A 52,281-nucleotide genomic window follows, 5' to 3' on the forward strand; every position below is an offset into this window, starting at 1 on the left:
GGTTTAAACTGGTCAATGACAGCCTGGGGCACATTGCCGGAGACGAATTGCTGGTGGCAGTGAGCCAGCGCATTCAGAAATGTCTGCGCAGTTCTGACCTGGTGGCGCGCCTGGGGGGCGATGAATTTGTCATCCTGCTAATGAATACCAACGGCCTTTCGGGAATCGAAACCGCCGCCCGCCGGATTGTGGAAGCGCTCAGTAAACCTTTCACGTTGAAAGGGCAAGAGGTTTTCATCGGGGCCAGCATTGGGATCGTCTGGAATTTGAGCCTGTATCAAAACCCTGAGGATGTTCTGCGCGATGCGGATCTGGCCATGTATCGGGCCAAGGAACGGGGCAGGTCGTGTTACGTCTTCTTTGATCCGGCTCTGCGCGATCGGGCGATTGATCACATCACGCTGGAGGCTGACCTGCGCTATGCGTTGAGCCGCCAGCAGTTTGAGCTGTATTACCAGCCGATCGTTGAACTGTGCAGTGAGCGCATCGTGGGGCTTGAGGCCCTCCTGCGCTGGAACCATCCCCGGCGCGGGTTGATTTCACCGGCCAGCTTTATCCCCCTGGCCGAGCAAAGCGGGCAAATTCTCTCCATTGGCGAGTGGGCGCTCGATGAAGCCTGCCGACAATTCTCGTCCTGGTTGCAGGCGGGGTTGGCTCCCGATGAAAGTTTCGTCAGTGTCAATATTTCCACAGCCCAGTTCCTTGATGTGCGTTTTCATGAAATTGTGCGTCAAACCCTCCTCAAGTATGGCCTGCAGAGCCATCATCTAAAGCTGGAAGTCACCGAGTCGGTCTTTCTCAATAATGTAGACGCGGTGGTGCATGTGTTCAACCGGCTGGAAGAGATGGGGGTGGAATGCATGCTGGATGATTTTGGCACCGGCTATTCCTCGCTGGGGTATTTACAGCATTTTTCCATCAAGACGCTCAAGATCGATCAAAGCTTCATCTGGGCCATTGACCATGCCAGCCGCAACAATCTCATCAGCGCTATCATGGCAGTGGCGAGAGAATTGAAGATGCAGACCATTGCTGAGGGCATCGAGACCACCACCCAGCGTGATTTTCTGCAACGCCTGGGATGCACCCTTGCTCAGGGGTATCTTTTCTATCATCCGCTCAAAGCCGGGCAGGTTGAAGGATTGCTGACCCAGACTCAGCGAACTTTTCCACTTTCCCCTTACGCCGATCCGGCCGGGTGGGCTGAACCCGTGGATTAATTTCCCATCCTGGCGTTTCTCGCAGAAGGCTGGCTGTGTTATCATAGGTCAGTCTTTCTATTTTTTTCTTTCCGGAGAACGCCCATGCCTTCTTCCCTGCAGCCTGTCCTCGACTTTATCACCGAGACGGCCTATCTGGCCGGCAGACTCACCCTGGCCTACTTTCAGACGGGTGTTCAGGCCGATTACAAGGCCGACCGAACCCCGGTGACCCTGGCCGATCGCGCCGCTGAGACTCTCATCCGCAGGCGGATCGAGGAACGCTTTCCGGCAGATACCATCCTGGGCGAAGAATTTGGCCAGTCGGAGCGACCTTCGGCCAGCCGATGCTGGTTTATTGACCCGATTGACGGGACGAAATCGTTCCTGCGGGGCATTCCCCTGTACGCAGTGCTGATTGGGCTGGAGGTCGAAGGGCGGGTGGTAGCCGGGGCGGCTTACTTCCCCGCCATGGATGAAATGCTGGCCGCCGCGGATGGCCTGGGTTGCTGGTGGAATGGCCGCCCGGCGCGGGTTTCTCAGGTGAACCGCCTGGAGGGCGCCTGGGTAACCAGCACTGACCCACTGAGTTTTGATAAAACCGGCAAGCGCGCCGCCTGGGAGCGGCTGAAACAGGCCGCTTACCACCGTGGGGGGTGGGGAGATGCCTACGGCTACCTGCTGGTGGCCACCGGGCGCGCCGAGGTCATGCTTGACCCGATCATGGAAAGCTGGGATTGCGCCCCATTCCCGCCCATTTTCCGTGAGGCGGGCGGGTATTTTGGAGACTGGAAAGGTCAGGAGACCATTTACGCCCGCGAGGCGCTGGCCACCAGCCAGGCTCTTCTACCCGAGGTGCTCGCTCTGCTCAATGCTGAGGCTGACTGATGCTGGCGCCGGGTTCTCTTACCTGTGACAGGGCCAGGTTCGAGAGGAGGAATAATGCTCCCAGAATCGCCAGGAGCAGGGTATAGCCGAACTGATCGGCAATAGGGCCGCCCAGGTATGCTCCCACGGCCCCTGCCCCGGCCCCGGCCAGGTTGGAAAGCCCCAGTAAAGCCCCTGTCCGGGCGGGTGAAACAAGCCGGGTGCCCAGCGCCCAGCTGGCGGCATAAAACAAACCTACGGCGGCTCCGAACATTCCCCCGCTGGCATACACCCAGCCGGGAGCAGGCGCCAGGATCACCCCCGCCGTTCCAAGAGCACCCAGCAGGCTGCTCCAGACCACGAGCGGCTTTTTGGCCATGTGGTCGGCCAGCCAGCCGCCGATCAGCGCCGTGCTGAGGGTAAATATCCCGGCGATGAAAAGAACCCCTGCCACCGGGGCGGCGGCGTGTTCTCCGCGCCACTGGGGAAATTTTTCCTGAAAGTAAAACAACAGAAACCCCCCGATATTGTTGGAAGCCGTCAGCCACGCCAGGCGGTTAATCACCCACCAGGTGAAGGAGTGATTTCCGTCCGAATGAAAGGCTCCGCCCAGGGCCACGCGCAATCCCAGCCAGACGCCTGCTCCCACACTGAGGGCCATCGCCGCCAGCCCGATCCCGCCACCCGCGATGAACCTGGAGGCACTTCCCGGCCCCTGGATCAGGGAAAGGAGAGCTTTTACCCCGGCTCCGGCTCCCAGAATAACCCCGGCGAAGACTGCCGTCATGCCCACCAGGCGGGCCAGGGGCTTCCAGAATGCCCGGGATTCATCCGCTACCCAGGGTTCTTCCGGCACGGTCATGGTTATCATCATGCAGACCAGCATACATCCCACCAGAACGATCAGCGCCGTCATCATCTGACCCTGAGCGATGAGTCTGCCGGTGACGAGTGCAACGAACAGAAGTGGCAGGGGAACCTCAAACCATACCTTCACCCCCGAGGCCAATCCGCGATGCTCTTCAGGCACAAGATCGGGGATGAAGCTGAGAGTGGCCACATTGGAGGCATTTGAGGCAACCATGGAGAGCACATACAGTGTCAGGAGCAGGCTTACCCCTTCTCTGCCCTGTATGCCGGCTAACATCCCCATGCCCAGTAAAACGATGCCTTCGAGAATCGTACCGGCGGCGATATAAATCCGCCGCCGACCCCAGCGTGAACGGGTGCGGTCTGAAATCATTCCGAAGAATGCCTGAGCCAGCAGTCCGGCCAGAAGTGCCCACAGGCGAATCGTCCCATACGTGGCCCCTTTGATGTCTTCTCCCACAAATTGTTGCACAAGCAGAGGCACCACCAGCGGCGCCAGGGTTTGCGAACGGGCACTTAAGGCAAAGAAATGGATATTGATCCTGACGTAATCCAATCCTTTTAATGAATGCGGCACGCTTCCCTCGAATGCAATAACCCCGAACCGGGCTCATCGATGGTTGTAAATTTTGGCGGGTTGTCTGGATGCCTGCTTGCGCCGGGTTTCAGCCGGTGAGCAGGAAATATACCGTTCGGATGGGAGGAATGAGCAGGGTGCCGAACACATCGATTCCCAGCATGGGCAGGCCAAAAAGAAGAACGAGAAGGATGAGCGGCCCATAAGGGCGGATACGCTCCAGGGTTTGTGCCCAGGAGGGGGGAAAGAAATACTCGGCCACTTTATCGCCGTCCAGCGGGGCCAGAGGAATAAGATTGAAAAACGCCAGGATCAGGTTGAGAAAAATGAACTGGCTGAGAAAGCTGTAAAGGGTGCCTTCAAACCCGCTGCCGAACAGTGGATTGAGCAGGCCCAAACGCAGAGGGATGGCCGCCAGTGCCGCGAGTAAAAAGTTCGAGAGCGGACCGGCCAGTGAAACCAGCATGTAGGCCGCCGGAGAACGCTTCCCGAGTGCATAAGGATTAACTGGCACCGGCCTGGCCCAGCCGAACCCGGCAAACACCATCATCAGCGAACCGAGGGGGTCGAGATGGGCCAGAGGGTTGAGAGTAAGCCGTCCGTGCATCCGCGGAGTGGGGTCGCCGAGGGCATCGGCGGTTTTGGCGTGGGCAAATTCATGAAAGGTCAGAGCAATCACCAGGGTGATGAGACGCGAAAGGAGGGTCAGAGGGTCGAGGTTAAGCATGGGAAATCTCTTTTCAGAGGAGCGCCAGTAAAAGGTAAAGAGATTATACCATCTCGAATGGTATAATCAGTTCGTGCTACCCGACCTGAAACTGGAAGACGTGGTAACCCTGAGGAAACCCCACCCCTGCGGCGGGTATCAATGGAAGGTTGTGCGGCTGGGGGCAGATATTGGTCTGGAGTGTCTTAAGTGCGGGCGGGTTGTTTTACTCACCCGGCGTGAACTGGCGCGGCGGGCTAAGAAGATCGAACGAGGAGGTGAGCATGAGCCAGCCCGGAGCTGAGCCGCGGCGCATCCTCTTTTTGTTTTCCGATACAGGCGGAGGGCACCGCAGTGCCGCCGAAGCGATCATTGAGGCGCTCAATCTGGAATTCCCGCGCAAAATCACCTGTGAAATGGTGGATATTTTCAAAGAATATGCGCCGCCTCCGTTCAACCTGGCTCCGCGCATTTACCCTCCCCTTTCACGGCTTCCGCGCGTCTGGGGGATGGGCTATCGATTAAGCGATGGCCCGCGCCGGACGCGTTTTTTTTATAACGTCATCTGGCCGTATATCCGACGAAACCTGCGCACCCTGCTGGAGGAGCACCCGGCCGATCTGGTGGTTTCAGTGCACCAGCTGATCAATGTCCCTGTGGCACGGCTGGTTTCGATGCACAGGTTGCCTTTTATTACCGTGGTGACCGATATGGTGACCACCCACGCCGCCTGGTATGCCACGCGGGCCACGCACGTCATCGTCCCGACTGAAGAGGCTTTCAGGAATGGGTTGAAGGTCGGGATGAAGCCAGAACAGATGACCGTCATCGGGATGCCGGTGGCGGATCGGTTCTGCCAGCTCCAGGATGCCCGGCCAGTACTGCGCGCCCGACTGGGTTGGCCAGAAGACCTGCCCGTCATCCTGATGATGGGAGGCGGAGAAGGAATGGGCCCGCTGGAAGAAATGGCAGAGGCGATCGATGATTCGGGGGTGAAAGCGGCCCTGGTGGTGGTTACGGGGCGCAACCGGGTGTTACGGGCTCGATTGGAACAGCGGCGCTGGAAGATTCCGGCTTTCATTTATGGTTTTGTGCATGAAATGCCGGCCTTCATGCATGCGTCTGATATGCTGGTGACCAAAGCCGGGCCGGGGACGATCAGCGAAGCATTCATTGCGGGACTGCCGATGATCCTCTACAGCAAGATGCCCGGGCAGGAGGACGGGAACGTCACCTTTGTGGTGGAAAGTGGAGCCGGGGTGTGGGCTCCGGAACCTGCCGAGGTGGTGGCGACGGTACGCTGCTGGCTGGAGCGCCCCGAAGAACGCTGGCGGGCGGCGCATGTTTGCAGGACGCTGGCCCGTCCGCAGGCCGCCCGGGAGATCGCCCGTCTGCTGGCCAGGCAGGTGGATGTGAAGTAATCCCCGCCCCCGGGCAGGGCGGACATGCTCAGTCATTTCTGTCTTATAATGGGTTTATGCCGATCCTGGATGCCCATACCTTTGAATTTCTGAGCCGCAGTGCCGAGCAAACCCGCCGGCTGGGAACGCGGCTGGGTTCGTTGTTGCAGCCGGGTGATCTGATCTGTCTGTCGGGTGATCTGGGCAGTGGAAAGACCACTCTGGTGCAGGGAATTGCCCAGGGTTGGGGCTCGCTGGATGCTGTTTCCAGCCCCAGTTTTGTACTGATTAATGAATACCGGCGGCCGGGCGGGCAGATTCTCTACCACATGGATGCCTATCGCCTGCGGGATGCGCTGGAAGCCGAAGATCTGGATTTGATTTCGATTATGGAGCATGGGGCACTGGTGCTGGAATGGGCGGATCGGATTCGCTCGATTTTACCCCCTGAGCGGATGTGGGTGGAACTGCGCTGGGTGGCTGAAGAACAGCGCGGAATGGTGTTCCGCGTTTTCGGCCCGCGGTACGAGGCGTTGTTGAACGGCTTCAGGCAGAAAGCTTTTGGAGGATGATGTGCTGCTGGCTGTAGATACATCCACGCAATGGATCGGGCTGGCGCTTTACGATGGCGACCGGGTTCTGGGAGAAGCCGGGTGGATGACCCGCGGGCACCACACAGTGGAGCTGGCCCCGGCTGTGGCGCGCCTGCTGGAACAGGTGGGGGTCTCTGCCGGGCAGATTGAATGCCTGGGGGTGGCTCTGGGGCCGGGGTCGTTCACGGGGTTACGCATCGGGCTGGCGCTGGTCAAGGGAATGGCGCTGGCATTACACGTGCCGGTGGTGGGGGTGCCCACGCTGGACTTCCTGGCCGCGGCCCAACCTCTGCGTGAGCTTCCGATGGCCGCGGTGTTGCAGGCCGGGCGCGGGCGGCTGGCTCTGGTGTGGTATCGGGTGGATCGGGGACGCTGGAAGGCACAGTCCGAACCGGTTATTGTCACGGCTGAGGAACTCGCGGCGCAGATCGAAAACCCCACCCTGGTCGTGGGTGAGTTGAGCGCGGCTGAGCGGCAGGTCTTTGCGCGGGTACGCCGGGTGGCGTTGCTGGCCTCGCCAGCACAGTGTGTACGCCGCCCGTCCTTTCTGGCCGAACTGGCCTGGCGGCGCTGGAAGGAGGGCCAGGTAGATGAAGTGAACAGCCTGGCGCCGATCTATCTTCATGTGGCGGAGGCCATTCCCTCGTGATCCCTATCAGCCCTGCCCGGAACATGATCGTGCGCCCGATGACCCTGGAAGATGTGCCGCGTGTGCGAGAGATCGATGTGCTATCCTTCAGCCTTCCCTGGTCAGAGCGCAGTTATCGCTTTGAGGTGGCCGAAAACCCGCACGCTTCTTGCTGGGTGGCCGAGTGGGTGCACCCTGATGGCCGCACCGAGGTGGTAGGGATGATGGTCAACTGGGTGATTCTGGATGAACTGCACATTGCCACCCTGGCCGTGCACCCGGATTACCGGCGGATGGGGATTGCTCGCCGCTTACTGGCAAAGGGCCTGCAGGCCGGGCTGGAACGCGGCGCGCGGCTGGCTTTTCTCGAGGTGCGCCGGAGTAACCTGGCGGCTCAGAGTCTCTATCGCGCATTTGGGTTTGAGTTGAGCGGGGTGCGCCCCCGTTATTACAAAGATAATTTTGAAGACGCTCTGTTGATGACGCTGGACCCGCTTACCCCTGAAACGATCACGGTTGGGGAGAGAGAAAGCGGCTCTTTTACAGAACAGGGCGGGGAGGGTTCTATTGGATGCGCAAAGTGTGCTCAATGAAGTAGCCAGACAGGCTGCGGTTTGCACCCGCTGTCAGCTCCATTTTGCCCGCAAAAAGGCTGTGCCCGGCGAAGGCCCGGCCAGCGCTGAGGTGATGCTCATCGGGGAAGGGCCGGGCTTTTACGAAAACGAACAGGGGCGGCCATTCGTTGGGGCCGCCGGGAAGTTCCTTGATGAGTTGCTGGCCGCCGGTGGGGTGAAACGTGAAGAGGTGTTCATCACCAATGTGGTGAAATGCCGCCCACCCGGCAACCGTGACCCTCTGCCCGAAGAGCTGGCTGCCTGCAGTGAGTACCTTGACCGCCAGATTGAGGCGCTTAACCCACGGGTGATCGTGACTCTGGGGCGCTTCTCGATGGCTAAGTTCCTTCCGGGGGTGCGCATCAGTGATGTACATGGCCAGCCTTTCTGGAAAGGCGGACGGCTGGTGGTGCCCATGTATCATCCGGCGGCTGCGTTGCATCAGCCTTCACTTAAAACCCAGGTGGAGCGGGATTTTTCCCGGCTTTCTGAGTTCATCCGGCAGGCGAGAACTTCTGTGCCCAAAGCGGTCGAAAGCCAACGTTCCGACCCCGAAACTCCGGCGCCTCAAAAAGATGAACCCACCCAGTTATCTTTGTTTTAATCGATCTTTCCGTTCGAATCATCCATCCAATTCTATTTGAGGGAGATGTGAGTTCCTATAAGGATGCCTTAATTCAGAAGTTTCAGAACCGTACGGCTACTGTGGCCGTACTGGGCCTTGGGTATGTGGGCCTGCCACTGGCGGTGGTGTTTGCCGAGGCGGGTTTCAATGTGATAGGGGTTGACCTGGTGCAGGAAAAGGTAGAGCGGGTCAACCGCGGTGAGAGTTATGTTCTGGATGTTCCATCTGAGGCCTTGAAGAGGCTCGTCGAGGCGGGGCGGCTTTCAGCAACCACCGATTTTTCCGTCTGCCGGGGGGTTGACGCGGTTTCGATCTGCGTTCCCACGCCGCTGCGAAAAACGGGCGACCCTGATCTTTCCTTTATTGCCTCGGCCACTGAGGGGCTGGCGGCGTATGTGCACCCCGGCATGGTGGTGGTGCTGGAGTCTTCCACCTACCCGGGTACCACCCGTGAGATGGTGCTCCCACGCCTGACGGGTCATTCAGGGTTGAATGCCGGGCAGGAAATCTTTATTGCCTTTTCTCCCGAAAGGGTGGACCCTGGCCGCACCGATTGGACAACCAAGAATACCCCCAAAGTGGTGGGCGGCATCACTGAGGATTGCTCGGATGTGGCCACCGCCTGGTATGCCCAGGCCCTGGATACAGTGGTGCGCGTTTCTTCCGCCGAAGTGGCTGAAATGGCCAAGTTGCTGGAGAATACCTTCCGCATGATTAACCTGGGGCTGGTCAACGAGCTGGCCATCATGTGTGATCGTCTGGGGGTTGATGTGTGGGAGGTGATTGACGCAGCTGCCACCAAGCCCTTTGGCTTCATGAAGTTTACCCCGGGGCCGGGCATCGGCGGGCACTGCATCCCCATTGACCCGTTGTATCTTTCCTGGAAGATGAAATCGCTCAACTACAATGCGCGTTTCATCGAGCTGGCCTCAGAAATCAATACCAACATGCCGCGGTTCGCGGTCAGCAAGGTGCAGGATGCCCTCAATGACCGTGGTAAGCCCGTAAAAGGCAGCCGCATTCTGGTGCTGGGTGTGGCTTACAAGCCCGATGTGGATGACATTCGGGAAAGTCCCGCGCTGGACGTCATCCATCTGTTGCAGTCCAAAGGGGCACAGGTCGTTTACCACGATCCATATATCCCGCGGTTTGACCACGATGGCTGGCAGATGGAGTCGATTGCTGACGGCGCTTTGCTGGATGAAGCCCGCTCTGCCGATGCGGTGGTCATTGTGACGAATCATCGCTGGTACGACTACCCGGCCATTCATGAGGTGGCGAACCTCGTCATTGACACACGCAATGCTCTGGGAGCCCTGGGAAAGCGGTCGCCCAAGGTGGTGAGGTTGTGATGGCGCGCTATCTGGTCACCGGTGCCGCCGGTTTCATTGCTTCGCGGGTGTGTGAATTGCTCCTGGATGAGGGGCATGAGGTGGTTGGAGCAGATAACCTCTGTGACTCTTACGATGTGCGCCTTAAACATTACCGTCTGCGCCGCCTGCTGGAGCGGCCGGGTTTTCGCTTCAGCGCGCTGGATATTTCCGAGCGGGGAGCAGTGGATGCATTGTTCAGCACGGGTGAGCCGTTCGCCGGGGTGATCAATCTCGCGGCGCGTGCCGGGGTGCGTGCCTCGGTGGAGAATCCCTGGGTGTTCGTGAGCACCAACATGACCGGAACGCTCAATCTGCTGGAGGCATGCCGACGTCAGGGGGTGAAGAAGTTTATCCTGGCTTCCACGTCGAGCATTTATGGCAACGACGCTCCCCTGCCCACGCCAGAAAGCGCCTCCAGTGACCGCCCCCTTCAGCCTTACTCGGCGAGTAAAAAGGGCGCAGAAGCCATGTGTCATGCGTACCATTATCTGTATGATATCGATGTGACCATTTTCCGTTATTTCACCGTGTACGGGCCAGCCGGGCGCCCGGATATGGTGATGTTCCGCTTCACGCAGTGGATTAAAGAGCACCGCCCGGTGCGGCTGAACGGCGATGGCACACAGACACGGGGATTTACCTATGTGGATGACATCGCCCGCGGTACCATTGCCGGCCTCAAACCGTTAGGGTATGAAATTATCAACCTCGGCGGGCATGAGGTCATTTCGATGAATGAGATGATTGCCCGGCTGGAACGTTTGCTGGGCGAAAAAGCCATTATCGAACGCCAGCCTGCCCATAAAGCCGATATGCTCGCCAACCAGGCCGATATCACCAAAGCGCGTCAATTGCTTGGCTGGGAACCCCAGGTGACCCTGGATGAGGGAATGAAGCGACTGGTGGACTGGTATCTGGCTGAGCGCAGTTGGGCCAGCCAGGTGATTACGGCATGAGTTCGCTTTCTGAACGGGTGCGCACTTTTACCGGTGACCGTCTGTTGCGGCGGGTGGTGCGCAATTCTACCTATCTGTTTGCGAGTAATGTCATCGCGGCAGTGCTGGGGATCGTCACTGCCAACCTGCTGGGGGTGGCGGTTTTTGGGACGCTTGGGATCATCACCGGATTTGTCACCAACATCAATCGATTGCTCTCCTTTCGCATGAACGATGTGGTGGTGCGCTACGTGGGTGATGCTCTGGCGCGGAAGGAAAAAGAACGCGCTGCAGCAGTGGTAAAAGCTGCAGCATTGACCGAGGCGCTCACTTCCTTGGCGGCGTTTGGCGTGCTGGCCGCCCTTGCTCCGCTGGGCGCTCGTTATTTTGCTAAAGATGTTCAGCTGACGCCGCTCTTCCTCCTCTACGGGGTTTCGATCCTGGCGAACCTGATTTGCGAGACGGCCACGGGGGTGCTTCAGGTGACCGGGCACTTCCGCACTCAGGCGTTGATCAACCTGGCGCAAAGTGTGCTGGTGGCGGGGTTGATCATCCGGGCTGCACTGCAGGGCGGCGGGTTGATGGATGTGCTCTGGGCTTACCTGATTGGCAAAGTGATTCTGGGAATGGGGCCAGTATTTGCCGCTTTGTACTGGATGCCGCGGGCGGTCAGGCGAGGGTGGTGGCGGGTTTCATTTTCCTTTTTACCTCCCTGGCGCGAGCTGGTGCGGTTTGCCCTTTCAACCAACTTCAGCGCGACGATTAATCTGATCGCCCGTGACAGCGAAGTGCCCTGGGTGGGGCTGTTCTTCGGGCCGGTGGTGGCGGGGTACTACAAAACAGCGCTTCAACTGATTAACCTGGTGGTGATGCCGATCAATCCTTTCATCAGCACCACCTTCCCGGAAATTACGCGCGCCGTGGCCGAACAAGCCTGGCGGCGTTTGCGCGGTCTGTTGCGCCAGGTGAGTCTGATTGCTGGCGGCTGGACGGCGATGGTGATGCTGGGCATACTCCTTGCAGGCCGGCAGGTGCTCTTTTCTCGATTTGAATTGCTGGGGCGCTCTTTTCACATCTACGATAGCCAGTATCTCCCGGCTTACCCGGTGCTGTTGGTCTTGATGATCGGTTATGGGCTGGCCAATACCCTCTTCTGGAGTCGTCCGCTCTTACTGGCGCAGGGATGGGCTGATTTCGCTCTGAAGGTAAGCTTCTGGGCGATGCTGGGAAAACTGGCGCTGGGGGTGGTTTTTCTCCCCGGGGCAGGCTACGTGGCCGAGGCGGGGTTTCTTTCGCTTTATTTTGCCACTTCGGTAGGCGTGATGGTGTGGCGTGGAATGCGCGGGGTGGGAATGGGTGCAGAAGCAGAATCCTTGATGGAGGTGGTGGAAAAGAAAGTATGATCCGGGTGATGACATTTAACCTGCGCACCGCTGAAGCCAGGGATGGAGAAAATGCCTGGGCTAACCGCCGTGACCTGGCGCTGGAGCGGATTCACTCCTTTGCTCCAGACCTGCTTGGGCTGGAAGAAGTGCACGATGCAGAACAATCGGCAGACGTACGGGCCGCTTTACCGGGGTATACCTGGTACGGGGTGCGGCGTGGTGGGAACGGCCCGGCGCCACTGGAAATGACCCCGGCCCTGGTGCGGAGCGAGGCTTTTGAGGTTCTGGAAGATCGGGTTTTCTGGCTCAGCCCTACGCCCGATGTTCCCGGTTCAACGGGCTGGGGAGCGGCCTATGCCCGCACGGCAGTGCAACTCCGCTTGCGCCATCGCGTCAGTGGGCAGGAACTTTACTGGATTCACACCCATCTTGATTATCTCCCCCTGGCGGTGAGGGGAATGTCTCACCTGCTGCGCGAGGTGATTGACGACCTGCCGTTGCCAATTCCCCTGATGTTGACGGGTGACTTCAATGCCGGTAAACGCAGTCTGGTATATCGGACGCTCCTGGGCCGGGCAACACCACGCCGGTTATGGGATGCCCTGCGCCTGGCTCAACCGGATGGGCGAGGGGAAGGAACCTTTCATGCGTTCGGCAGGTTGCCCCGCGCTCAGGCCATCGACTGGATTCTTGTATCGGAGGGATTGAGGGTGCTGGAGGCTGGCATTGACCGCACCGCACGAGATGGACGATTCCCGTCTGATCATTTCCCGGTGTGGGCTATTCTGGAAACCCCATGAAGATCGCTGCTATTTCTACCGCGCAGGTGCCCTCTCAAACGGCAAACAGCATCCAGGTGATGAAAGTTTGCAACGCCCTTACCCGGCTGGGGCATGAGGTGCACCTGTACCTTCCGGGCGAGGGCGAAGTAAACCGCGAGGAACTGGCTGAGCTTTATGGCATCACCGTGGCCTTCGAGATTAAAAAGCTCCCCGCCAGCCCGCGCCTGAAGCGGAATGACTTTGCCTGGCGGGCGGTACGCCTGGCCAGTTTGCAGAAGGCTGACCTGGTTTACTCCTGGGCCATTCAGGCGGCGGTATTTGCACTGGCGGGAGGCAAAACGGCGCTCTTTGAAGCCCACGACCTGTCCACCGGGCGGTTCGGGCCGTTGTGGATGCGCGCTTTTCTACGCCTGCCAGGGAAGAAACGCCTGGTAATGATCACCCGTGCATTGCAGTCGGCTCTGGAGCGGCGCCTGGGGCGGCTGTTGCCGTCAGAGGATCAGGTGATTGCGCCCAACGGGGTTGACCTGGAGCGGTATCTTGGACTTCCCTCGCCGATCAAGGCGCGGCGCTGGCTTGGTCTCCCCGAAGGGCTGACGGTAGGCTGCACCGGGCATTTGTACGCCGGGCGCGGGGGCGATCTGTTCCTGGGGCTGGCGCGGCGCTTCCCGGGTTTGCAATTTTTATGGGTGGGGGGCCGCCCGGAGGATGTGGAGACCTATCGAAAACTGGCCGCCGGTATGGAGAATGTGACCTTCACCGGCTTTATTCCCAATGCGCGTTTGCCGTTGTATCAGGCGGCGGCAGATATTTTATTGATGCCTTACGGGCGTTCGATTGCCGGGAGCAGCGGGGGGAACTCGGCGGAAATTTGCAGCCCGATGAAGCTGTTTGACTATCTGGGAGCGGGACGCGCTATTTTAACCAGCGATTTGCCCGTGATCCGTGAGGTGCTGGACGAAGAGCATGCGCTGTTTGCCCCGCCTGAAGACTTGCCGGCGTGGGTTTCAGCGCTGGAACGCCTGGCCGGTGATGAAGAATTGCGTGCGCTCCTGGCACTGCGTACACGAAGGCTGGCCGAACGTTATACCTGGCTGGAACGCGAACGCAAATGTTTGGAGGGATTGTGAAGGAAAGCTGGAAGGATTCGACTGGCTGGAGAGTTGTGATCAGCCTGGGGACGGGGGCCGTTCTGGGATGGCCGCTGGCCTGGCTCTATGAGGGGGTGGTGTGGCGTGGCTGGCTGGCAGGCGGGTTTCTGCTGGCGTTGAGCACCTTTGTTCTCCTCAGTGCCTGGCGATGGGCTGGTGGGGGGAGAACCCTGGCGTGGATGATGATTCTGGCCTTTGGCCTGCGCCTTGGGTTGGGAGTGGGGTTGAGCCTGGCACTTCCGGTATGGGGTTATCCTGAAGAACCTCAGCAGGCCGGGTACCTTTTCCCGGATGCTTACCACCGTGACCGTGAGGCGTTTGCGCTGGCGCAGTCGGGAGAACGCCTGCTCTTTAATCCGGAGCTTTCACTGGCATCCGATCAATACGGTGGGCTGGGGCTCACCAGTGCGGTGATTTACCGCTTTCTCAGCCCCGATGTGCACCGCCCATTCCTGATTCTCATCCTGGGGAGCTTCTTTTTTACCCTGGGTGTTCCCTTTCTGTGGCGGGCATTGCACCTGCGCCTGAGTTCCCGGGCGGCGCTGGTAGCAACCTGGATTTTTATCCTCTATCCTGATGGCCTCTTTTTTTCGGCGTCGCAAATGCGCGAGCCGTTTTTACTCGGACTGGGGGCAGTGGCCCTGTGGGGGGTGCTGGCGCAGCGAGAGAATCGGTATGGCGCTCTGCTGGCGTTGAGTTTTTCGCTGCCCGCCATGCTCTTTTTCGCCACCCGTTCGGCACTGTTTGTGGCGGGTGCACTGGCGTTGCTTTTCTGGCTGGAATATACTGCCGGGCAAAGTGGGAAAGCCTGGAAGTGGCTGGGTCTGGCCGGGCTGGGAGTGGGGGCGCTGGCTGCTGTGTGGCTAACCTGGGGATGGTTCCGCGAGGCTTCAGTGTGGGATCAGGTTTTAACCCTGCGAGGATCAGGAAGGCTGTCGGCGCTGATGGATGAACTTGGGGATCGGTTCAGGATCCCTGTAATTCTGGTCTACGGGCTGGCACAGCCGGTGCTTCCGGCAGCCATTGCCGACCCGGCTTTACCCCTCTGGAAGGGCATTGTGCTGATGCGTTCTCTGGGGTGGTATGCGCTTGCCCCAATGGTGGTTTATGCCGCTTTTTCGGCCTGGAAGGAAAGCGCCGCCGGACGAAAGCGCCTGGTGCTCTGGGCGGTGGTGATGGTGGTGGCCTGGATGGGCGTGGCGGCATTACGCGCCGGAGGCGATATGACCGATAATCCCCGTTACCGAACGCTTTTCCTGCCGCAGATGGCGCTGGTGGCGGGCTGGGCGCTGGATTGGGCCCTGGTGCAGCGCGACCGCTGGCTGGGCCGCTGGTTGCTGATAGAAGCGATTTTTCTTGGCTTTTTCACCCAGTGGTATTTCAGCCGGTATTTTCACCTGGGTGGCCGGTTACCCCTGACGATGATGATGGGTATCATTCTGATTCTCAGTGCGGGGGTGCTGGCGGGTGGGTGGATCCTGGATCGCCTGCGCCGATCGGCATGATGGGCGCAGAGGGCACAGGCTTTGCGATATAATAAACCCGCTGTAAGGGCTTTGACTATCTACAAACGGACCAGGTATGGACCTTTCGATCGTTGTCCCCGTCTATAACGAAGAAGAAAATATTCCCTTGCTTTATCAGGCGATCACCACGGCAGTGGCACCGCTGGGGCTGGAATGGGAGGTGCTTCTGGTGGATGATGGCAGCAAGGATGGCAGCCTGAAGGCTCTGGAGGCCCTGGCCGGGAAAGATGCAGAACATGTGCGCATCATTGCCCTGCGCCGGAATTTCGGACAGACGGCGGCCATTGCCGCGGGCATTGATCATGCATCGGGCGACGTGGTGGTGTTGATGGATGCCGATCTGCAGAATGACCCGGCAGATATTCCCCGGATGCTGGAGAAGATTGCCGAAGGGTATGATGTGGTCAGTGGCTGGCGTAAAGACCGCAAGGACGATTTTGCCACCCGAACGCTCCCTTCGCGCCTGGCCAACGGGCTGATTTCTGCCGTTACGGGGGTGCATCTCCATGATTATGGCTGTACCTTGAAAGCCTACCGCCGTGAAGTGCTGACCGGTTTTAAGCTGTATGGTGAAATGCACCGGTTTATTCCGGTATATGCCAGCTCGGTGGGCGCACGAATCATTGAATTGCCTGTTCGTCATCATCCCCGGCGTTTTGGTAAGGCCAAGTACGGTCTGGAGCGCACGGCCAAGGTGATCCTTGACCTCTTTACAGTTAAGTTTCTCAGCAGTTATGCGAATAAACCGATTTATCTTTTCGGCGGCACGGGCATCGGGTTGATGACCCTCTCCGGGATCGGCCTGCTCTACCTCTTTATCCGGCGGGTGTTTTTTGGGGTTTCAGTGCTGGGCTCGCCGCTCTTTCAAATGAGCACAATGATCTTCATCCTGGGCTTTCAGTCGATTCTGATGGGATTGATCGCTGAATTGCTGGTGCGTACCTACCACGAATCGCAGGGAAAACCCACCTATACCATTCGAAAGCTGGTCAATCTTTCCCCCAATGGTCACTCCCAAGACGATTAATCTGGAACAACCTGAACGAGGGGTTCCCCCGGCGCTTTGGGTGGAGCGGTTTTTTTGCCTGTTTCTGGTCATTCTGGCCGTTCCGGCCATTCGTCAGCTTTTTGAAATTGGAAGCATGTCGGGGCGAGCGGTTGGCTTTTATTCCTGGCAATGGGTGGGGTTGCTGGCGGTAGCGATCTTGCTTGCGCTGGCGCAGGTTCTGGTGGCGGTCTCCCTTTTTACCCCGCTATCCGGGCGGTTATGCTCGCTGGTGGCTCGCCTGAGCACATGGGCTGGACGATGGGCCTGGGTGGGGCTGGCTGGCTTTGGGCTGACGTGGGTGGTGTACGTGGGGGTGGTGCTGTGGCGCTTCGATCAGCATTTCGCCGCACCCTACCCGCGTCTGTGGCTCTTCGGGTTGACGACAGGCGTTGGGGCTTTCTTCCTGACGGCACGCTGGAGAAAGTTGCCGGTCTTCTGGGCGGTGCTGGTCTCGGCCCTGGTCTATGGGTTTGGCCTCAAGGCACTCAGCTTCCTGCCGGATGTATCCACATATCCTTTCAGCCTGTCGTGGTCAGAGGCAAGCCGGTATTATTATGCTTCTTTGCCGTATGCCAGGCGGCTCTACGGGTTCTCGATTCCCCTTTCGGCGTTACATCCCAGCCGTTATCTGCTCCTGGGGCTGCCTTTTCTGCTGGGGGGGACGCCGCTCTGGTTGCACCGGTTGTGGCAGGTGTTCCTCTGGCTGGGAATGAGCCTGGCGGCCGGTTGGGCGCTGATGCGCACCCTGCGCCCACCAAACCGCTGGGTATCTCTGATCGGGGTGATCTGGGCGGCACTGTTTTTGTTGCAGGGGCCGGTTTACTACCACTTGCTGGTGTGTGTGGTGCTGGTCCTGGTGGGGTTCGATCGTCAACGTTACGGGAAGACGTTGTTCTTCGTTGTGCTCGCCTCGCTCTGGGCGGGGATCAGTCGGGTCAACTGGTTCCCTGTTCCGGCTATGCTGGCCGCGGTGCTTTATTTTCTTGAAACGCCAGTGCAGACGAGCCGTAGCTGGTGGCAGTATCTCCTCAGGCCTCTGGGCTGGGGTGTGGCAGGCCTGGCCGCAGCGCTGGCGGCGCAGGCGGCCTACGTTCTGGTCTCGGGGCATGAGGATACCAGTGGATTTGCCTCTACGTTCACCTCGGCCCTGCTCTGGTATCGTCTCTTGCCCAATCCCACCTATCCTATGGGTGTTCTTCCGGCTATTTTGCTCATTACGGCACCTGCGCTGACCTTTCTGGGAGTTTCCGTTGGGCAAAACCGGAAGGCATGGCACCCGTTGCGATTGCTGGGGCTGGGAGCAATCCTGGCCGCGCTGTTTGCTGGCGGGCTGGTTGTGAGCACAAAAATTGGCGGGGGGAGCAACATTCACAACCTGGATGCCTATCTGGTGCTGGTGATGGTTATGGTGGGGGGGCTGTGGTTCGGGCGGGGCGTCTCAGAGGAAGGCGGGGCAGCCTTTGCCTGGCGTCACTGGGTGCTGGCAGTTTTCCTGCTGGTGATCCCGGTTGCGTGGAATTTCAACGTTGGCCATCCCTTTGCTCAGCGTGATGCCCGCCAGGCTGAGGCAGATTTGAAATGGCTGCGTGAGTTTGTGACCTTTCACGGGCAGGATGGCGAGGTTTTGTTTATCACCCAGCGGCAATTGCTTCTGTTCGGTAAAATCCCCGGGATAAAGCTGGTGCCAGATTATGAGTTGCTTACCCTCTCAGAAATGGCCATCTCGAACCATCAGGGGTATCTTGAACGGTTTCGGGAAGACCTGCGCAATCATCGTTTTCGGGTGATTGTAACCAGTATGGAGAACGAGGTGGTGAAAGACCCCGAACAATCTTCGTTTGCAGAAGAAAACAATGCCTGGGTTGAAAATATCACGGTTTATATTCGCAAATACTATCAGACGGCCTTCACTCTACCCGTGCCCAATGTGGAAATCTTTCTCCCGAAGTAGCCATAACGAGGGGTGCTATTCATGAATGGAGATGATGCTTTGCAATCCACGCGCGGCAGACGGATTTCGTTCTGGCGGGTGGGTGGAACCCTGCTTTCCCTGGGCCTGCTGGGATACCTGATTTCTCGCCAGGGTTGGGGTGAATTTGCCGGAGTGGTACGCGGCATTCCGGCGGCATCTCTGGCGCTTGCGCTGGGAATCGTCCTGTGCTCACGCGTGTTCGTCACCCTGCGCTGGTATGTGCTGTTACGTTCAGCAAAGGCGCGGATTTCGCTCTGGCAGACCTTTCAGCTGGTGTTTACCGGCCTGTTTTCCTCGAATTTTCTTCCCTCCACTGTGGGGGGCGATGTAGTTCGTCTGGCGGGGGGCGTTTTCCTGCGTATGGATGCCGGGGTGGTGGCCGCGTCACTGGTGGTGGATCGACTGGTGGGCATGGCGGGCATGGCGTTGCTTCTGCCGGTGGGGCTGGCGGTGGTGCTCGCTTCCCCAGGGGGGGTGAACCCTTCCGGGCAGGTATGGAACCTGAGCTGGGCGGGGATGATCCCGTGGGTGCAGGGATTGCGGGAACGCGGGCTGAGGTTTTTACGCAGCATGCTGCAGAGCCTGGTGACCTGGTTGAGGCATCCGGCGGGGCTGGTGGGGGCGTTTGCCTGTACTTTTGGGCACATGCTGGCCACCTACCTCACCGTAGGGGTGCTGTTGCAGGGAATGGGGTATGGTATACCGCTCTGGCAAATTGGCGGGTTGTGGAGCTTCAGCTATTTCTTTTCTCTGGCGCCCCTGACCATTAACGGGCTGGGGCTGCAGGAAGTTTCGATCGCGTATCTATATTCGCACTTTGGGGGAGTGCCCATGCAAACCAGTCTGGCGCTGGCAGTGCTGTTACGTTTGCTGTTCATGCTCGCCAGCCTGCCGGGGGCGATCTTCCTGCCGATGCTGGGGGGTGAGCCCCGGAACGGCGGCGAACCTGCCCCTTGACCGGCCTGCCTGCCGGGTTTATAATTCAACAACTGAATATTGAAAGGTACCATGAGCCTTCACTCAGAAACTGACCGTGACCTGGTCATCCTTGAGACCATTGAGCAAGACCCAGACGCCACCCAGGCCAGTCTGGCGTCAGTGCTGGGGGTGGCTGTGGGCACCATCAACTGGCATCTCAAACGTCTGGTAGAGAAGGGATATGTCAAGGTGCGCCGTGTGGAACGGCGCAAATTGCGTTATATCATCACCCCGGAGGGCCTTGCGTTGCGCGCCCGTCTGACGGTGGATTATATTCAGAATTCCTTCCGGCTCTACCGGCTGGTGCGTGAGCGGATGCTGGCGGTGATCGATGAGGTGCAGGCTGCCGGTACACACCGCGCGCGCCTGGTCGGTGAAGGGGATGTGGCAGAGGTTTGCCGCCTTACCTGCCTGGAGCGGGGATTTGAGCTGGATGATACCTGTCAGGCACCGGTTTTACACATCGATGGGTTGAAAATTCTGGTCGACTGGGATGGCTCCATACCCTCCCGTTCAGCGGGTAACTTACCTGCGGAGTTGCAACATGAATGATTTCTGGAAAGGGAAACGAGTCTGTGTCACCGGGGGCGCAGGGTTCCTGGGGCGGTTTGTCACCCGCAGGCTGGAAGAGCGGGGAGCAGGGGAAATTTTTGTCCCACGTTATGAGGAATATGATCTGGTGAAGCCAGAAGATGTGAAACGCGCCCTGGCCGATAGCCGGCCACATCTGATCATCCATCTGGCGGCTCATGTGGGGGGCATCGGTGCCAACCGCGAACGCCCGGCGGAGTTTTTCTATGACAATTTGATGATGGGTGTGCAGCTCATGCACGAAGCCTGGAAGATGGGCGTGGAAAAATTCGTGGCCATCGGCACGGTGTGCGCGTATCCCAAATTCACCCCGGTGCCCTTCAGAGAAGAAGACCTGTGGAATGGCTACCCCGAAGAAACCAATGCCCCTTACGGGCTGGCGAAGAAGATGCTTCTGGTGATGGCTCAGGCGTACCGTCAGCAGTACGGGTTTAACGCAATCTTCCTTTTACCGGTTAATCTTTATGGCCCGGGAGATAACTTTGACCTGCAAACCTCGCATGTCATTCCGGCAATGATACGCAAATTCCTTGAGGCAAAAGAAACCGGGCAGGATGAGGTGGTATTGTGGGGCGACGGTTCGCCCACCCGCGAATTCCTCTATGTGGAAGATGCCGCAGAGGGAATTGTGCGCGCTGCCGAAGCGTATAACTCGCCGGAGCCGGTCAACCTGGGTTCTGGTTATGAGATACGCATCCGCGATCTGGCGTCGCTCATCGCTTCATTAACTGGTTTTACCGGTCGGATCGTCTGGGATACCAGTAAGCCTAACGGTCAGCCGCGCCGCGCATTGGATACCAGCCGGGCCAGAAAAGCGTTTGGTTTTGAAGCCCGCACAGGCTTTGAGGAAGGCTTAAAAAAGACGATCGAGTGGTACCGCGCCACCAGGCGCTGAGGTGATGGTGACAACGCGAAGCGAACACGCCCCCCTGATTTATCTGCGCCCTGCCCGAGGTTGGATTCCCCTGAACCTTTCGGCCCTCTGGGCTTACCGTGAGCTGATTTACTTTCTCACCTGGCGAGATATTAAGGTGAGGTACAAACAGGCCGTGCTGGGCATTGGCTGGGCGGTGCTTCAACCGGTATTCCACATGGTGATCTTCACGATTATCTTTGGCCGCCTGGCAGGGTTGAAACCCGATGCGGGTATTCCGGCGAATCTCTACCCGGTATTTAGCTTTGCGGCGTTGCTCCCCATGCAGTTATTCCAGGGTGCTTTGCAACGCGCCAGCATTAGCCTGGTGCAGAATGCCAATTTGCTTACCAAAGTCTATTTCCCGCGATTAATCATTCCGTTATCGGCGGCGGCGGCGGGGCTGGTGGATTTTTTCTTTGCCTTCCTGGTGCTGGTAGGGCTCATGCTGTATTACCGGGTACCCTTTTCCTGGAACCTGCTCTGGTTACTGCCGTTAGTGTTACTGGCATTGCTGGCGGCGCTGGCGGTGGGGCTGTGGCTTTCGGCGCTCAACGTGCAATATCGCGACGTACAGCAAATGGTGCCTTTCCTGGTTCAGGCCTGGATGTACGTTTCGCCGGTGGCCTATTCCATTGACGTGATCCCCGCACAGGGCCCCTGGCGGATGATTTATGCGCTCAACCCGATGGCAGGGGTTATTCAGGGCTTTCGCTGGGCGCTTTTCGGGGCCAACCCGCCGGATCGCATTCTGTGGGTTTCGGTGGGAGTGGTCGCCGTATTGTTGGTCAGTGGACTGTATTATTTCCGGCACATGGAGCGCACTTTTGCGGATATGGTATGAGTAGCCTGGCGATTCGGGTCGAGAAACTGGGAAAGCAATATCGCATTGGGACGCTGGCCAGCCAGCGCTATCAGACTCTGCGCGATACCCTTACCTCAGTGTTTGACCGCACCCGCCGCGGGGCGAACGGCACGATCTGGGCGCTTAAGGACATTTCTTTTGAGGTGGAGCAGGGGCAGGTGCTCGGTATCGTTGGGCGCAACGGTGCTGGCAAGAGCACGCTGCTCAAAATCCTTTCGCGGGTTACTGACCCGACGGAAGGTTATGGTGAAATTCGTGGGCGGGTGGGTTCTTTACTTGAAGTGGGTACCGGTTTCCACCCTGAACTGACCGGACGGGAAAATATTTATCTCAATGGGGCGATTCTGGGAATGCGCCGCAGTGAGATTCAACGAAAATTCGATGAAATTGTGGCTTTTTCTGAGGTTGGCCCCTTCATCGATACCCCTGTGAAGCGGTACTCAAGCGGGATGTATCTGCGCCTGGCTTTTGCAGTGGCGGCACATCTTGAACCGGAAATTTTAGTGGTAGATGAAGTTCTGGCGGTGGGTGATGCAGAATTTCAGCGTAAGTGCCTGGGAAAAATGAGCGATGTTGCTCAGCAGGGCCGAACGGTGCTATTCGTCAGCCACAATATGAGCGCCATTCTCCGCCTGACCCAGGAGACGCTGGTGATTGAAAAAGGACGCCTGAAGATGCGCGCGCCGACACCTCAGGCGGTGGATTATTACCTCTCCCAGGGATTCTCTCAGGAAGGGCAGCGCATCTGGGAGGAGGATGAAGTGCCGCCGGAAGCCGCGCCCTTCAAGCCGATCGCCGTGCGCCTGAAAGATGCTCAGGGGCGGGTGAGTAATGCGGTGCGTTCCACGGAGCCGTTTACGATTGAGGTCGAGTACGCCTTGAGTTCGCCCGTGACCGGCCTGCGAGTTGGGTTGTATTTAATGAGTACCCGCGGCGAATTCATCTTCACGTCCTTTGATACCGATGACCCGTCCCGTTACGAGCGTTACCCGGTACGCCCGGCGGGCCGGTATGTCAGCCGGTGTACGATCCCGGCTGACTGGCTCAACGAGGGTCGTTACGCGGTGGGGATCAACGCCAGTTCTTTTCGGGTGCGGCGGTATTTCCACGATGAGCAGACCCTGAATTTTACGGTGGACGCGACCGGTGCGCCGGGGATGCAATGGGCCGAACCGCGCCTGGGGCCGCTGCGTCCACGCCTGGACTGGCAAATTGAGGTGATGGATTGATGAAAGTGGCTGGAAAACAGGTTGTCAAGAGTCTTCTGGGTCAGATCCCGTTCACGGCCGAGCTTTACTGGCTGCTGCGGCAAAATGGTCGGCCGATCCAGACCCGATTTTCCCTGAAACATCTCCAGGCTGAACTGCCGGAAATTGTGTCGCAGGCGGTGGCACTGCGACAGAATGCGGCTCCAGGAAAGAAAGTGTTCCTGTTTGCCACGCTGCATTACTGGATTGAACATGCGGCGCTGGTAGGTATGGCGCTGGCGGCCCAGGGACACGAGGTAACGCTGGGATATTTACCGTATGCTGAATGGCGTGAGCCCATTAACCGCTTTGATTTGCGGCGGCAAAATGTGTACGCTCGCAAGGTGCTTGAACAGGCCCGTCCCTTGCTTACCCCGGTTTCTTTCCTGGGGATGCGCGGTGTGCCCATGCGCCTTCCGGAGTCATTGATGGACATGGTGCGGCTGGTAACCACGTATGATACGCAGTACACCCTTCAGGTGGAGGAGATAGACCCCGACAGTGAGGTTTACCGGCTGAGGCTTGAGCGGAATACCGAAGCCGCCCGTGCCGCGTATGCGTGGTTCAGAGCTAATCGGCCGGATGTGGTCATCGTGCCGAACGGGACGATCCAGGAACTGGGGATTGTTTATCGTGTGGCGCGTGAAATGCGCATTCCTGTGGTAACCTACGAATTCGGTGACCAGCGGCAGCGCATCTGGCTGGCACAAAATGCCGAGGTGATGCGTCAGGAAACCGACTCGATGTGGGCGGCACGTAACGGCAAGGCGCTTTCAGAAGAACAGCTGGAGCGGATGCGCAACCTGTTCGTTGCCCGCCAGCGAGGCGCCCTGTGGGAGAACTTCGCCCGGGCGTGGCAGGGCACCCCTGCCAGGGGCGGAAGCCAGATTCGCCAGGAGCTTGGCCTGGATGATCGTCCTCTGGTTCTGCTGGCTACCAATGTATTGGGAGACAGCCTGACGCTTGGACGGCAGGTTTTCTCTCAAAGTATGGCCGAATGGATTGCCCGCACAGTGCAGTATTTTGCCGGGCTGGAACCGGCCAGGGCTCAGCTGGTGGTACGGGTTCACCCCGGTGAGGTGCTCACCCACGGGCTTTCCATGATGGATGTGGTACGCGAGGTTTTACCTCGCCTGCCGGAAAACATTCGCCTGATCGGTCCGAAAGATAAAGTGAACACCTACGATCTGGTAGAAGTGGCAGACCTGGGCCTGGTGTACACCACCACGGTGGGTATGGAAATGGCCATGTATGGTGTGCCAGTTATTGTGGCCGGGCAAACCCATTACCGCGGGCGGGGCTTCACCTACGATCCGGATTCATGGGTGAGTTACTTTAAGCTTCTCGGTCAGATGCTCGCCAACCCTGTGGCCTTCCGGCTTACCCGCCCTCAGGTAGAAAGCGCCTGGGAATATGCCTACCGCTTTTTCTTTGAATATCCGCGCCCCTTCCCATGGCACCTGGTGCGTCTCTGGGAAGATTACCATGCCCGTCCATTGAAGGCAGTTTTGAGTGACGAAGGTCGTCAGCAATACGGAGACACTTTCCGTTACTTGCTCGGTGAGCCGATAGATTGGAAATCCATTCTGCAGGCAGGCGCATGAGCGGCGAACAGGTTAAACAGGAAGTACGCTCGTTTTACGATCAGGTCGGCTGGCAAAAAGTGGCCGAGGGTCTGTATCAGAATGCCCGTTATGAAGACCTGCGGCCGGTTTCTGCCGAGTATATTCATCGCTGTCATTTGCGGGTGGGGCGGCATCTTGCGTCGACGGGGCGCTTTCTCCTGGATGCTGGCTCTGGGCCGGTGCAATATCCTGAGTACGAGGCTTATTCACGGGGGTACCGGTATCGGGTGTGTGCGGATCTGTCGATCGTGGCCCTGAAAGAAGCCCGCCGACGGCTGGGGAACCACGCTCTGTGTGTGGTGGCCGATGTAGCCAATTTGCCTTTTGCCAGGGGGGTTTTCGATGGTGCGGTATCATTGCATACGCTTCATCATTTGCCCCTTATTGAACAGGGCAGGGCTTACGATGAGCTTTACCGCACTCTGGCAGAGGGGCGTACAGCGGTGGTGGTCAATGGCTGGACGGACTCTCCCCTCATGCAGAAGACCGCCTGGATGGTTCGCCTGGCAGAGCGTGTGGGCAAGCTGTTTTCGCCTCAGCAGAAAAAGGCCGACAGCGTGGTCGAAAAGCCTACACGGAATGCGCCGACGGGCACTTTTGTTCAAAAGCTGAATGCCGCCTGGCTGCGACAGCTGTTAGATGGAAAGATGCATTTTGAAATTCTGGTCTGGCGCAGTGTCAGTGTGCGCTGGATGCGGGCGTTGATTCATACCGCAACCGGCGGAAAGTTCTGGCTGCGCCTGTTGTTCTGGCTGGAAGAACGCGCTCCGCGCTGGTTTGGAGAAAACGGTCAGTACCCGCTGGTGGTGATTACCAAAGAACCGAAAGTCTGATTTTCCCCGCCTGGCAGGGGCGGCCTGCGGGTGGAGTTTCCTCTCAGGAGGCAATTGTGGACTGGTCAGAAAAGGTTGTGTTGATTACCGGAGGCACCGGTTCGTTCGGGAAAAAATTTGTTGAGATTATGCTGGCGGAATATCATCCGGCCAAGCTGATCATCTTCAGCCGCGATGAACTCAAGCAGCATGAAATGCGTCAGGCAGGCTATGATCATCCCAGCCTGCGCTACTTCATCGGCGATGTACGCGATCGCGAACGCCTCAAACGTGCCTTTGAGGGGGTGGATGTGGTGGTGCACGCGGCAGCGCTTAAGCAGGTGCCTGCATGTGAATACAACCCGATGGAGGCGATCAAAACCAACATTCTGGGAAGCAGTAATGTGGTAGACGCTGCGCTCGATTGCGGGGTAGAAAAGGTGCTGGCGCTGAGCACCGATAAGGCGGTCAACCCGGTTAATCTTTATGGGGCAACCAAGCTGGCGGCTGAAAAACTGATTGTTCAGAGCAATGCCTACGCTGGTTGGGGCGGCAAACGGGGAAAACCCACCCGTCTGAGCTGTGTGCGATATGGCAACGTGGTTGGGAGCCGCGGCAGTGTGGTGCCGGTTTTCCTCAAGCAGCGCCAGAACGGCAAAGTCACCGTGACCGACGAACGTATGACGCGCTTCTGGCTGACGCTGGAGCAGGGGGTGCGCTTTGTCATCCGTTGCATTGAGCAAATGCGCGGGGGTGAGGTTTTTGTGCCGAAAATTCCCAGTATGGCGGTGATGGACCTGGCGCGGGCGGTGGCCCCGGAAAATGACATTGAAATTATTGGAATTCGGCCGGGCGAGAAATTGCATGAGGTGCTCATCTCGGAAGACGAAGCCCGGCACACGGTGGAGCTGGAGGATCTATTCGTCGTGATGCCACCGGAACGTATCTGGGCCAAGCCGTTCGGCTGGGACTGGGAAGACCAGGGAAAACCTCTACCGGATGGATATCGATACGCCAGTAATAACAATCCACAGTGGCTGACGATCGAACAGATTCGCGAGATGATCCGACCGATTGAAGCTGAACACGAGAAGGGCACGCTGGGGTGAAGAAACTGCTGGTAACCGGGGCGAGCGGTCTGCTCGGGCTGAATCTTTGCCTGGATGCGGCCGGTTCTTACGAGGTGACGGGGCTGGTCAACCGCCACGGGTTGCGCGGCGCGCCGTTCCGCACCGTTCAGGCCGATTTATCCCTGCCGGGTGAGGCAGCCCGGATCATTGAGGCGCTTCGCCCTGATTTTGTGGTGCATACGGCGGCTCTGGCTAACCTGGATGCCTGCGAGCAAAACCCCCTTCTTTCGGCGCGATTAAATGCGGAACTGCCCGGCGAGGTAGCAGAGGTATGCCGCCGTTTGAGGGTGCGCTGGGTGCATATTTCGACGGATGCGGTATTTGATGGCGCGCGTGGGGGGTATTCAGAGGTGGACGAGCCAAACCCACTGGGGGTCTATGCGCGTGATAAGCTGGCGGGTGAAAAAGCGGCGGCCAGCGACCCCCTGGCATTGATTGCCCGGGTGAACTTCTTCGGTTGGAGCCTGACAGGCACGCGCAGCCTGGCCGAATTTTTCTATTACAACCTGGTGGCTGGCAAGCCGGTGAAGGGGTTTACAGACGTTTACTTTTGCCCGTTGCTGGCCAATCATCTGGGGAGCATGCTTCTGGAGATGCTGGAACAGGGGATGAGCGGGCTGTACCACGTTCTCAGCAGAGAATGCCTCAGCAAGTATCAGTTTGGGGTCAACCTGGCGAGGCGGTTTGGCCTGGATGAAGGTCTGATTACCCCCACCTCGGTACGCGAGTCGGGGCTGGCGGCCCGGCGTTCACCCAACCTGACCTTGCGTGTAGATAAACTGGAAGCTGCCCTCGGGCGGGCGATGCCCGGGCAGGCTGAAGAGATGGATGCCTTTGCAAAGTTATGGGAAACAGGGCGTCCACAGCAATTGAGAGCCCTGTTGGAAGGATGACTTTGGAAGAAAGAGAGGGAGTTATGGAGATCAAAATCGGCAGTCATATCGTCGGGGAGAATCATCCCACTTATTTCATCGCCGACATCGCCGCCAACCATGATGGCGACCTGGAGCGCGCCAAGATGCTCATCCGGCTGGCCAAAGCCGCCGGGGCTGATGCAGCGAAATTCCAGAACTTCCGCGCGCCGAAGATCGTCTCCGATTACGGCTTTAAGGCCCTGGGGGGGCAAAAATCGCACCAGGCCAGCTGGAATAAATCGGTTTATGAGGTGTATGAAGGGGCATCCATTCCTTTTGAATGGACCCCTGAACTGAAAGCTGTGTGTGACGAGGTGGGCATTGATTACTTCTCCTCACCTTACGATTTTGAAGCTACCGATTATCTTGTGCCTTATGTCCCGGCGATTAAGGTGGGGTCGGGGGAGATCACCTGGCCTGAAGCGCTGGAATGGATTGCCCGCAAAGGGTTGCCGGTGATTTTAGCAACGGGGGCTTCAGATATCGGCGAGGTGGCGGCCGCGGTGCGATTGATCACGGCGATCAATCCGCAGCTGGTGCTCATGCAGTGCAATACAAATTACACTGGTGACCTGGAGAATTTCAACCATCTTCACCTGAACGTGCTCAAAACCTACGGGGTGATGTTCCCGAATGTAGTGCTGGGGCTTTCTGATCATACTCCTGGCCACGCTGCCGTGCTGGGGGCGGTGGCACTGGGCGCGCGCGTGGTAGAGAAGCACTTCACCGATGACAACAACCGCGTAGGCCCCGACCACCGCTTCGCGTTGAATCCGCATGACTGGGAAGAGATGGTGATCAATACCCGTCGTTTGGAACGTGCTCTGGGTTCAGCCGATAAGTTCGTGGCGGGTAACGAACAGGAAACGGTGGTGTTGCAGCGACGGTGTTTGCGGGCGGCACGCGATATGAAGGCCGGCGAGGTGCTGACTCGCGCTGATATTGATGTGCTGCGCCCCGCCCCGCGTGATGCCATCATGCCCTACGAACTAGACAGGGTGATCGGGAAACGCCTGCTGGTGGACAAACCGTTTGGCCAGGAGTTCCGCTGGACGGACCTGGGAGCATGATCTTCTCGATGTTTTGCCCGGCAGGCTGAGGTATGCGCGTTCTTTACTTCACTCGCGATTACACCCCTCACGATTATCGCTTCCTCACTTCGCTGGTTGAAAGCGGGCAAGAGGTCTTTTTCCTGCGCCTGGAACGGCAGAAACGGCAGGTAGAAGACCGCCCTCTCCCATCTGAGGTTGAACAGATCGTCTGGCGAGGCGGGCAGAGGCCTTTTTCGTGGCGTTCATTACCTGCCATGGTGCTGGGGTTGCGCAGGGTGCTCGCCCGGTACCAGCCAGACGTTATCCATGCCGGGCCAGTGCAGAGCTGTGCATTTCTTGCCGCGCTGGCGGGGAGCAGGCCGCTGGTGACCATGTCCTGGGGGTCGGACCTGCTGGTAGATGCTTATCAAAACCCGTGGATGAGGGGAATCACGCGGTTCACCCTGCGGCGAAGCGATATGCTGGTTGGCGACTGCCAGGCAGTGCAACGGGCGGCAGAAGGCTTTGGCTTCTCTGGAGAACGGGTGGTTTTGTTCCCCTGGGGCGTGGATGTGGAGAAGTTCTCTCTGGCAGGGAGTGACGATGGCCTTCGGGAACGTTTGGGATGGAAGGATGCGTTTGTGATTTTATCTCTGCGTTCCTGGGAGCCGATCTATGGGGTTGACTGCGTGGTGCGAGCATTTGCCCAGGCCGCTGAAGCAGAACCGCGTTTGCGCCTGCTCCTGCTGGGAAATGGTTCACTCGCGGGGAAAATACAGGCCATGATTTACGAACACAACCTGCACGAGCGGGTTTATCTGGGCGGGCAGGTGAGTCAGCGCGAACTCCCGCGGTACTACCGGGCGGCTGACCTGTATGTGAGCGCCTCGCATAGCGATGGCTCTTCGGTCTCGCTGTTAGAAGCTCTGGCAAGCGGCCTGCCGGTGCTGGTTTCAGATATCCCGGGCAACCGTGAATGGATAGAAGAGGGTGTGGCTGGCTGGCTTTTTCCGGATGGAGATAGTGAAGCACTGGCCGCAGGAATGTTGAGAGCGGTTTCAACTGGATCAGAGCTGAGCGAAATAGGTCGGCGAGGGCGAAGGCTGGCAGAGGAACGTGCTGATTGGCGGAAGAACTTCCCAAAATTGCTGTCAGCCTATCAACAGGCGAGTGAATTTGTGAAGAATAAAAGGTCAAACCATGGGCATTAAGAAATATTTCCACGGAGTTTCCTTTCGCGGCCTGGATTGGATTTATATTGTGCTTATATTGGTAGGGCTGGCATCGATGGTTCAGGTAATGCCCACGGTCAACCGCACGCCAGATATCGACTCGGGGATCTTCCTGTATTTTGGTTCGCGAATTTTGCACGGCGAGCTTCCCTACCGGGATTTGTGGGATAGTAAGCCACCGGGGATTTTTTACATCAATGCACTGGGCCTCTTCGTTAGCGGAGGCAGCCGGTGGGGAGTCTGGCTACTAGAGTTTGTGGGCATTACTGTGGCTCTGCTGGCTGGGTACGCGTTTTTAAAACGGTCGTTTGGGAAGATGGCGGCGTTTTTCAGTCTGATCTTGATGGCGGCTCATCTGGCTTTGGTTCTGGAAGGCGGAAATCTAACGGAAGAATATGGCTTACCTTTCCAGTTTTTAATCTGGCTTATTTGGTTGAAGATCATGCAAGACCCGAAGCATTTCTGGCCCGGGTTCTGGATGGGGGTAGTTGCAGGGGTATCATCAACAATGAAACAGACCAATGGAGGGGCTCTGGTGGCTCCGGCTCTTCTTATCGGTCTCTGGATTGTCATTACAAGAAACTGGCGTGGAGTCCGATCCTTGCTGGGAATGGCCATCGGTGTTGCTGTGGTCTGGGCAGTCTGGCTGGGATATTTCCTGGCCAGTGGAGTCTTTGAGGACTTCTGGCAGGCAGTCTTTGCATTTAATGCGTATTTTATTGGAAGTGACTTGATTACCCGACTTCGGGCTTTATTATTTGCGGTTACTTTCCTTCCCTCTAAATCACCTTATTTTCTTATCGGTGTGCTGGCATGGCTCATTGGGGGGCTCTGGATGGTGATGAGCAGCCCTGCGGTGCGGCGGGTTTTGTTTCATCCGGTGGTGGCGTGGTTATTTATTCTTGGTTCACTCGTGTTGTTATACAAGGTTTTTTTTCGCGTTGGTTTTTCACCTTACACCCTCAAAGAGATTGGCCCATACAGGTGGGGAGCAGTTGCTATCGGGGCGACCCTGATTATTCTGGGCGTGGTCTGGGTACAGCCATCTTTTCTGAAATGGGGAAAGCATGCTCTGGATAATTTGCCTGCACCAACTCCCCGTGTTCCTGTGGCTGTGATGGGGCTAGGTTTGCTAGATTTTGTTATTCAGGCTGGACTGGTCAGCGCTACTGGTGCTCAATACAGGCATTATCTTCTCTCGATGTTCCCTGCTTTTTCGTTACTGGTGGCATTTGCGTTTTGCTTTCTGACCGATCGCCCTATTGGAAAGGCCTGGCTGCTTTTGATGGTAATTCCCCTGGCAATGGGTGGAGTCAGTCAAACGGTAGCCTTGTCGAAAGGAAAAGAGGACGCCGATGTACAGGAAGTAGTCGAATTTTTGCAGTCGCACCTTCCTGGAGACGCGCACATTCTTTCGTGGGGATGGAATGCCCGCTTACATTACCTGACCGGTTTCCCGGCGGTGTCACGGTATGTTCATCAAAATCCGCTTTTTGTAAGTGGATTTGCCCGGGACGAAGACGCCTCACAATTTCTACATGACCTTCAGACACATCCCCCGGATGCTATTGTGTACGGCCCACCGAAGATCATCCCACTATTAATCCCGGAGGCAGGAACTTCCTGCGAAAAACTGGAAGATCCCGATTATATTGATTGGCTTCTACATCAGAATTCATACCAACGTTACTATAAGCAAATGACGATTACTTCAGAAATGCGCCATGCGTTTCGGTGGATTTGTGAACATTATATTTTAGAGCCTCTACCTAATTTGCCCGAGTGGCAAATATACCTTCGGAAACAGGTGCCTTAATATGAAACTTCGTTCATTTGCAATCCAATTCGTTCTGGCTGCATCATTACTGGGGCTAGCTCTCTTGGCGTTAGCCTACGCTATGCCACACCTGATGCGCATCCCCGATGTGGATTCGTCTATCTTTCAGTATTTTGGCGAACGCATGCGCGAGGGGCAATTGCCCTACCGTGATGTCTATGACCACAAACCCCCGCTCATTTTTTACCTCAATTACTGGGGGTTGATGCTGGGCGGGGGTAGCCGCTGGGGAATCTGGGCGCTGGAACTGATAGCCGTAGGGTCATCGGCGCTGATTGGTTTTACGGCTTTGAAGAGGTTTTATGGTGTGCTCCCCGCCTGGGTAGCCTCGGCGGGTTTTCTCATGAATCTGGTTTTTGTACACGAGGGCGGAAACCTCACCGAAGAATATGCCCTTCCTTTCCAGTTTGCGGCCATAGGTTTGCTTTTAGAAATGGAACGCCGCAGGCAGGGAGGCTGGTGGGCATTTTGTATCGGGGTGTGTATTGCCATGGCTTCTACCCTCAAACAACCGCTGGCCGGGCCGCTGGTGGCAACAGGCATACTCATGCTTTGGACGCGCTTGGCTCGCAAACAGTGGCGGGGCCTGATCGATTTTATATGGCTGGGGCTGGGTTTCCTGGCGGTTTGGGGTGGGTGGTTTGCATTCTTTGCGCTCCGGGGAATTTTCCCGGAATTCTGGGAGGCGGCTTTTGCCTATAATTTTGCTCTTTCGGGCATTTCGACCAGTCAGCGCCTGGATGCTCTCCTGGAAGCTTTGTATTTTCTACAGGGGGTATCGCCTTTTTATGTTCTTGGTTTTACGGCCTGGATGGCGGGGATCGTTTATCTGTTGTTTCATGAGGATGCGCTTCTGCGGGTGTTCACCTCTCGCGCGGTGGGGTGGCTGGCCGGGTTGGCGGGCCTGGTGCTGGTTTATCGGGGGATGCTTCGTTCGGGGTTGACCTTTTCCCGCATTGGGGAGATGAGCCTGTACCGCCGGGGCCTCCTGGTTGTGGGGGTTATTCTCCTGGTGGGTGGGCTGGCCTATGCATTTCGCCGGCTCGACCGGTCCTTCTACCGATGGTTATTGCGCTGGCAGGAGGGCCACTCGACCCCTCTATTCCTTCCGCTGGCGTTTGCGGTGATCGATTTACCAGTGGAATTGGGGTTAAGCTCGCTTTCCGGGAATAATTTTCGCCATTATTTCATGGCACTTCTACCCGCATTGACTTTATTAACAGGATTCCTGGTATGGTGGCTTGCCAGACCCTCAAAAGGAGAGAATAGTAACCTGATTAGGAAGACCTGGGTGGTGGTTTTTATGATCCCGTTGTTGCTGACGGGAGTGCTCAATAACATTGATAAGATCACAGTGCAACAGGATAAAACGCTGACCGAAGTTATTGAGTATGTCAAACAGCACACCGACCCCGAAGATTATGTGCTCCAGTGGGGCAATCTGCCGATGATCAACGTGGTTAGCGGACGAAAAGCGCCCAGCCGTTTCTTTTTCATTGATCCGCTTTTTTTGCCCAATTACACCAATGAATTTCACACGGGTACATTCCTTGCCGAACTGCAGGCTCACCCACCCCAGCTGATCATCGACAGTCGCCCATTGATTCAGCCGTTGTTTTATGAATACAATGCCGCCGATTGCTCGAAGCTTTCGGATCGGGATTACCTGGAGGAACTGGCCAGGGCAATTCGACCCAAAAGGCCTATTAGTCGTTCGATATCCGATTATCGAGACCGTTATTTCAAACCGCCGCAAATTCCACCTGGAATGCCTGAAGTGTATCGGTGGATTTGCGAAAATTATGACGAAGAAACCGTGCTTGGCGAATGGATTGTCTTTCGCTATATGCCGGGCAGGAAATGAAAAGGTGAAACCGCTTTCTGGCTTTAATGTTGTGACCATTGTTCAGGCACGGATGGCCTCCAGCCGTTTGCCAGGCAAAGTACTGCGAGAATTGGGCGGCGAACCAATGCTGGCCTGGGTGGTCGAACGTTGCCGCCGGGCATCTACGGTGAACTCGGTGCTGGTGGCAACTACCACAGACTCTGCCGACGACCCTGTGGTTGCATTGTGTGCTGAACGCGGTTGGCCGGTTTTCCGCGGGAGCCAGTTTGACGTGCTCGATCGTTTTTATCAGGCGGCGCGCTGGGCAAAGGCCGATGTAGTGGTGCGTGTGACCGCCGACTGCCCGTTGATCGATCCAAAGGTGGTTGACCAGGTGGTGAGGGAATTTTTTGAGCGCGAGGTCGATTTTGCCGCCAACCGCCTGCCTCCGCCGTGGAAACGTACCTTCCCAATTGGGCTGGATACGGAAGTGTGCACTTTTAGCGCACTGGAACGCGCCTGGAGAGAAGCTACTCAAAAATATGAACGGGAACATGTGATGCCTTATCTCTACGACGAGCCAGGGCGCTTTAAGATCTTTATTCTTCAGCATGAGCCTGATCTTGGGCATCTGCGCTGGACGGTGGATACGCCCGAAGATCTTGATCTTTTAAGGGCAATCGTCTCCCGGCTCAAGGGGCGCATGGATTTTTCGTGGGAAGAGGTGCTGGCCATCTTTGAACGTGAGCCTCAACTGGCAGAAATTAATGCTTCGGTCAATCATAAATCGGGTTTTGACGTGGATGATCGGGCGAAATGAGAGGAACCATGCCTGAAATAACCATCTTCTCAGCCCCCAAACCCTTTGTCGACCCGCACATAGCCTTGATCCAGCATAATGCTATCCGTTCCTGGCTGGCGCTGGGTGAGCATGTGGAGGTCATCCTGCTGGGTGAGGAAGAGGGGCTGGCAGAAGCGGCAGCGCATAACGGAGTGAAGCATTTTCCGCAGGTTCAGCGTACCGCCGCGGGTACGCCCCTGGTCTCGTCTATGTTTGCGCTGGCGCGGGAGTATTCCACCAGTCCTCTGCTGTGCTGTGTGAACGCCGATATTTTACTTACTCCTGACCTGCTGACAGCCGGTCGAGCCTTGCTGGAAAAGCACCCCCGCTTTTTAGCGGTCGGACAGCGCTGGGATCTCGACGTGCGCGAACCGCTGGAGTTCTCTGAAGGCTGGGCCGAACGTTTGCGCCAGCGTGCTCAGCAGGAGGGTCAACTCCATAAGGCTACCGGCTCCGATTACTTCCTCTTCCCGCGGGATTGCTTTATGGATATGCCTCCTTTTGCCATTGGCAGGGCCGGATGGGATAACTGGATGATTTACTCCGGGCGATCTCAGGGCTTTCCGGTTATCGATGCCACTTATGATGTGTTCATTGTTCATCAGAATCATGATTACCGCCATCTTCCCGGCGGCCAGCCGCATTATCGGCACCCTGAAACCTTTGAGAATATCCGGCTGGCAGGAGGGCGGCGGGCAATTTTCGAACTGCCCGATGCCAGTCATCGACTGGTGAATGGCCGGCTGGTTCGTCCGCGGTTTACCTGGCGGCGTTTCTGGCGTGAGGTGGAAATTTACCCGCTGGTGCGGTGGCATTCTTATCGGTTGGCGCAGGTCACTTATGCGTTGTTTCACCCGTTAAGGGCCTACCGCGAGTTCCGGCAGGGGTTGCTTTAGGAGAACAAAGAATGCGGATTGGTCAGAACCCGGCAAAATTTGTGAAAGAGGTAGCCCGGCCTGCGCGTGTGACCGTGGCGGTGCTCAATTACATCCCATTTCTCAGCGGTTTTTATGCTGAAGCACTGGATGTGCTGAAAGCCTGCCTGGAAAGTGCTCGCACCGATCCCGGAATGGAGATGGATCTGCTGGTCTTTGATAACGCATCTTGCGAAGAAGTACGCCAGTATCTTCTGGATGAGCATCAGGCTGGACGAATTCAGTATCTTATCCTGTCGGAGAAAAACCTCGGCAAAGGCGGGGCCTGGAATATTATTTTGTCTGGTGCGCCTGGTGAGATCATCTCTTATGCGGATAGTGATGTGCTGTTCTCTCCGGGCTGGTTGAAGCGTTCTGTAGAAATTCTTGAAACCTATCCCAACGTGGGTATGGTCACGGCGCGTCCCTTCCGCACGCGGGAAGAGGTGTATTCTGCCACGGTGGACTGGGCGAGGAGCCAGCCTGAGGTGAAGCTGGAAATGGGGCAGTTTATCCCCTGGGAGACCTTCCTTGAATTTGACCTCAGCCTTGGGCAGAGTGAAGAAGAGATCCGCCAGCGTTACGAGACTACCCGTGATGTACGTCTGACCTACCGGGGTGTCATGGCTTTTGCAGGGGCTTCTCACTGGCAGTTCACCGCCTGGAAGAGCGCTCTTCAGGGCTTTTTACCTTTCAGTATGGATCGCCCGATGGGACAGGTGAAACAATTGGATGAGCGGGTCAATGCGGCGGGGTTATTACGCCTGATGACCGCTGAACCGCTGGCGATGAATATGAGTAACACCCTGCGCGGAGTAAAAAATCGGGGTGGAGAGCGTCGGCCGGTAAAGGCTGGCGAGAAAAAGCACCCCCTGCTGGATTTTCCACCCGTACGCAAGATGCTCCTCGGGTGGTATGATCGAATTTTCCGCTGGTACTATGACCGATAACATAGACCTTTTGATAGAAAAGCGATACCTTTTTCATGACGAAACCAAAGACAATTTTTATCAGCGCTGATCATGGCCTTTCGGTGGTGTACTTTCTGCAGACGGATGTGCTCCCAACCTTGCTGGAGGGTGGTCTGCGGGTGGTTCTGCTCACGGATGACGGCCTGAAGGAGCAGATCGAGCGGCGATTTGGACAGCCCGGGTTGATCGTCGAAGGGCTACGCTTCCGCCAGTGCCGCGAGTACTTTGAGAAGCATGATCACTCGATTCAATACTGGACGCACTTTCTGCGTTGGATGGGCGGCTCGAAGCGCGTCAATACCAATGCTATGGATGGCCACTTGCGTCAGATGGGGTACGAAGCCTCTCCGCGCGGGAAGCGCATCATGCCGCTGATTCGCACGCTTACCTGGGTTTTACGCCGTTCTCGCCTGGCGCGCCGGGCTCTGATGCAGGTCCAGCGGCGGTACACCCCCTCCATTTATTCAGATTTGTTCGAGAAGTACCAGCCCGATCTGGTGGTGGCTTCAACCCCGGGTTGGCGCTGGGATCGCTATCTTTTGCGCGAAGCTGCCTCCCGAGGGATCGACACGGCAGCGGTGATCGTTGGCTGGGATAATCCTTCCAGTTATCGCCTGCCCGGTGCGCCGGTGAAATGGATTAATTGCTGGTCAGAGATTCAAAAGGAAGAGCTGGTGTTGGGTTCAGACTGGTCTCCTGAGCAGGTGTTTGTTGGTGGAATCCCATCTTATGATGGATACTTCCGGCGCACCTGGCAGATGTCCCGGGATGAATACTTTGCCCTGCATGGGTTAGATCCGCACCGAAAACTGCTGGCGTATGCCTGTTCGTTTGTCACTTTTTCTCCCAATTTCGCCAATGTTCAGGCTCTGGCTGAACTGGTGAATGCCGAGGCTTTTCGTGAGCCCACTCAGTTGTTGATCCGTTTACACCCCAATCATTTTATGCCGGGGTCTCTCTATGAGGGAGAAGCCAACCGGATACGTGCACTGATTCGGGATATGCCGCATGTTCACCTGGTGGAGCCAGTGCCGCTGGGGGGTGAACTGGGATATTACTCAGGCGAAGACATGCCCGAAAAAGCCTCGATGATGGCCTATGCGGATGTATTTTTAACCGTCTATTCCACGATGGTGGTGGAAACCGCCATTCACGACCGCCCCATCGTGAGTGTGTGCATTGATGTTCCGGGTGGGTGGAATACACCGGGGAAGTTTTCGCTCTCGCTGCGAGAGATCGGTGAGTGGCCAACCCACCTGCGTTTTCGCGCTGCGGGTGCCGGGCGGGTCACTTATGATGTGCAAAGCTTGAAAGAAGCTGTGAACAGTTATCTTGCTGATCCATCTACAGATCAACCTCAGCGCCAGAAGTTCATCCGGGAAGAATGCACCTATACAGATGGCTCTGCCGGAAGACGCACGGGCGCCTTTTTACGAGAGCTGGTAGAAAAAGCGGGAAGGAAAACCCCATGAAGTTTCTGATTGCCGGTTACGGTTCTATTGGGAGACGCCATTTACGCAACCTGCTCGCCCTGGGTGAGCACGATATTCTTCTCTATCGCACCCGCCACAGCACGCTGCCTGAGGAGGAGATCGCTGGTTTGCCGGTAGAAACGGATCTCGAAGCCGCTCTGGCGCACCAGCCCGATGCGGTCATTATTTCTAATCCAACCGCGCTCCACATGGATGTAGCTATCCCCGCTGCAGAAAAGGGCTGTGCCATCTTACTCGAAAAACCCATTGCCCACGATCTTTCACGGGTTCCGCAGTTGCAGTCAGCCATGGAACGGAGTGGGGCAAGGGTACTGGTGGGGTTTCAATTTCGTTTTCACCCCACCCTCCGCCGGGCGGCTTCTTTGCTGGCCGAGGGGGCAATTGGGCGCGTGACCTCGGTGAGAGCACACTGGGGAGAGTATCTCCCGGGCTGGCATCCCTGGGAAGACTACCGACAGGGATACGCCGCTCGCGCCGACCTGGGGGGAGGGGTGCTTCTGACTCTCTGCCATCCCTTTGACTATTTGCGCTGGCTCCTGGGAGAGTATTCGGTAGACTGGGCGGAAGGTGGTTCCTTGGGGTTTGGCCTGGAGGTGGAAGATAGTGCAGAGATTGGTGTGCGGTTTGCCCGGGGAGCCATTGGCACCCTGCACCTGGATTATCTGCAAAGGCCACCCACCCACACCCTGGAGATCATTGGCACAGAAGGAACCCTGCGCTGGAACAATGCCGACGCCAGCCTGGGATTCTTCAGAGTGGATGCCAGCGAATGGCAGGTGTTCCATGCGCCGGAAGGCTTTGAGCGTAACTGGCTTTTTCTTGACGAGATGCGCCATTTTTTGGCGGTAGCCCGCGGAGAAGAAGAGCCTGTTTGTACTCTGGAAGACGGCGCGCGCGCCCTGGCGCTGGCCCTTTCGGCGCGCGAGAAAATAAAAGGGATATAATTGGCGTTTGCCCGCTACGTCATGGGGCTGATGGCTCACGTAACGGGAATGTGATAATGTGGATGGTGATGATGAAAAGAACAGGAACGGTTTTTTCAGGCTGGTTGATCGGGGGGATTACTTTGATTTTACTTACTGCCTGCGCGCCGGCTCTCCCCTCACCCACCCCGACGCCTGTGCCCAATGAAACGCCTTTACCAACCGCCACCGCCACGGTGACGCAAACCCCTTCGCTTACTCCGACGGTGACCTCAACCTCCACGCCAACCCTTACGCTTACCCCTTCTTTAACTCCCACACCCGAAACGGCCTTTGATCAGGCCAGGCCGATCGAACTTACCAGTGGCGTGGGGGGATGGCGTTTGACGTTTGCTATCCCTCATCTGAACCGTGCTGTTAATGTCATTGCCGCGGGAATTCGCTTCAGCTGTGCTTTCGACGCGCAGTATCCTGACCGGCTTTTTTGTTACGGATTAAGCAAGCCCCCACTGGATCAGAAGATCACACTGGCTTTTCTGGATGCTGACACCGGCAAGGTGCTTTATCAATCAGAGACGGTCTTTGCCTCAGCTGCTTTGCCCACCCCGGTGCCAAAGGGTTACAGCAATACCAACTGCGCGGAACGCGGCCAGAAGGTGACCTGCGAGACGGAATGCCGGGTTGATCCCTCTACGGGTATTCCGTGTATTGTTTCTTCGTGTTTTGATGCCTGTGGGCCGTATTACTCGGTGGATTCATGCCCGGCAGGGGTGAGCGTCTGGAATATTTGCTCTGCTGAGCAATGGGAAGAAATGAAGGCAAAGTTCAATATTCCGTGAGAGTTTCCATGAAGAACTTCAAAATTTTGTGGGTGATTCTTTCAGGCTTTCTGGTAGCCTGCGCGGGGAGTGTGCAGGATGCTACAGCCTTGCCGACAGCATCCCTGACACCCTCTGTAGAAGCTACAGCCACGTGGACTGTGACTCCCACAGAACGGCCGACATCGACGCCGTCTCCGACGGCTTCGCCAAGCCCCGAACCTTCCCTCTCTCCCACGCCGACGGCAGACTTTGATCAGGCTGAGGTCATTAATTTGTTGAATGGTGTTGGCGGAATCAGTGTGGTGGTGAAAATTCCGCACCTTTCGGCGGCTTACAACATGATTCTCGGTGGCATCCGGTATGATTGCCATCTCGAAGAGGCTTACCCTGACTGGCTGCTTTGCTGGGGGCTTGCCCGCCCGCCGCTGGATACGCCCATTACGCAGGCATTTCTGGATAAAGAAACCGGTAATGTTGTGATGGAGCGGAAAGTGGTGTTGAGTTCGGCAGTGCTTCCAACAGCGCTACCGGAGGGGTATGCTCAAACAAATTGCCCTGACCGGGGAAAAAATATCAGCTGTGAGACGGAATGCCGCGTTGATGCAGATGGTACCCCCTGTATTGTGGCGACCTGCACCGATGCCTGTGGGCTATATCGTTCGGTGCATTCCTGCCCGGCGGATATGAAATTGCCAGCCGTGGTATGCAGTCCTGAACAATGGAAGGAAGCCAAGGCAAAGTATGGCATTCCATAAATGGTTTTGGGGAGTGTGTGTGATTATCCTGGCGGCCTGCCAGCCGGTGCGGCCTGAAACTCCGGCACCTGTTCTGCCGACAGGCACTGCGACGAGACAGGTGCTTCTCACGCCATCGGTTACTTCTACGCTCCCTCTGGAGCCAACGTTTACGCTGTCGCCTACTCTGACGGCTACGGCTGAAGTTTCTCCCTCTCCGGTGGCTTCGGCCACGCCGGGGGTGCAGTTCGATCAGTTGAAAGTTCTGGCCATCGATAACCGGGTGGGAGGATGGACGATTACCCTCGCTTTACCGGGGGCGCAGGGGGGCATGCGGCTGCTGCTCGGCGGTCAAACCTACGATTGCTTGAGTGACCCGGCTTACCCTGACCGGCTCTTCTGCCAGGGGCTGGCCCGGCCGGCGTATGACACCCCTCTGAAGCTTGTTTTCCAGAATCAGGATTCCAACGAGATCCTTTACGAGACCACGCTCACCATTGCCTCGGCATTACTGTTGCCGCCTACCCCGGCGGGTTGGGGGTACAACACCTGTGCTGACCGGGGGAAGAATGTGAGCTGTGAGACCGAGTGCCGCATCGCGCCGGATGGCAACCCCTGTATTGTGGCCACCTGTACGGATGCCTGCGGACCTTACTTTTCGGTCCATACCTGCCCGGACATGCCGATGGATTTCCGATCCTGCTCGCCTGAACAGTGGGCGGCATTGAAGAAGAAGTATCAGATCCCTTAGGGAGGAAGCATCCATGAGTGATGTGTTTGAGAAATTTAATCTGAAAGGACGGGCCGCCATCGTAACCGGTGGTGCCGGTTTGCTGGGGGTAGAGTTTTGCCGCACTCTGGCGCAGGCCGGAGCCGGGGTGGTGGTGGCTGACCTGAACGCCAGTGCCGCGTCGGCAGTGGCCGCCGACCTGCGGGCTCTGGGCTATCCGGTGATCCATGCCGCCCTGGATGTGACCCAGCCAGAATCGGTGCAGGCTGTGGTGGAGGCATGTGTGGATGATTTTGGCAGTCTGGATGTCATTGTCAACAGTGCGGCGATGGACCCCAAGTTCGATGCCTCGCAGGCTGGTCAGCATGGTAATACCTTCGAGGATTTTCCCCTGGAACAGTGGCGCCAGGCGCTGGAGGTTAACCTGACGGGGGTCTTTCTGTGCTGTCAGGCGGCTGCCCGGCAGATGAAGGCGCAGGGAGGGAAAGGTTCAATCATTAATATCTGTTCCACGTACGGGCTGGTGCCGCCGGATCAGCGCATTTACGAAAGGCCCGGCCAGCCGCGGCAGTATAAACCGGCTTATTACACCACCAGCAAGGCAGGGGTGCTTGGCCTTACCAAATATATCGCAGCTTATTATGCTGGAACGCAAATTCGTGCCAATTGCCTCACCCCGGGCGGTGTTTATAACCAGCATGACGAAGTGTTTACCCGGAATTACTCTTATCGCACCATTATGGGGCGGATGGCCGAGCGAGATGAGATGAATGGTGCGTTATTATTCCTTGCCTCTGATGCTTCTTCGTATATGACGGGCGGCAACCTGATTGTGGATGGAGGCTGGACGGTATGGTGAAGCGTGAAGTGCTGGCCATTATTCCGGCGCGTGGCGGTTCAAAGGGGATCCCCCGGAAAAATGTCAGGCTCTTTGCCGGTCATCCGCTGATTGCTTATAGCATCGCCGCTGCGCGACAGTCGGAACTGGTGACGCGGGTGATTGTCTCGACCGATGACGAAGAAATTGCCAGAGTGGCACGAGACTATGGCGCGGAGACGCCCTTCTTACGTCCGGCGGAACTGGCACAGGATCAGACGCTTGATCTGCCCGTGTTTCAACATGCGCTGCGCTGGCTGGAAGAGCAGGAAGGATACCAGCCTGAACTGGTAGTGCAACTGCGCCCCACTTCACCGGTACGCCCACCGGCTCTCGTGGATGAAGCTGTTCAGATTTTACTGGCTCACCCTGAGGCGCATTCGGTGCGCGGGGTGGTGCCCGCCGGGCAAAACCCCCACAAGATGTGGCGCATCGACCCGCAAAATGGGCAAATGATTCCTCTGTTACAGGTGCCAGGGCTGGAAGAGCCGTATAATGCCCCCCGTCAGGTGCTCCCACCGGTTTACTGGCAGACCGGGCATATCGATGTTATTCGACCTGAAGTCATTCGGAAAGGCTCGATGAGCGGGCAGGTGATTTTACCGGTGATGGTAGACCCGGCCTATACCGTGGATATTGATACCCCGCGCGATTGGGCCCGCTCGGAGTGGCTCGTCTGGTACAGCGAATTAGAGATTGTCTACCCGGGGCACCGCCGCCGTCCTCTGCCTGAGAAGGTCGACCTGGTGGTTTTTGACTTCGATGGGGTGCTCACCGATAACCGGGTGTGGGTGGATGAAGAAGGTCATGAAATGGTGGCGGCGAACCGGTCAGATAGCCTGGGAGTCGCTTACCTGCGTCGGAGTGGGCTGAAAATGGTGGTGCTCTCTACAGAGACCAATCCAGTGGTGGCCGCACGCTGCCGTAAGATGCAGATCCCTGTGGTTCAGGGCGTCTGGGATAAGGCAGGCGAACTGCCCAGGATTATGGCAGAGTTTAATGCTGCTCCCGAACGGACGATTTATGTTGGGAATGATGTGAACGATGTGCCGTGTTTTTCGCTGGTAGGTTGTGCAGTGGCTGTGGCCGATGCGCAACCGGCGGCCCGTCGGGCGGCGGATATTGTCCTGAGCCGGAATGGCGGGCACGGTGCAGTGCGTGAATTGCTGGACATTTTGATGCAGCGAATGAAATGAAAGGATAAGGAACCATGGCACGTGAAGTGAAAATTGGAAATCGATGGATTGGGGATGGCCACCCAACTTATATCACTGCTGAGATTGGCATTAACCACAACGGAGACCTGGAGATTGCCAAACGCATGATCCTGGAGGCCTTTCGAACCGGTGTGGATTCGGTCAAATTCCAGAAACGAACTCCCGAAATCTGCGTTCCGCGCGATCAGTGGGATTTAATGCGCGAAACTCCCTGGGGGTATATCAGTTACATTGAGTATCGCCGAAAAATGGAGTTCAACCAGGAGCAGTACGCCGAAATTGACCGTTACTGCAAAGAATTGGGCATTGACTGGTTTGCCTCGGTGTGGGATGAGCCTTCGGTAGACTTTATGGAACAGTTTGATCCGGTGGCGTATAAAATCCCTTCGGCGGCTTTAACTGACCATGGGTTGTTACGCCATTTACGTTCGACGGGCCGCCCCCTCATCCTTTCGACGGGCATGTCGACTATGGAACAAATTCGGGCGGCGGTGAACGTAGTGGGCACCGATAACCTGATTATCACTCATGCTACCAGCACGTATCCCTGCGATCCCAGCGAATTGAATTTGAAGGTCATCCAGAAGCTTCGCGAAGAGTTTCCCTGCCCGATCGGTTATTCCGGGCACGAAGTCGGGCTGATCCCTTCGGTGGTGGCGGTGGCGCTGGGCGCCTGCGTGGTAGAGCGACACATCACGCTTGACCGCGCCATGTGGGGATCAGACCAGGCGGCCTCGGTGGAGCCACAGGGGTTCGAGCGCCTGGTGAAGTATATCCGGGTGACCGAACAGGCCCTGGGCGACGGGGTGAAGCGCGTGTATGAGAGTGAGCTTTCTTCGATCAAGAAGTTGAGGAGATATCCATAGAGAATTCCAAATTTTTGGACCGTATGATTCGGGTGCGGCGTGGGCTTGAGCGCCGCCTGAAGCACGCCCGTGCCAACCAGCGTCTGATGCGCCTGGCGGAAGAAGTGGCCCGGAGCGCGCCTGTACCTGTTTCGGCACAGCCGGTGGTGTTCTTCAATGCCTCTACGCGCCTGCTTGGAATGAGCCTGAATGCGGCTTATCAGCTGGCGGCTAGCTGGTCTGTGCGTCTGGCCGGTGCGCCGGTGGTGCATTTTGCCTGCCAGGGAGGTTTGAGCCGTTGTGTGCTGGGAACCAACTCCGCCGACCCGGCGGTCCTTCCACCATGCCCCGGGTGTATCGCTCAGTCGAGGGTGGTACACCAGCACCATGAAACACACTGGTTTACTTTTAAGGCCGATGGCGGCCTTGAAGAAGCGCTCAAGCCACTCGATCTTCAGAGCCTGATGGCTTTTGAATGGCAGGGCGTTCCGCTGGGGGCCCTGTGCCTGCCCGGGCTGCGTTGGGCACTGCGCAGGCATCACCTGGCTGAAGATGACTCAACCCGCTTTCTTTATCGCCAGTATCTGATTTCGGCCTGGAGGGTGGTGGAAGAGTTTCGCCGGTTGCTGGACGCTACCAATCCCCGGGCGGTGGTTGTTTTTAATGGAATGTTTTACCCTGAGGCAGCGGCACGCTGGGTTGCCCGCCAGCGCGGACTGCGGGTAATCACTCACGAAGTGGGTTTACGGCCCTTTACTGCCTTCTTTACCACCGGTGAGGCAACGGCTTACCCGATAGACATTCCAGAAACGTTTGCGCTTTCGCCTGAGCAGGAGGTACGCCTTGATGCCTACCTGGAACAGCGCTGGCAGGGGAATTTCAGCATGGCGGGAATTCGCTTCTGGCCTGAGATGCGCCGCCTGGATGAGGCTTTTCTTGAACGGCTGAGCCATTTTCGGCAGGTGGTGCCGGTCTTTACGAATGTTATCTTCGATACCAGCCAGCCGCATTCCAATGTGGTCTTCCCTCACATGTTCGCCTGGCTTGACCTGGTGCTGGAAATCGCCCGGGCCCACCCTGAAACCCTGTTTGTCATCCGGGCGCATCCCGACGAATCGCGCCCGGGGAAGGAGTCGCGCGAAAGTGTGGCGGCATGGGCCGAAAGGCGAGGCGTACGTTCTTTGCCAAATGTCCTTTATGTGGACTCGCGTGAGTATTTCAGCTCGTATGAGTTGATTCAGCGTTCCAAGTTTGTCATGGTCTATAATTCCACCATTGGCCTGGAGGCTTCATTGATGGGCGCACCGGTGCTGTGCGGTGGAAAAGCGCGGTTTACCCAGCTTCCAACGGTTTTCTTTCCGCAATCGGTGGAGGAGTATCGCCAACAGGCAGAGGTCTTTCTGACGGCAGACCAGGTTACTGCTCCCCCTGAGTTCCGGGCAAATGCACGGCGGTTTCTGTATTATCAGCTGTATCGAACCTCTTTGCCTTTTGACGACCTGCTGGAGGAAGACGGCGTTTGGCCAGGGTATGTCCGTTTTAAAGACCATGTAAAGGCCGCGTCGTTTGACCCCCGGAATTCGCGTGTTCTGCGGGTGATCACAGAGGGCATTCTCAATGGTGGAAACTTCCTTCTGGAGGATTAAAATCAACCATGGGTGATGAACATTCTTTTGATCGAATCGCGGCGCTTGTGCCCATGCGGCATACCTCAGAGCGGGTGCCCGGGAAGAATTACCGCCTGCTGGCCGGGAAGCCCCTTTACGCGCATATCATCGAAACACTTCTGGCTGTGCCCGAAGTGAACCGGGTGGTGGTGGATACCGATAGCCCGGTAATCATGGAGGGATTGCACCGCGATTACCCGCAGGTGATCGTTCTGGAGCGCCCCCAGCATCTGCGGGCGGGGACGATCCCCATGAATGAGATTCTTCTCTATGATACGGAGCGGGTGCAGGCCGATCTTTACCTGCAGACTCACAGCACCAACCCCTTACTCAAAGCCGAAACAATTTCTGCCGCGGTGCGCACGTTGCGGGAGAATTACCCCACTTACGATTCACTCTTCGGAGTGACTCGTTTACAGGTGCGCCTGTGGGATGGACTGGCCCGACCGATCAACCATAACCCGGCGATTCTCCTGCGGACGCAGGATTTACCACCCGTGTACATGGAGAATTCCTGTATCTATCTTTTTACCCGTGAAATCCTCCTGCGGCGGCGTAATCGTATTGGTGATCGTCCCTGGATGTTCGAGATCAGTCCGGCTGAGGCCTGGGATATTGATGAGGAAACCACCTTTCAAATGGTGGAAATGCTCATGCGTGCAAGGACACAGTGAACTGAATCACCCCAATTTGGAGATGGTATGCCAACTGTTCTCATTTCTGCCCCTTATTTGATTCCATCGATCGAACGTTTTTTGCCCGTGCTGCGGCATTATGGCCTGGAAGTGCTGGTTGCCGAGGTACATGAGCGCCTCTCTGAAGAGGAACTGTTACGTTATGCTGGCCAGTTTGACGGTGCGCTGTGCGGCGATGACCGTTTCACCGAGCGGGTGATGCAGGCCTGCCTCCCGCGCCTGAAGGTGATATCGAAATGGGGTACAGGTATTGATTCCATCGATCGGGCGGCGGCCCAGCGCCTGGGAATCCGCGTCTGTAACACCCCCAATGCGTTCACCCTTCCGGTTTCGGACAGTGTGCTGGGGTATATTCTCGCGTTTGCCCGCCAGATCCCCTGGATGGACCACGCGGTGAAGGGCGGGGTGTGGGCCAAATTGCCGGGGAGGTCGCTCAGCGAATGTACCCTGGGGGTGATCGGGGTAGGCAATATTGGCAAGGCTGTGTTGCGGCGCGCGCGCGCCTTTGGAATGAAATTGCTGGGGAATGATATTGTTCCGATTGCCCCCGATTTTATCGCTGAGAATGGGGTAGAGATGACCTCACTGGAAGATTTACTGCGGCGGTCCGATTTCGTGAGTGTGAATTGCGATCTCAACCCGACCAGTTACCATATCATGAATGCGAAAACACTGGGCTGGATGAAACCTTCAGCGGTGTTGATTAACACTGCCCGGGGACCACTGGTCGATGAACCCGCTCTGGTGGCGGCGTTGCAGGAAGGGAAAATTGCCGGGGCGGCGCTGGATGTGTTTGAAGTAGAACCGCTCCCTGAAAATTCACCCCTGCGGAAGATGGATAACGTTCTGCTGGCGGCGCATAACTCCAATGCCAGCCCGGCGGCGTGGGAGCGGGTGCACTGGAATACCATTCGCAACCTGCTGGACGGATTGGGTATTCCCCCTTCTGATCTGGAGCGGTGGATGCGGTAGCGTGGAATGAGCAAACGCCTTGCGAACGCCCTCTTTGCCCTGATTGTGCTGGCCTACCTCGTCTATGGGGTGGTGTTCCTGCTTAAAATGGTCGTGACCATCAATGGGCAGGTCTATTTTCTGCTGTTTGATGATGCAACCATCTCCATGACGTATGCCCGTAACCTGGCCCAGGGATACGGGTTGGTGTGGAACCCTGGTGGGGAGCGGGTGGAGGGGTTCACCAACCTGCTCTGGGTTTTGTACATGGCATTATTTCACCGGTTGCCCATTCCGGAAAGCTGGATGGCCCTTCCCATTCAAATCACCGGCCTGGTACTGATGCTGGCCAACCTTTTTGTGGTGCGGAAGATGGCGCTGCGGCTGGCGCCCAACCACCCGGTGGTGATGATTCTGGGGGTTCTGCTCACAGCTTTTTATTATCCGTTGACCAACTGGTCACTCATTGGCACCGAGGTGGGAGCCATGCTGCTGGGGGTGAGTGTTTCGGTATGGCTGGCGCTGGACACACTGGAAGATGGGCGTTTTCGACCGGGATTGTACCTGTGGATGGGTCTTCTGACGCTGGTGCGCCCGGATGCTGTGGTGGGATACCTGGCTGTGTGGGGATTCCTCGTCCTGTTTGATGCCAGAAATCGCCGCGCTCACGGATTGTGGGGGGGCGGCATGCTGGTGCTTTTCGCTGGCGGACAGACGCTCTGGCGGCACTGGTATTATGGTGAGTGGGTGCCGAACACCTATATTCTCAAAATGGAGGGACTCCCGGCCTGGGCGCGCATTCGCCGGGGGGCGATTGCGTTTTATCATTTCGTCCGGGGGTTCTTCTGGCCGTTGATGGTTTTTCCGCTTTCGCTGGTGCTCTTTCGGCGTGACCGGCGAGTGCTCTTGCTGGGACTGGTTTTTCTGGCGCATGGGGTTTACAGCATCTATGTCGGTGGAGACGCCTGGGAGCATCGCGGGGGGGCCAATCGCTTTATTGCCCCGGCCATGCCGGAGTTCTTCCTGCTTTTTGCACTGACCAGCTGGCACTGGGTCGATTGGGCCCTTAAGCAACTGGAAAAACGCTTTTCAGGGGGGCGTGGAGCTATCCGGGTACTGGCCGGAACGGGGCTGGCTGGTTTTGTGGTTTTTTCGGTGCTGATGATGAACCGGCTGGTAGACAACGGCTCGGTCATTTCGAACCTGCGCAACCCCGCTGAAGGCGCCCTGCGGTTCTTTTTGCTCTACGAACGCTCGATTTACGTGCCGGGCAGTTTACGATATGCCCGTGATGGATTGTTAATCCGTGAGGTAACCCGCCCTGAGGCACGGGTGGCCATGGTAACAGCCGGAAATATCTGTTATTTTGTTCATCGCACCTGTATCGATCTGCTGGGAAAGTCGGACAGGGTGGTGGCTCGTTCGCCCATTCAGGTCAGTCCGGAGGACGACTGGGAGGTGTTGCGCCCGGGGCACATTAAGTTCAACTATGCCTATTCCATCGGGAAGCTACGACCAGATGTGGTGGTGGAATTGCTCGTCAGTACCTACGACGTGGGTGAAAAATACCTGACCGATTATGAAAAAGTCAGGCTCAACGGCCATTGGGTTTATTTCAGGAAGGATTCCAGTGCTATCAATTGGGAGAAACTCTATGCAATCCGTGAAGACCAATGAAAACCGTATTATGTTAATCACTGGCGCGGCCGGCGGCATCGGGCGTGCAACGGTGAAGGTATTCGCCGAAGCCGGATGGGCGGTGATCGGTGTGGACCGGCGCCCCTTCGGCGAGGCCTTTCCCTCCAGGGGGTTGTTTATTCAGGCCGATATTGCCGACCCGGAGCAGCTGGAGCGGATTTTCGAGCAGGCGGAGGCCTTCAGCCCTACCCTTGACGCGCTGATCAATAATGCCGCCATTCAGATTGCCAAACCCCTGCTGGAAACCAGCGCCGAAGAATGGGATCAGGTGATGGCACATAACCTGCGCTCGGTTTTTCTGGGGGTCAAACTGGCGCATCCGTTGCTTAAAGCTCAGGGGGGAGGGGCGATTGTAAATGTTTCTTCAGTCCATGCCATCTGTACTTCGGCCAATATCGCCTCTTATGCGGCGAGCAAGGGGGGCCTGCTGGCGCTGACCCGCGCGATGGCGATTGAGTTTGCGCCCGATAATATCCGTGTGAACGCCATTTTGCCCGGTGCGGTGGATACCCCCATGTTGCGGGCGAGCATGGAACGCGGCAGTTTGAGTGGAGGAACCGTGCTTGACCGCCTGGAGAACCTTGCGCGGAAGACGGTTAATGGGCGGGTAGCCCAACCTGAAGAGATCGCGCGGGCGATTTACTTCCTGGCAGACAACAACCAGTCTTCCTTCATGACCGGGCAGGCGCTGGTGGTAGATGGTGGAGCAACGGCGAGGTTGAGTACCGAATGAGCCAGTGGCGTGAGTCGATCAAGAATGCATTACCATTCGGGGTGAAACGGGCAATCGGTGAGACGCTCGACGCGTTCGACCGTGCCCGTCAGTGGCCTGCAGCTACTTTCCATCCCTGGCGACGGGATAGCATCCGTCGGTTGAGGGCGTTGAAAGATATTCACCGTGGACAGCGGGTGTTCATCATCGGGAACGGCCCCAGCCTGCGCCAGACGGATATGAGCAAGCTGCGCAACGAGTACACCATTGGGATGAATCGCATCTTCCTGATGTTCCCTGAGCTGGGGTTTCAGACCACGTACCTCTGCTCGGTGAATGACCTGGTCATTGAGCAGAGCGCGGCTGAACTTCAGGCGTTGAACCTGCCGCGCTTTGTCTCGTGGCGGGCGCGCCGCTGGCTGAAGCCCGATGATAACCTCTACTTCCTGTATACCACCTATACCGGTCCGAAGTTTTCCACCGACCTGACGGGGCGTCTCTGGGAAGGAGCCACGGTGACCAATATTGCACTGCAGGTGGCCTTCTACCTGGGCTTTCAGGAAGCGATTTTGATCGGGGTGGATCATAACTTCGTGACGCAGGGGAAACCCAACACCACGGTTACTTCTCAGGGAGATGATCCCAACCATTTCTCTCCGTTCTACTTTGGCAAGGGGTTTCGCTGGCAGTTGCCAGACCTGGAAACTTCAGAACGTGGGTACCGTATGGCGCGCGAGGCCTATGAAGCTGCGGGCAGACGGGTGGTAGATGCGACCGTCGGTGGAAAATTAACCATTTTTCCCAAGGTGGATTACGACAGCCTCTTTTGAGGGTTGAAGGAAGATGTCCACGCGCACCCCCCTTGTTTCCATTATCACCCCTTCTTACAATCAGGTGGCTTACCTGGAGGCTACCCTGCGCTCGGTGCTGGAGCAGGACTATCCAGAAGTCGAATATCTGGTGGTGGATGGGGCTTCGAGCGATGGCAGCGTGGACGTGATTCGAAAGGTTGAAAGCCGTCTGGCGTGGTGGGTTTCAGAGCCTGATCGTGGGCAGGCTGAGGCGATTAACAAGGGATTCGCAAGGGCACGCGGTGAGATTGTGGCCTGGCTCAACTCGGATGACATCTATTTGCCAGGGACACTGAGGGCAGTGGTGAGGGCTTTTGAAGAACACCCGGAGGCGGGCCTGGTCTTTGGGGATGTGCTTTCCATTGATGCCGCCGGAGAACCTTTCAACCGTATGACCTTTGGCCCGTATGGGCTGGAAGACCTGATGTGTTTTCGGATCATCAGTCAGCCGGGGGTGTTCTTGCGGCGGTCGGTGCTGGAAGCGTGCGGTTATCTGGATCCTGCCTACCATTACCTGCTTGATCATCATCTCTGGTTGCGCGTGGCGCAACGGGCAGAGATGGTGTATCTGCCGCAAGTCCTTGCGGCGGCGCGTTTTCATCCGCAGGCAAAGAATGTGGCCCAGGGCACGGGTTTTGGGCGTGAGGTATTCCGCATCATCGCGTGGATGCAAACCCAGCCAGGCCTGCAGGAGACGTACCGGCGCTTGAAACGGCGCATTCATGCGGGGGCTTATCGCTTTGACGCCCATTATTTACTGGATGGCGGTCAACCCCGTGCGGCACTGGCGGCTTACCTGCGCTGTCTGAGCCTGCACCCGCCCACAGCGCTTGCCGTCTGGAGGCGGATTCTCTACGCGGCGGTCAGCCTGGTGGGAGATCCTTCGAGATGGCGCTCTCGTTTTATGGAAAGGCGAAAGGAACGGCTGCGACTGCCATGAGTGCCCGGGGGTTTTTCGTGAATGCGCTGGCAGAGGATGCCCTGCAGCTTGGGCAGACCGTCAAGGAAAACCTGGCCCGGGGGGGATTCTGGCGGTGGCTTGTGCTGTTGACCCTGCTGGCGGGGACGGTGCGCCTGGTGTTGTTGCCCCTCCCTCTGGGACATGACGAAGCCTATACGTTTGTGGGGTTTGCTTCGCGTTCTCTGCCTGCCCTGCTCTCAGATTACAGCCTGCCCAACAACCATATTTTCCATTCCCTGCTGGTGCACCTTTCCACGGAGCTTTTTGGGGTGCATCCATGGAGTGTGCGTCTGCCGGCATTTGTGGCCGGGGTGCTTACGGTGCCAGTGGCGGCGCTCCTGGGGATGCGGTTGTACGGTAAAACGAGTGGACTCCTGGCAGCCGCGATGCTCGCAGGGCTGCCTTCCAGCGCCATGTATGCCGGTAATGCGCGTGGATACAGCCTGTATATGCTGTTTTCTCTGGTGCTTTTTTGCCTGGCGCCTGTACTCGTCCGGCGGCGTAACCGGGCAGGCTGGTTGCTCCTGGTGATCACGGGGTCTCTTGGCTTCTGGACGGTGCCGTTCATGCTCTACCCGTTTGGCGGGGTGCTGCTCTGGATGTTTCTACTGGCACTCACCGGAGAAGTCCGTGAGGCATACGGCAGCGCAGGGAAGTTTATCCTCTATCTGGTGGGGGCAGGGCTGGCGACTGCAGGCCTGGCGGCGCTCTTTTACGCTCCGGTTGTGATCTGGGGGACGGGCTGGCATTCGCTGATCGGCAATTCTTTTGTTCAACGTCTGACGTGGGAAGATTTTCTCCCTACATTGCTGGTTCGTTTGCAGGAGACTGCCCGGGAGTGGAGCATCGATCTGCCGCAATGGCTGGGTTGGATGATCACTGCCTGCGGATTCATCCCGCTGATCTGGCATGCCCGCCTGAGTCGGGAACGGGTTTCGCCCTGGGGGGCGGCGCTTCTCTGGCTGGTGCTGGTGTTACCGGTTCAACGCACCAATCCACTGGCGCGGTTGTGGACGTATCTCATTCCCCTGTGGGTGTTGAGCGGGGCGGCCGGGGGGGTGGCTCTCTGGAGATGGCTCACTCGCCGGTGGCCACAGCAACGCTCAACGGGGGTGGGGGTGGTGCTCAG

Annotated in this window: 50 protein-coding genes (1 of these 50 only partly in view); 48 read left to right on the forward strand and 2 right to left on the reverse strand. The window is 57.3% G+C overall.

Annotated elements, in window-relative coordinates:
- Positions 1–1,220, forward strand: the 3' end of a protein-coding gene (locus ATHL_RS00460; protein ID WP_062188758.1) for a putative bifunctional diguanylate cyclase/phosphodiesterase. The gene continues 1,282 nt to the left of window position 1, outside the view; 1,220 of the gene's 2,502 nt are visible here — the last part of the coding sequence; its start codon lies beyond the left edge, outside the window; its stop codon occupies positions 1,218–1,220.
- A gap of 84 nt (positions 1,221–1,304) precedes the next feature.
- Positions 1,305–2,087 carry an inositol monophosphatase family protein gene (locus tag ATHL_RS00465; protein WP_062188759.1) on the forward strand — a complete coding sequence of 261 codons (783 nt, stop codon included), beginning with the start codon at positions 1,305–1,307 and terminating at the stop codon, positions 2,085–2,087.
- Here the strand turns inward: ATHL_RS00465 and ATHL_RS00470 are convergent.
- Together ATHL_RS00470 and ATHL_RS00475 are read right to left on the reverse strand one after the other, a co-directional pair.
- Positions 2,068–3,513 (reverse strand): MFS transporter, encoded by a 1,446-nt coding sequence (locus tag ATHL_RS00470; RefSeq protein WP_062188760.1) that lies wholly within the window; start codon positions 3,511–3,513, stop codon positions 2,068–2,070. The two genes, ATHL_RS00465 and ATHL_RS00470, sit on opposite strands and share 20 nt — an antisense overlap.
- An 88-nt stretch (positions 3,514–3,601) precedes the next feature.
- A complete protein-coding gene (locus ATHL_RS00475) occupies positions 3,602–4,240 on the reverse strand; it encodes a site-2 protease family protein (RefSeq protein WP_062188761.1) in 639 nt (212 codons plus the stop codon).
- A gap of 73 nt (positions 4,241–4,313) precedes the next feature.
- Here ATHL_RS00475 and ATHL_RS00480 point away from each other — a divergent pair, with 73 nt between their 5' ends.
- The 46 genes from ATHL_RS00480 to ATHL_RS00700 form a co-directional block, all read left to right on the forward strand.
- The gene (locus ATHL_RS00480) at positions 4,314–4,523 is read left to right on the forward strand and encodes a DUF951 domain-containing protein (protein WP_084001053.1); all 210 of its coding nucleotides are present in this window, start codon (positions 4,314–4,316) and stop codon (positions 4,521–4,523) included.
- Positions 4,504–5,640 carry an MGDG synthase family glycosyltransferase gene (locus ATHL_RS00485; protein WP_062188762.1) on the forward strand — a complete coding sequence of 379 codons (1,137 nt, stop codon included), beginning with the start codon at positions 4,504–4,506 and terminating at the stop codon, positions 5,638–5,640. Before ATHL_RS00480 ends, ATHL_RS00485 begins: the two co-directional genes overlap by 20 nt.
- A 56-nt stretch (positions 5,641–5,696) precedes the next feature.
- Positions 5,697–6,191, forward strand: coding sequence for a tRNA (adenosine(37)-N6)-threonylcarbamoyltransferase complex ATPase subunit type 1 TsaE (gene tsaE, locus ATHL_RS00490; protein ID WP_062188763.1), 495 nt, complete (start codon positions 5,697–5,699; stop codon positions 6,189–6,191).
- 1 nt (position 6,192) lies between these two features.
- Complete coding sequence (gene tsaB, locus ATHL_RS00495) at positions 6,193–6,861, forward strand: tRNA (adenosine(37)-N6)-threonylcarbamoyltransferase complex dimerization subunit type 1 TsaB (RefSeq protein ID WP_062188764.1); 669 nt, start codon at positions 6,193–6,195, stop codon at positions 6,859–6,861.
- Entirely contained in the window at positions 6,858–7,433 is a 576-nt protein-coding gene (rimI, locus tag ATHL_RS00500; protein ID WP_062188765.1) for a ribosomal protein S18-alanine N-acetyltransferase, read from the forward strand. Before tsaB ends, rimI begins: the two co-directional genes overlap by 4 nt.
- A complete protein-coding gene (locus tag ATHL_RS00505) occupies positions 7,408–8,058 on the forward strand; it encodes a uracil-DNA glycosylase (protein ID WP_062188766.1) in 651 nt (216 codons plus the stop codon). Before rimI ends, ATHL_RS00505 begins: the two co-directional genes overlap by 26 nt.
- Positions 8,059–8,105: 47 nt before the next feature.
- Complete coding sequence (locus ATHL_RS00510; RefSeq protein WP_084001055.1) at positions 8,106–9,431, forward strand: nucleotide sugar dehydrogenase; 1,326 nt, start codon at positions 8,106–8,108, stop codon at positions 9,429–9,431.
- On the forward strand, positions 9,431–10,408 hold the full coding sequence (locus ATHL_RS00515; RefSeq protein WP_062188768.1) for an NAD-dependent epimerase/dehydratase family protein: 978 nt from the start codon (positions 9,431–9,433) through the stop codon (positions 10,406–10,408). Before ATHL_RS00510 ends, ATHL_RS00515 begins: the two co-directional genes overlap by 1 nt.
- Complete coding sequence (locus ATHL_RS00520; RefSeq protein WP_062188769.1) at positions 10,405–11,790, forward strand: lipopolysaccharide biosynthesis protein; 1,386 nt, start codon at positions 10,405–10,407, stop codon at positions 11,788–11,790. Before ATHL_RS00515 ends, ATHL_RS00520 begins: the two co-directional genes overlap by 4 nt.
- An 8-nt stretch (positions 11,791–11,798) precedes the next feature.
- The gene (locus tag ATHL_RS00525; RefSeq protein WP_162787523.1) at positions 11,799–12,572 is read left to right on the forward strand and encodes an endonuclease/exonuclease/phosphatase family protein; all 774 of its coding nucleotides are present in this window, start codon (positions 11,799–11,801) and stop codon (positions 12,570–12,572) included.
- The gene (locus ATHL_RS00530) at positions 12,569–13,684 is read left to right on the forward strand and encodes a glycosyltransferase family 4 protein (protein ID WP_062188771.1); all 1,116 of its coding nucleotides are present in this window, start codon (positions 12,569–12,571) and stop codon (positions 13,682–13,684) included. The genes ATHL_RS00525 and ATHL_RS00530 overlap by 4 nt, the downstream gene beginning before the upstream one ends.
- Complete coding sequence (locus ATHL_RS00535; protein ID WP_162787524.1) at positions 13,681–15,210, forward strand: hypothetical protein; 1,530 nt, start codon at positions 13,681–13,683, stop codon at positions 15,208–15,210. The genes ATHL_RS00530 and ATHL_RS00535 overlap by 4 nt, the downstream gene beginning before the upstream one ends.
- A gap of 76 nt (positions 15,211–15,286) precedes the next feature.
- The gene (locus ATHL_RS00540) at positions 15,287–16,258 is read left to right on the forward strand and encodes a glycosyltransferase family 2 protein (protein ID WP_062188773.1); all 972 of its coding nucleotides are present in this window, start codon (positions 15,287–15,289) and stop codon (positions 16,256–16,258) included.
- On the forward strand, positions 16,236–18,230 hold the full coding sequence (locus tag ATHL_RS00545) for a hypothetical protein (protein WP_062188774.1): 1,995 nt from the start codon (positions 16,236–16,238) through the stop codon (positions 18,228–18,230). The genes ATHL_RS00540 and ATHL_RS00545 overlap by 23 nt, the downstream gene beginning before the upstream one ends.
- Before the next feature lie 21 nt (positions 18,231–18,251).
- A complete protein-coding gene (locus ATHL_RS00550) occupies positions 18,252–19,208 on the forward strand; it encodes a lysylphosphatidylglycerol synthase transmembrane domain-containing protein (protein ID WP_062188775.1) in 957 nt (318 codons plus the stop codon).
- A gap of 51 nt (positions 19,209–19,259) precedes the next feature.
- Positions 19,260–19,781, forward strand: coding sequence for a winged helix-turn-helix transcriptional regulator (locus ATHL_RS00555; protein WP_062188776.1), 522 nt, complete (start codon positions 19,260–19,262; stop codon positions 19,779–19,781).
- Positions 19,774–20,715, forward strand: coding sequence for a GDP-L-fucose synthase family protein (locus ATHL_RS00560; protein ID WP_084001056.1), 942 nt, complete (start codon positions 19,774–19,776; stop codon positions 20,713–20,715). The genes ATHL_RS00555 and ATHL_RS00560 overlap by 8 nt, the downstream gene beginning before the upstream one ends.
- Before the next feature lie 4 nt (positions 20,716–20,719).
- Positions 20,720–21,577: an ABC transporter permease gene (locus tag ATHL_RS00565; RefSeq protein ID WP_062188778.1), complete on the forward strand. Its 858-nt coding sequence runs from the start codon at positions 20,720–20,722 to the stop codon at positions 21,575–21,577.
- Positions 21,574–22,827, forward strand: coding sequence for an ABC transporter ATP-binding protein (locus ATHL_RS00570; RefSeq protein ID WP_062188779.1), 1,254 nt, complete (start codon positions 21,574–21,576; stop codon positions 22,825–22,827). Before ATHL_RS00565 ends, ATHL_RS00570 begins: the two co-directional genes overlap by 4 nt.
- Positions 22,827–24,449, forward strand: a complete 1,623-nt coding sequence (locus ATHL_RS00575) for a capsular polysaccharide export protein, LipB/KpsS family (RefSeq protein WP_062188780.1) — start codon at positions 22,827–22,829, stop codon at positions 24,447–24,449. Before ATHL_RS00570 ends, ATHL_RS00575 begins: the two co-directional genes overlap by 1 nt.
- Positions 24,446–25,303 carry a class I SAM-dependent methyltransferase gene (locus ATHL_RS00580; RefSeq protein WP_062188781.1) on the forward strand — a complete coding sequence of 286 codons (858 nt, stop codon included), beginning with the start codon at positions 24,446–24,448 and terminating at the stop codon, positions 25,301–25,303. The genes ATHL_RS00575 and ATHL_RS00580 overlap by 4 nt, the downstream gene beginning before the upstream one ends.
- A 56-nt stretch (positions 25,304–25,359) precedes the next feature.
- Entirely contained in the window at positions 25,360–26,391 is a 1,032-nt protein-coding gene (gene pseB / locus ATHL_RS00585; protein ID WP_062188782.1) for a UDP-N-acetylglucosamine 4,6-dehydratase (inverting), read from the forward strand.
- Positions 26,388–27,305 carry an SDR family oxidoreductase gene (locus ATHL_RS00590; protein ID WP_062188783.1) on the forward strand — a complete coding sequence of 306 codons (918 nt, stop codon included), beginning with the start codon at positions 26,388–26,390 and terminating at the stop codon, positions 27,303–27,305. The genes pseB and ATHL_RS00590 overlap by 4 nt, the downstream gene beginning before the upstream one ends.
- A 23-nt stretch (positions 27,306–27,328) precedes the next feature.
- Entirely contained in the window at positions 27,329–28,396 is a 1,068-nt protein-coding gene (locus tag ATHL_RS00595) for an N-acetylneuraminate synthase family protein (protein ID WP_084001064.1), read from the forward strand.
- Between the two features lie 32 nt (positions 28,397–28,428).
- Complete coding sequence (locus ATHL_RS00600) at positions 28,429–29,568, forward strand: glycosyltransferase (protein WP_062188785.1); 1,140 nt, start codon at positions 28,429–28,431, stop codon at positions 29,566–29,568.
- Positions 29,558–31,405: an ArnT family glycosyltransferase gene (locus tag ATHL_RS00605; RefSeq protein WP_062188786.1), complete on the forward strand. Its 1,848-nt coding sequence runs from the start codon at positions 29,558–29,560 to the stop codon at positions 31,403–31,405. The genes ATHL_RS00600 and ATHL_RS00605 overlap by 11 nt, the downstream gene beginning before the upstream one ends.
- A 1-nt stretch (position 31,406) precedes the next feature.
- Entirely contained in the window at positions 31,407–33,290 is a 1,884-nt protein-coding gene (locus ATHL_RS00610; protein WP_062188787.1) for an ArnT family glycosyltransferase, read from the forward strand.
- A gap of 4 nt (positions 33,291–33,294) precedes the next feature.
- Positions 33,295–34,071 carry a cytidylyltransferase domain-containing protein gene (locus ATHL_RS00615; protein WP_062188788.1) on the forward strand — a complete coding sequence of 259 codons (777 nt, stop codon included), beginning with the start codon at positions 33,295–33,297 and terminating at the stop codon, positions 34,069–34,071.
- A gap of 8 nt (positions 34,072–34,079) precedes the next feature.
- Positions 34,080–34,988, forward strand: coding sequence for a hypothetical protein (locus tag ATHL_RS00620; RefSeq protein WP_114679450.1), 909 nt, complete (start codon positions 34,080–34,082; stop codon positions 34,986–34,988).
- 11 nt (positions 34,989–34,999) lie between these two features.
- A complete protein-coding gene (locus ATHL_RS00625; protein WP_062188790.1) occupies positions 35,000–35,956 on the forward strand; it encodes a glycosyltransferase family A protein in 957 nt (318 codons plus the stop codon).
- 35 nt (positions 35,957–35,991) lie between these two features.
- The gene (locus tag ATHL_RS18695; protein ID WP_062188791.1) at positions 35,992–37,449 is read left to right on the forward strand and encodes a UDP-N-acetyl glucosamine 2-epimerase; all 1,458 of its coding nucleotides are present in this window, start codon (positions 35,992–35,994) and stop codon (positions 37,447–37,449) included.
- On the forward strand, positions 37,446–38,414 hold the full coding sequence (locus ATHL_RS00630; protein WP_062188792.1) for a Gfo/Idh/MocA family protein: 969 nt from the start codon (positions 37,446–37,448) through the stop codon (positions 38,412–38,414). Before ATHL_RS18695 ends, ATHL_RS00630 begins: the two co-directional genes overlap by 4 nt.
- 68 nt (positions 38,415–38,482) lie before the next feature.
- Positions 38,483–39,232, forward strand: coding sequence for a hypothetical protein (locus tag ATHL_RS00635; protein WP_162787525.1), 750 nt, complete (start codon positions 38,483–38,485; stop codon positions 39,230–39,232).
- Between the two features lie 8 nt (positions 39,233–39,240).
- Positions 39,241–39,969: a hypothetical protein gene (locus tag ATHL_RS00640; protein WP_062188794.1), complete on the forward strand. Its 729-nt coding sequence runs from the start codon at positions 39,241–39,243 to the stop codon at positions 39,967–39,969.
- On the forward strand, positions 39,956–40,699 hold the full coding sequence (locus ATHL_RS00645; protein ID WP_062188795.1) for a hypothetical protein: 744 nt from the start codon (positions 39,956–39,958) through the stop codon (positions 40,697–40,699). The genes ATHL_RS00640 and ATHL_RS00645 overlap by 14 nt, the downstream gene beginning before the upstream one ends.
- A 13-nt stretch (positions 40,700–40,712) precedes the next feature.
- Entirely contained in the window at positions 40,713–41,537 is an 825-nt protein-coding gene (locus tag ATHL_RS00650) for an SDR family oxidoreductase (protein WP_062188796.1), read from the forward strand.
- The gene (locus ATHL_RS00655; RefSeq protein WP_084001059.1) at positions 41,531–42,751 is read left to right on the forward strand and encodes an acylneuraminate cytidylyltransferase; all 1,221 of its coding nucleotides are present in this window, start codon (positions 41,531–41,533) and stop codon (positions 42,749–42,751) included. The genes ATHL_RS00650 and ATHL_RS00655 overlap by 7 nt, the downstream gene beginning before the upstream one ends.
- 14 nt (positions 42,752–42,765) lie before the next feature.
- On the forward strand, positions 42,766–43,638 hold the full coding sequence (locus ATHL_RS00660; protein ID WP_062188797.1) for an N-acetylneuraminate synthase family protein: 873 nt from the start codon (positions 42,766–42,768) through the stop codon (positions 43,636–43,638).
- A gap of 23 nt (positions 43,639–43,661) precedes the next feature.
- Entirely contained in the window at positions 43,662–45,263 is a 1,602-nt protein-coding gene (locus ATHL_RS00665; protein ID WP_062188798.1) for a capsular polysaccharide export protein, LipB/KpsS family, read from the forward strand.
- 8 nt (positions 45,264–45,271) lie between these two features.
- Positions 45,272–45,958 (forward strand): acylneuraminate cytidylyltransferase family protein, encoded by a 687-nt coding sequence (locus tag ATHL_RS00670; RefSeq protein WP_062188799.1) that lies wholly within the window; start codon positions 45,272–45,274, stop codon positions 45,956–45,958.
- A gap of 27 nt (positions 45,959–45,985) precedes the next feature.
- Positions 45,986–46,951: a phosphoglycerate dehydrogenase gene (locus tag ATHL_RS00675; protein WP_062188800.1), complete on the forward strand. Its 966-nt coding sequence runs from the start codon at positions 45,986–45,988 to the stop codon at positions 46,949–46,951.
- Between the two features lie 6 nt (positions 46,952–46,957).
- A complete protein-coding gene (locus ATHL_RS00680) occupies positions 46,958–48,607 on the forward strand; it encodes a hypothetical protein (protein WP_062188801.1) in 1,650 nt (549 codons plus the stop codon).
- A complete protein-coding gene (locus ATHL_RS00685) occupies positions 48,585–49,361 on the forward strand; it encodes an SDR family NAD(P)-dependent oxidoreductase (RefSeq protein WP_062188802.1) in 777 nt (258 codons plus the stop codon). Before ATHL_RS00680 ends, ATHL_RS00685 begins: the two co-directional genes overlap by 23 nt.
- A complete protein-coding gene (locus ATHL_RS00690; RefSeq protein ID WP_084001060.1) occupies positions 49,358–50,170 on the forward strand; it encodes a 6-hydroxymethylpterin diphosphokinase MptE-like protein in 813 nt (270 codons plus the stop codon). The genes ATHL_RS00685 and ATHL_RS00690 overlap by 4 nt, the downstream gene beginning before the upstream one ends.
- A 13-nt stretch (positions 50,171–50,183) precedes the next feature.
- On the forward strand, positions 50,184–51,131 hold the full coding sequence (locus tag ATHL_RS00695; RefSeq protein WP_062188803.1) for a glycosyltransferase family 2 protein: 948 nt from the start codon (positions 50,184–50,186) through the stop codon (positions 51,129–51,131).
- The coding region (locus tag ATHL_RS00700; protein WP_162787527.1) for a glycosyltransferase family 39 protein at positions 51,080–52,281 on the forward strand (1,202 nt) is incomplete at its 3' end. The genes ATHL_RS00695 and ATHL_RS00700, both read left to right, overlap by 52 nt.

The organism is Anaerolinea thermolimosa (assembly GCF_001050195.2).
Classification (GTDB): Bacteria; Chloroflexota; Anaerolineae; order Anaerolineales; family Anaerolineaceae; genus Anaerolinea; species Anaerolinea thermolimosa.

Coding starts and splice junctions, on each gene's coding strand:
- ATHL_RS00465 (WP_062188759.1), top strand. CDS start 1,305: ATGCCTTCTTCCCTGCAGCCTGTCCTCGACTTTATCACCGAGACGGCC.
- ATHL_RS00475 (WP_062188761.1), bottom strand. CDS start 4,240: ATGCTTAACCTCGACCCTCTGACCCTCCTTTCGCGTCTCATCACCCTG.
- ATHL_RS00485 (WP_062188762.1), top strand. CDS start 4,504: ATGAGCCAGCCCGGAGCTGAGCCGCGGCGCATCCTCTTTTTGTTTTCC.
- tsaE (WP_062188763.1), top strand. CDS start 5,697: ATGCCGATCCTGGATGCCCATACCTTTGAATTTCTGAGCCGCAGTGCC.
- ATHL_RS00515 (WP_062188768.1), top strand. CDS start 9,431: ATGGCGCGCTATCTGGTCACCGGTGCCGCCGGTTTCATTGCTTCGCGG.
- ATHL_RS00520 (WP_062188769.1), top strand. CDS start 10,405: ATGAGTTCGCTTTCTGAACGGGTGCGCACTTTTACCGGTGACCGTCTG.
- ATHL_RS00525 (WP_162787523.1), top strand. CDS start 11,799: ATGACATTTAACCTGCGCACCGCTGAAGCCAGGGATGGAGAAAATGCC.
- ATHL_RS00530 (WP_062188771.1), top strand. CDS start 12,569: ATGAAGATCGCTGCTATTTCTACCGCGCAGGTGCCCTCTCAAACGGCA.
- ATHL_RS00540 (WP_062188773.1), top strand. CDS start 15,287: ATGGACCTTTCGATCGTTGTCCCCGTCTATAACGAAGAAGAAAATATT.
- ATHL_RS00545 (WP_062188774.1), top strand. CDS start 16,236: ATGGTCACTCCCAAGACGATTAATCTGGAACAACCTGAACGAGGGGTT.
- ATHL_RS00550 (WP_062188775.1), top strand. CDS start 18,252: ATGAATGGAGATGATGCTTTGCAATCCACGCGCGGCAGACGGATTTCG.
- ATHL_RS00555 (WP_062188776.1), top strand. CDS start 19,260: ATGAGCCTTCACTCAGAAACTGACCGTGACCTGGTCATCCTTGAGACC.
- ATHL_RS00560 (WP_084001056.1), top strand. CDS start 19,774: ATGAATGATTTCTGGAAAGGGAAACGAGTCTGTGTCACCGGGGGCGCA.
- ATHL_RS00565 (WP_062188778.1), top strand. CDS start 20,720: ATGGTGACAACGCGAAGCGAACACGCCCCCCTGATTTATCTGCGCCCT.
- ATHL_RS00570 (WP_062188779.1), top strand. CDS start 21,574: ATGAGTAGCCTGGCGATTCGGGTCGAGAAACTGGGAAAGCAATATCGC.
- ATHL_RS00575 (WP_062188780.1), top strand. CDS start 22,827: ATGAAAGTGGCTGGAAAACAGGTTGTCAAGAGTCTTCTGGGTCAGATC.
- ATHL_RS00580 (WP_062188781.1), top strand. CDS start 24,446: ATGAGCGGCGAACAGGTTAAACAGGAAGTACGCTCGTTTTACGATCAG.
- ATHL_RS00595 (WP_084001064.1), top strand. CDS start 27,329: ATGGAGATCAAAATCGGCAGTCATATCGTCGGGGAGAATCATCCCACT.
- ATHL_RS00600 (WP_062188785.1), top strand. CDS start 28,429: ATGCGCGTTCTTTACTTCACTCGCGATTACACCCCTCACGATTATCGC.
- ATHL_RS00605 (WP_062188786.1), top strand. CDS start 29,558: ATGGGCATTAAGAAATATTTCCACGGAGTTTCCTTTCGCGGCCTGGAT.
- ATHL_RS00610 (WP_062188787.1), top strand. CDS start 31,407: ATGAAACTTCGTTCATTTGCAATCCAATTCGTTCTGGCTGCATCATTA.
- ATHL_RS00620 (WP_114679450.1), top strand. CDS start 34,080: ATGCCTGAAATAACCATCTTCTCAGCCCCCAAACCCTTTGTCGACCCG.
- ATHL_RS00625 (WP_062188790.1), top strand. CDS start 35,000: ATGCGGATTGGTCAGAACCCGGCAAAATTTGTGAAAGAGGTAGCCCGG.
- ATHL_RS18695 (WP_062188791.1), top strand. CDS start 35,992: ATGACGAAACCAAAGACAATTTTTATCAGCGCTGATCATGGCCTTTCG.
- ATHL_RS00630 (WP_062188792.1), top strand. CDS start 37,446: ATGAAGTTTCTGATTGCCGGTTACGGTTCTATTGGGAGACGCCATTTA.
- ATHL_RS00635 (WP_162787525.1), top strand. CDS start 38,483: ATGATGAAAAGAACAGGAACGGTTTTTTCAGGCTGGTTGATCGGGGGG.
- ATHL_RS00640 (WP_062188794.1), top strand. CDS start 39,241: ATGAAGAACTTCAAAATTTTGTGGGTGATTCTTTCAGGCTTTCTGGTA.
- ATHL_RS00645 (WP_062188795.1), top strand. CDS start 39,956: ATGGCATTCCATAAATGGTTTTGGGGAGTGTGTGTGATTATCCTGGCG.
- ATHL_RS00650 (WP_062188796.1), top strand. CDS start 40,713: ATGAGTGATGTGTTTGAGAAATTTAATCTGAAAGGACGGGCCGCCATC.
- ATHL_RS00655 (WP_084001059.1), top strand. CDS start 41,531: ATGGTGAAGCGTGAAGTGCTGGCCATTATTCCGGCGCGTGGCGGTTCA.
- ATHL_RS00660 (WP_062188797.1), top strand. CDS start 42,766: ATGGCACGTGAAGTGAAAATTGGAAATCGATGGATTGGGGATGGCCAC.
- ATHL_RS00665 (WP_062188798.1), top strand. CDS start 43,662: ATGATTCGGGTGCGGCGTGGGCTTGAGCGCCGCCTGAAGCACGCCCGT.
- ATHL_RS00670 (WP_062188799.1), top strand. CDS start 45,272: ATGGGTGATGAACATTCTTTTGATCGAATCGCGGCGCTTGTGCCCATG.
- ATHL_RS00675 (WP_062188800.1), top strand. CDS start 45,986: ATGCCAACTGTTCTCATTTCTGCCCCTTATTTGATTCCATCGATCGAA.
- ATHL_RS00680 (WP_062188801.1), top strand. CDS start 46,958: ATGAGCAAACGCCTTGCGAACGCCCTCTTTGCCCTGATTGTGCTGGCC.
- ATHL_RS00685 (WP_062188802.1), top strand. CDS start 48,585: ATGCAATCCGTGAAGACCAATGAAAACCGTATTATGTTAATCACTGGC.
- ATHL_RS00690 (WP_084001060.1), top strand. CDS start 49,358: ATGAGCCAGTGGCGTGAGTCGATCAAGAATGCATTACCATTCGGGGTG.
- ATHL_RS00695 (WP_062188803.1), top strand. CDS start 50,184: ATGTCCACGCGCACCCCCCTTGTTTCCATTATCACCCCTTCTTACAAT.